At 65.6% G+C, this 47,854-nt stretch carries 47 protein-coding genes and 1 pseudogene (1 of these 48 running past the window's edge); 10 read left to right on the forward strand and 38 right to left on the reverse strand.

Annotated features, from left to right (window positions below; all coding sequences use genetic code 11):
• Together Q8Q80_RS06955 and Q8Q80_RS06960 are read left to right on the forward strand one after the other, a co-directional pair.
• Positions 1-1,279, forward strand: the 3' portion of a protein-coding gene (locus Q8Q80_RS06955; RefSeq protein ID WP_305632224.1) for a malonyl-CoA synthase. 257 nt of this gene lie to the left of the window's left edge; the window shows 1,279 of its 1,536 coding nt (coding positions 258-1,536); the start codon falls outside the window, past its left edge; it ends in the stop codon at positions 1,277-1,279.
• Positions 1,276-1,485 carry a cysteine-rich CWC family protein gene (locus Q8Q80_RS06960; RefSeq protein ID WP_305632225.1) on the forward strand — a complete coding sequence of 70 codons (210 nt, stop codon included), beginning with the start codon at positions 1,276-1,278 and terminating at the stop codon, positions 1,483-1,485. The genes Q8Q80_RS06955 and Q8Q80_RS06960 overlap by 4 nt, the downstream gene beginning before the upstream one ends.
• Positions 1,486-1,494: 9 nt before the next feature.
• On the opposite strand, the gene lptA is transcribed toward Q8Q80_RS06960, so the two are convergent.
• From lptA to Q8Q80_RS06980, 4 genes are read right to left on the reverse strand one after another with little or no spacing between them, the layout of a single operon-like run.
• Entirely contained in the window at positions 1,495-2,115 is a 621-nt protein-coding gene (gene lptA, locus Q8Q80_RS06965; RefSeq protein WP_305632226.1) for a lipopolysaccharide transport periplasmic protein LptA, read from the reverse strand.
• Positions 2,112-2,687, reverse strand: a complete 576-nt coding sequence (gene lptC / locus Q8Q80_RS06970) for an LPS export ABC transporter periplasmic protein LptC (RefSeq protein WP_305632227.1) — start codon at positions 2,685-2,687, stop codon at positions 2,112-2,114. Before lptC ends, lptA begins: the two co-directional genes overlap by 4 nt.
• Positions 2,684-3,214 (reverse strand): HAD family hydrolase, encoded by a 531-nt coding sequence (locus tag Q8Q80_RS06975; RefSeq protein ID WP_305632228.1) that lies wholly within the window; start codon positions 3,212-3,214, stop codon positions 2,684-2,686. Before Q8Q80_RS06975 ends, lptC begins: the two co-directional genes overlap by 4 nt.
• A 2-nt stretch (positions 3,215-3,216) precedes the next feature.
• Positions 3,217-4,206 (reverse strand): SIS domain-containing protein, encoded by a 990-nt coding sequence (locus tag Q8Q80_RS06980; RefSeq protein ID WP_305632229.1) that lies wholly within the window; start codon positions 4,204-4,206, stop codon positions 3,217-3,219.
• A 152-nt stretch (positions 4,207-4,358) separates the two neighbouring features.
• On the opposite strand from Q8Q80_RS06980, the gene Q8Q80_RS06985 reads away from it, so the two are divergent.
• Positions 4,359-6,329, forward strand: coding sequence for a monovalent cation:proton antiporter family protein (locus Q8Q80_RS06985; protein WP_305632230.1), 1,971 nt, complete (start codon positions 4,359-4,361; stop codon positions 6,327-6,329).
• A gap of 24 nt (positions 6,330-6,353) precedes the next feature.
• Here Q8Q80_RS06985 and Q8Q80_RS06990 read toward each other — a convergent pair whose 3' ends face one another.
• Positions 6,354-7,046, reverse strand: a complete 693-nt coding sequence (locus Q8Q80_RS06990) for a prepilin-type N-terminal cleavage/methylation domain-containing protein (protein WP_257079425.1) — start codon at positions 7,044-7,046, stop codon at positions 6,354-6,356.
• A 281-nt stretch (positions 7,047-7,327) separates the two neighbouring features.
• Here Q8Q80_RS06990 and Q8Q80_RS06995 point away from each other — a divergent pair, with 281 nt between their 5' ends.
• On the forward strand, positions 7,328-9,034 hold the full coding sequence (locus tag Q8Q80_RS06995; protein WP_305632231.1) for a sensor histidine kinase: 1,707 nt from the start codon (positions 7,328-7,330) through the stop codon (positions 9,032-9,034).
• 703 nt (positions 9,035-9,737) lie between these two features.
• Here Q8Q80_RS06995 and Q8Q80_RS19795 read toward each other — a convergent pair.
• Together Q8Q80_RS19795 and Q8Q80_RS07010 are read right to left on the reverse strand one after the other, a co-directional pair.
• Complete coding sequence (locus tag Q8Q80_RS19795) at positions 9,738-10,718, reverse strand: DUF1499 domain-containing protein (protein WP_371132713.1); 981 nt, start codon at positions 10,716-10,718, stop codon at positions 9,738-9,740.
• A gap of 41 nt (positions 10,719-10,759) precedes the next feature.
• Positions 10,760-11,179, reverse strand: a complete 420-nt coding sequence (locus Q8Q80_RS07010; protein ID WP_305632232.1) for a DsrE family protein — start codon at positions 11,177-11,179, stop codon at positions 10,760-10,762.
• Positions 11,180-11,590: 411 nt separating this feature from the next.
• Between Q8Q80_RS07010 and Q8Q80_RS07015 the strand changes: the two genes are divergently transcribed.
• Positions 11,591-12,043 carry a hypothetical protein gene (locus Q8Q80_RS07015; protein ID WP_305632233.1) on the forward strand — a complete coding sequence of 151 codons (453 nt, stop codon included), beginning with the start codon at positions 11,591-11,593 and terminating at the stop codon, positions 12,041-12,043.
• A 67-nt stretch (positions 12,044-12,110) separates the two neighbouring features.
• On the opposite strand, the gene Q8Q80_RS07020 is transcribed toward Q8Q80_RS07015, so the two are convergent.
• Positions 12,111-12,275, reverse strand: coding sequence for a hypothetical protein (locus Q8Q80_RS07020; protein WP_305632234.1), 165 nt, complete (start codon positions 12,273-12,275; stop codon positions 12,111-12,113).
• A 314-nt stretch (positions 12,276-12,589) separates the two neighbouring features.
• Between Q8Q80_RS07020 and Q8Q80_RS07025 the strand changes: the two genes are divergently transcribed.
• Complete coding sequence (locus Q8Q80_RS07025) at positions 12,590-14,314, forward strand: sigma-54-dependent Fis family transcriptional regulator (protein ID WP_305632235.1); 1,725 nt, start codon at positions 12,590-12,592, stop codon at positions 14,312-14,314.
• Between the two features lie 464 nt (positions 14,315-14,778).
• Here Q8Q80_RS07025 and Q8Q80_RS07030 read toward each other — a convergent pair whose 3' ends face one another.
• From Q8Q80_RS07030 to Q8Q80_RS07100, 15 genes and pseudogenes are all read right to left on the reverse strand, one after another.
• Positions 14,779-15,861 carry an aromatic ring-hydroxylating dioxygenase subunit alpha gene (locus Q8Q80_RS07030; protein WP_305632236.1) on the reverse strand — a complete coding sequence of 361 codons (1,083 nt, stop codon included), beginning with the start codon at positions 15,859-15,861 and terminating at the stop codon, positions 14,779-14,781.
• A gap of 73 nt (positions 15,862-15,934) precedes the next feature.
• The gene (locus Q8Q80_RS07035) at positions 15,935-16,855 is read right to left on the reverse strand and encodes a 2Fe-2S iron-sulfur cluster-binding protein (protein ID WP_371132719.1); all 921 of its coding nucleotides are present in this window, start codon (positions 16,853-16,855) and stop codon (positions 15,935-15,937) included.
• Positions 16,856-17,379: 524 nt separating this feature from the next.
• The gene (locus Q8Q80_RS07040; protein WP_305632238.1) at positions 17,380-18,681 is read right to left on the reverse strand and encodes a DUF1329 domain-containing protein; all 1,302 of its coding nucleotides are present in this window, start codon (positions 18,679-18,681) and stop codon (positions 17,380-17,382) included.
• A 53-nt stretch (positions 18,682-18,734) separates the two neighbouring features.
• Positions 18,735-20,732 (reverse strand): DUF1302 family protein, encoded by a 1,998-nt coding sequence (locus Q8Q80_RS07045; protein ID WP_305632239.1) that lies wholly within the window; start codon positions 20,730-20,732, stop codon positions 18,735-18,737.
• A 93-nt stretch (positions 20,733-20,825) separates the two neighbouring features.
• Positions 20,826-23,246, reverse strand: a complete 2,421-nt coding sequence (locus Q8Q80_RS07050) for an RND family transporter (RefSeq protein WP_305632240.1) — start codon at positions 23,244-23,246, stop codon at positions 20,826-20,828.
• On the reverse strand, positions 23,243-24,223 hold the full coding sequence (locus Q8Q80_RS07055) for a YCF48-related protein (RefSeq protein ID WP_305632241.1): 981 nt from the start codon (positions 24,221-24,223) through the stop codon (positions 23,243-23,245). The genes Q8Q80_RS07050 and Q8Q80_RS07055 overlap by 4 nt, the downstream gene beginning before the upstream one ends.
• A gap of 68 nt (positions 24,224-24,291) precedes the next feature.
• Positions 24,292-24,486 (reverse strand): annotated as a pseudogene (locus Q8Q80_RS07060) (4-oxalocrotonate tautomerase); the annotation flags it as partial.
• Positions 24,487-24,513: 27 nt separating this feature from the next.
• Complete coding sequence (gene dmpH, locus Q8Q80_RS07065) at positions 24,514-25,302, reverse strand: 2-oxo-3-hexenedioate decarboxylase (protein ID WP_305632242.1); 789 nt, start codon at positions 25,300-25,302, stop codon at positions 24,514-24,516.
• Positions 25,303-25,305: 3 nt separating this feature from the next.
• Positions 25,306-26,346 carry a 4-hydroxy-2-oxovalerate aldolase gene (dmpG, locus tag Q8Q80_RS07070; protein ID WP_305632243.1) on the reverse strand — a complete coding sequence of 347 codons (1,041 nt, stop codon included), beginning with the start codon at positions 26,344-26,346 and terminating at the stop codon, positions 25,306-25,308.
• Positions 26,347-26,363: 17 nt separating this feature from the next.
• Complete coding sequence (locus Q8Q80_RS07075; protein ID WP_305632244.1) at positions 26,364-27,281, reverse strand: acetaldehyde dehydrogenase (acetylating); 918 nt, start codon at positions 27,279-27,281, stop codon at positions 26,364-26,366.
• On the reverse strand, positions 27,278-27,892 hold the full coding sequence (locus Q8Q80_RS07080) for a carboxymuconolactone decarboxylase family protein (protein ID WP_305632245.1): 615 nt from the start codon (positions 27,890-27,892) through the stop codon (positions 27,278-27,280). The genes Q8Q80_RS07075 and Q8Q80_RS07080 overlap by 4 nt, the downstream gene beginning before the upstream one ends.
• A gap of 11 nt (positions 27,893-27,903) precedes the next feature.
• Positions 27,904-28,689, reverse strand: coding sequence for a 2-oxopent-4-enoate hydratase (gene dmpE / locus Q8Q80_RS07085; RefSeq protein WP_305632246.1), 786 nt, complete (start codon positions 28,687-28,689; stop codon positions 27,904-27,906).
• A 13-nt stretch (positions 28,690-28,702) separates the two neighbouring features.
• Positions 28,703-29,536, reverse strand: a complete 834-nt coding sequence (locus Q8Q80_RS07090) for an alpha/beta fold hydrolase (RefSeq protein ID WP_305632247.1) — start codon at positions 29,534-29,536, stop codon at positions 28,703-28,705.
• 11 nt (positions 29,537-29,547) lie between these two features.
• On the reverse strand, positions 29,548-31,008 hold the full coding sequence (locus Q8Q80_RS07095; protein ID WP_305632248.1) for a 2-hydroxymuconic semialdehyde dehydrogenase: 1,461 nt from the start codon (positions 31,006-31,008) through the stop codon (positions 29,548-29,550).
• A gap of 31 nt (positions 31,009-31,039) precedes the next feature.
• Positions 31,040-31,477 carry a heme-binding protein gene (locus Q8Q80_RS07100; RefSeq protein ID WP_305632249.1) on the reverse strand — a complete coding sequence of 146 codons (438 nt, stop codon included), beginning with the start codon at positions 31,475-31,477 and terminating at the stop codon, positions 31,040-31,042.
• 191 nt (positions 31,478-31,668) lie between these two features.
• Here Q8Q80_RS07100 and Q8Q80_RS07105 point away from each other — a divergent pair, with 191 nt between their 5' ends.
• Positions 31,669-32,409, forward strand: coding sequence for a GntR family transcriptional regulator (locus Q8Q80_RS07105; RefSeq protein WP_305632250.1), 741 nt, complete (start codon positions 31,669-31,671; stop codon positions 32,407-32,409).
• A gap of 98 nt (positions 32,410-32,507) precedes the next feature.
• Here the strand turns inward: Q8Q80_RS07105 and Q8Q80_RS07110 are convergent, their stop codons facing one another.
• The 10 genes from Q8Q80_RS07110 to Q8Q80_RS07155 all read right to left on the reverse strand — a co-directional run bounded on the left by Q8Q80_RS07110 (position 32,508) and on the right by Q8Q80_RS07155 (position 41,002).
• Complete coding sequence (locus Q8Q80_RS07110; RefSeq protein ID WP_305632251.1) at positions 32,508-33,245, reverse strand: PaeR7I family type II restriction endonuclease; 738 nt, start codon at positions 33,243-33,245, stop codon at positions 32,508-32,510.
• Between the two features lie 6 nt (positions 33,246-33,251).
• Complete coding sequence (locus tag Q8Q80_RS07115; protein WP_305632252.1) at positions 33,252-34,958, reverse strand: Eco57I restriction-modification methylase domain-containing protein; 1,707 nt, start codon at positions 34,956-34,958, stop codon at positions 33,252-33,254.
• 127 nt (positions 34,959-35,085) lie between these two features.
• Positions 35,086-35,421: a 2Fe-2S iron-sulfur cluster binding domain-containing protein gene (locus Q8Q80_RS07120; RefSeq protein WP_305632253.1), complete on the reverse strand. Its 336-nt coding sequence runs from the start codon at positions 35,419-35,421 to the stop codon at positions 35,086-35,088.
• 2 nt (positions 35,422-35,423) lie between these two features.
• The gene (locus Q8Q80_RS07125; RefSeq protein ID WP_305632254.1) at positions 35,424-36,482 is read right to left on the reverse strand and encodes an NADH:ubiquinone reductase (Na(+)-transporting) subunit F; all 1,059 of its coding nucleotides are present in this window, start codon (positions 36,480-36,482) and stop codon (positions 35,424-35,426) included.
• The gene (locus Q8Q80_RS07130) at positions 36,482-36,841 is read right to left on the reverse strand and encodes a phenol hydroxylase subunit P4 (protein ID WP_257093012.1); all 360 of its coding nucleotides are present in this window, start codon (positions 36,839-36,841) and stop codon (positions 36,482-36,484) included. Before Q8Q80_RS07130 ends, Q8Q80_RS07125 begins: the two co-directional genes overlap by 1 nt.
• A 13-nt stretch (positions 36,842-36,854) precedes the next feature.
• Positions 36,855-38,408, reverse strand: coding sequence for an aromatic/alkene/methane monooxygenase hydroxylase/oxygenase subunit alpha (locus tag Q8Q80_RS07135; protein ID WP_305632255.1), 1,554 nt, complete (start codon positions 38,406-38,408; stop codon positions 36,855-36,857).
• 79 nt (positions 38,409-38,487) lie between these two features.
• Positions 38,488-38,757 carry an MmoB/DmpM family protein gene (locus Q8Q80_RS07140; RefSeq protein WP_305632256.1) on the reverse strand — a complete coding sequence of 90 codons (270 nt, stop codon included), beginning with the start codon at positions 38,755-38,757 and terminating at the stop codon, positions 38,488-38,490.
• Positions 38,758-38,766: 9 nt separating this feature from the next.
• A complete protein-coding gene (locus tag Q8Q80_RS07145; RefSeq protein ID WP_305632257.1) occupies positions 38,767-39,759 on the reverse strand; it encodes an aromatic/alkene monooxygenase hydroxylase subunit beta in 993 nt (330 codons plus the stop codon).
• A gap of 42 nt (positions 39,760-39,801) precedes the next feature.
• Positions 39,802-40,065, reverse strand: a complete 264-nt coding sequence (locus Q8Q80_RS07150; protein WP_305632258.1) for a phenol hydroxylase subunit — start codon at positions 40,063-40,065, stop codon at positions 39,802-39,804.
• A gap of 10 nt (positions 40,066-40,075) precedes the next feature.
• Positions 40,076-41,002 (reverse strand): catechol 2,3-dioxygenase, encoded by a 927-nt coding sequence (locus tag Q8Q80_RS07155; RefSeq protein ID WP_305632259.1) that lies wholly within the window; start codon positions 41,000-41,002, stop codon positions 40,076-40,078.
• Between the two features lie 382 nt (positions 41,003-41,384).
• On the opposite strand from Q8Q80_RS07155, the gene Q8Q80_RS07160 reads away from it, so the two are divergent.
• Positions 41,385-43,079 (forward strand): sigma-54-dependent Fis family transcriptional regulator, encoded by a 1,695-nt coding sequence (locus Q8Q80_RS07160; protein WP_305632260.1) that lies wholly within the window; start codon positions 41,385-41,387, stop codon positions 43,077-43,079.
• A 120-nt stretch (positions 43,080-43,199) separates the two neighbouring features.
• Here the strand turns inward: Q8Q80_RS07160 and Q8Q80_RS07165 are convergent, their stop codons facing one another.
• The 5 genes from Q8Q80_RS07165 to Q8Q80_RS07185 all read right to left on the reverse strand — a co-directional run bounded on the left by Q8Q80_RS07165 (position 43,200) and on the right by Q8Q80_RS07185 (position 46,539).
• On the reverse strand, positions 43,200-43,736 hold the full coding sequence (locus Q8Q80_RS07165; protein ID WP_305632261.1) for a GNAT family N-acetyltransferase: 537 nt from the start codon (positions 43,734-43,736) through the stop codon (positions 43,200-43,202).
• 433 nt (positions 43,737-44,169) lie between these two features.
• A complete protein-coding gene (locus Q8Q80_RS07170) occupies positions 44,170-44,979 on the reverse strand; it encodes an alpha/beta fold hydrolase (RefSeq protein ID WP_305632262.1) in 810 nt (269 codons plus the stop codon).
• Positions 44,980-45,153: 174 nt separating this feature from the next.
• Complete coding sequence (locus Q8Q80_RS07175; protein WP_305632263.1) at positions 45,154-45,639, reverse strand: DUF3592 domain-containing protein; 486 nt, start codon at positions 45,637-45,639, stop codon at positions 45,154-45,156.
• 231 nt (positions 45,640-45,870) lie between these two features.
• The gene (locus Q8Q80_RS07180) at positions 45,871-46,176 is read right to left on the reverse strand and encodes a BrnA antitoxin family protein (RefSeq protein ID WP_305632264.1); all 306 of its coding nucleotides are present in this window, start codon (positions 46,174-46,176) and stop codon (positions 45,871-45,873) included.
• Positions 46,177-46,287: 111 nt separating this feature from the next.
• A complete protein-coding gene (locus Q8Q80_RS07185; RefSeq protein WP_305632265.1) occupies positions 46,288-46,539 on the reverse strand; it encodes a type II toxin-antitoxin system prevent-host-death family antitoxin in 252 nt (83 codons plus the stop codon).
• 233 nt (positions 46,540-46,772) lie between these two features.
• Here Q8Q80_RS07185 and Q8Q80_RS07190 point away from each other — a divergent pair, with 233 nt between their 5' ends.
• Positions 46,773-47,060, forward strand: coding sequence for a type II toxin-antitoxin system ParD family antitoxin (locus Q8Q80_RS07190; RefSeq protein WP_305632266.1), 288 nt, complete (start codon positions 46,773-46,775; stop codon positions 47,058-47,060).
• A gap of 8 nt (positions 47,061-47,068) precedes the next feature.
• The gene (locus Q8Q80_RS07195) at positions 47,069-47,368 is read left to right on the forward strand and encodes a type II toxin-antitoxin system RelE/ParE family toxin (protein WP_305632272.1); all 300 of its coding nucleotides are present in this window, start codon (positions 47,069-47,071) and stop codon (positions 47,366-47,368) included.
• The last annotated feature ends 486 nt before the right edge of the window (positions 47,369-47,854 follow it).

A 47,854-nucleotide genomic window follows, 5' to 3' on the forward strand; every position in this document is an offset into this window, starting at 1 on the left:
TCCGCTGAACACCGCCTACCAGGCGGGCGAGGTCGAGTACTTCATCGGCAACGCCGAACCGGCCGTGGTCGTGTGCACCGACAAGAACGTCAGATGGGTGAGCGATCTCGCCGCGCGTCTGGGTACGCCGTATGTATTCACGCTGGAAGACGACCGCAGCGGCAGCCTGCTCGAGGCGGCCGCGCCGCACAGCGACCGCCACACCCCGGCGCTGCGCGCCGCCGACGATCTGGCTGCGATCCTGTACACCAGCGGCACGACCGGCCGCAGCAAGGGCGCCATGCTGACGCACGGCAACCTGCTGTCGAATGCGCAGGTGCTGAAGGAGGTGTGGGGCTGGCAGCCGGGCGACGTGCTGCTGCACGCGCTGCCGATCTTCCATGTGCATGGACTGTTCGTCGCCTCGCATGGCGCGCTGCTCAATGGCAGCCGCATGATCTGGTTCAGCCGGTTCGATCCGCGTGCGGTGGCGGCGCGCCTGTCCGGAGCCACGGTATTCATGGGCGTGCCGACGCTGTACGTGCGTCTGCTGGCCGAACCCGGCTTCACGAAGCAGACCTGCCGCAGCATGCGGCTGTTCATCAGCGGTTCGGCGCCGCTGCTCATCGACACCTTCCGCGACTTCCGGCAGCGCACCGGCCACACGATACTGGAGCGCTACGGCATGAGCGAAACCGCGATGCTCACGTCCAACCCTTACCGGCCGGAAGACCAGCGCCGCGGCGGCACGGTCGGGCCGGCGCTGCCGGGTGTGAGCCTGCGGGTGCGCGACGACCGCGGGCAATCGCTGCCGGCGGGCGACATCGGCGGCATCGAGGTGCGCGGACCGAACGTGTTCAAGGGTTACTGGCGCATGCCGGAAAAGACCGCATCAGAATTCACCGCCGACGGCTGGTTCATGACCGGCGACGTCGGCCATCTGAGTGTGGACGGCTACGTGACCATCGTCGGCCGCAGCAAGGACCTGATCATCAGCGGCGGCTACAACGTGTATCCGGCCGAGATCGAAAGCGTCATCAACGACATGCCGGGCGTGGCGGAATCGGCGGTGGTCGGCGTGCCGCACGCCGACTTCGGCGAGGCGGTGGTCGCCATCGTCGTCGCGAAACCGGGTACGGCGCTCGACGCCTCCGCGATGACGGCACGGCTGAAGGCGCAGATCGCCAACTTCAAGGTACCGAAACGGCTGTTCGTCGTAGCCGAACTGCCGCGCAACACGATGGGCAAGGTGCAGAAGAACCTTTTGCGCGACGCGCACCGTGCGCTGTTCGCGACATGACTGAAGCCGCCGTGGGCGAACCCGACCGCTGCCCGCGCTGCGCGGGCCATTTCACCTGTGGCGCGGCCGGGCCGGCGCCCTGCGACTGCTTCACGCTGAAGATCGACCCCGAGGTGCTGGCCGCGCTGCGCGAACGCTACGTGGGTTGCCTGTGCCTTGCCTGCCTGCACGAACTCGCCGTTCCGCCGGTCTCGGGGCCGGCTTGACGCGCAGCGTCAGGGCTTGGGTGCAGGCTCCGGGGCCGTGGCGGGTGTGGCGGCCGGAGCGGTCGCCGGCGCGCTACCCGCCGGCGCGCTCTTGGGCTGGATGATGGCGCGCACGCGCTTCGACTGGTCGCCACCCGACGGCACCGCCTTCGCGTCGCTCGAATTGGTGACCGTATAGTTTTCGCTGATCGAGTTGTATTCGATGTACTGGCCGCGCACCTCGTCACCGCCGCTTTTCACGTGGGCGCGCACGTAGAAGCGGGTGATTTCGGTCCTGGCGTCGTGCTCGATGCGCTCCGCCTCCCCTTCCATCCACAGGTCCTGACCGTCGCGCTTCTGCCGGAAGCGCGCCAGACCGTTTTCGCCGCCGGTGGCCACGCCCTTCTGGTAGCCGGTGGCATCCTGCGTCACCACGACCTTGTTGGCCTTGATGGTCAGCGTGCCTTGCGTGAACACCACATTGCCTTCGAAGTTGTGGGTTTTCGTACGGTCGTCCACCGTCACCTTGTCGGCTTCGAGATTGACCGGCTTGTCGCGGTCGGCGCGTTCAGCCTGGGCGGTGGTCGGCAGGCCGGCTGCCAGCAGCAGGGCCAGGGTGGTCAATGCGGCAGTGATCTGACGCGAAATCATGGGCGGCGGGCTCTTTCTATGGTGGCTTTGACGCGCGATTCGAGTACGTATTGTTCCTTGATGCGGTCAGCGACCATGCCAACGCCGGTCGCCACCGACTTGCCCTGCGTCATGCGCACCGGCTGATCGGTGCGCGCGATTTCCTCTTCCGGATACACATACAGCAGCGTGGTCGCCAGCGTCATTTCGGCGCGGCCCGGACTGGCTTCGCGCAGCACCCGCACATTGTCGCGCAGGATGGCTTCCTTGCCATCCTTGGTCAGCAGTGCGCGTTCGGAGCTGATGTGGGTCGGTGCCAGCTTGCCTTCATAGCGCAGCGTCGGGTGGTCGAGTTCGGCCGAGTCGTCGTCCGGGAAGTGGCGCATCTGCCGGGCGGTCAGGGTGTGCTGTATCGCGCCGGTTTCGTCGTAGCGGTACAGCGTGAAGTTGTCGATGATCACGTCCGGGTCGTGACGCAGGCTGCCGCTCGACGGCTTGTCGTCGATGCGCGTCGTGCGCTCGAGCCAGATCGTCATGCCGGCGAGTCCGATCAGGATGAGCAGCGGCAGCGCCTGCTGGATGCGCCGGTTCAACGCAGGCAGTCCTGCAGCAGCGCGTCGAGCGCGCCGCGTGCGTCGAGCAGGTATTCGCACACCTCGCGCACCGCGCCGCGGCCGCCGTCGGCCTCGGCGATCCAGCGCGCATGCTGGAGCACGAAGAAGTGGGCATTGGCCGGCGCCGCTGAAAAACCGCAGGCGCGCATCACCGGCAGGTCGACGATGTCGTCGCCCATGTAGCCGCAATGCTCCAGCGGAATGTCACGTTCGGCCGCCAGTTCGCGCATCGCGTCGCGCTTGTTCTCGACGCCGAGCAGCGCGGTGGTGATGCCGAGATTGGCTGCGCGGTGACGCACCGCCGCCGACGAGCGGCCGGAAATGATGACGATTTCGACGCCGGCGCCGGCCAGCATCTTCAGTCCGTGTCCGTCCAGCGTGTTGAAGCCCTTCATCAGGTCGCCGTCCGGGCCGAACCAGATCGTGCCGTCGGTCATCACGCCGTCGACGTCGAATCCCATCAGGCGGACCTTGCCCGCCACCTCGCGTACTGCGTTGCCGTCCATGTTCAGATCACCTTGGCCAGCATCAGGTCGTGCATGCTCAGCGCGCCGGCCAGTGCGCCGTGTTCATCGGTCACCAGCAACTGGTTGACCCGGTTGCGTTCCATCACCTCGGCCGCTTCGGCGGCCAGCTTCGCCTCGCTGATCGAGCGCGGCTGACGGCTCATCACGTCGGCCACCGGTACGGTGCGCACGTCGCCCAGGCGGTCGATCGCGCGCCGCAGGTCGCCGTCGGTGAACACCCCGGCCACGCCGCCGGCTTCGTCCAGCACCACGGTCATGCCCATGCCGCCGCGTGTCACCTGCAGCAGCGCTTCGGTCACCGTGCTGTCAACACCCACCGTCGGCACGTCGGCGCGCGCGCGCATCACGTCGCGCACATGGGTCAGCAGGCGCCGGCCGAGCGCGCCGCCCGGGTGGCTGCGTGCGAAGTCGTCTTCGCGGAAGCCGCGGGCGTCGAGCAGCGCAACCGCCAGTGCGTCACCGAGCGCCAGCGCGCAGGTGGTGCTGGCAGTCGGGGCAAGATTCAGCGGGCAGGCTTCCGTCGCAACGCCGGCGTCCAGATGCACGTCGGCCAGCCGGGCCAGCGTCGAATCCGGCTTGCCGGTCATCGCGATCGTGCGGCCACCCTGCCGGCGCACCAGCGGTACCACCGCCAGCAGCTCGGCTGTTTCGCCGGAATTGGACAGCGCGATCAGCACATCGTCACGATGGATCATGCCCAGATCGCCGTGCAGCGCCTCGGCGGCATGGACGAAGTAGGCCGGCGTGCCGGTGCTGGCCATCGTCGCGGCGATCTTGCGCGCGATGTGGCCGGATTTGCCCAGACCGCTGACGATGACGCGGCCGGTGCTGTCGAGCACCAGCCGGACCGCGGCGGCGAAGTCTTCGCCCAGGCGATCGGACAGCGCGTCGATCGCGCGCGCTTCGATGTCGAGTACGCGACGGGCTGCGGCGACGATGTCTTCGGTGACCGGCGGGGAACTGTGTGTCATGGGTCTGGCGGGGGAAGGCACGGTTGATCCGGCAGTTGCCCGCAGCGCGAGCATTCGGGTGGATCGGTTATGATCGACGCGGATTATAACAACCTGCCCACGGCAGGCGGCCGGCCATCCGCTCATGGCCCTGCCGCCCCTTCTTGCCCACCATGTCCGCACTCGAGCTGGTCCTGCTGTTGCTCGCCGCTTCGGTGCTGGTGGTCGGCCTTTTCCGCAGCATCGGACTGCCGCCCATACTCGGTTACCTGCTGGTCGGTGCACTGGCCGGCCCGCACGCGCTGGCGTTCATTCCCGATACCGACGAGGCGCGCCAGTTCGCCGAATACGGCATCGTATTCCTGATGTTTTCCATCGGCCTCGAATTCTCGCTGCCCAAGCTGTTTTCGATGAAGCGCGTGGTGTTCGGCCTGGGCGGCATGCAGGTGGCGCTGTCGGTGGCGGGCGTCATCACGTTCGCCTGGCTGTTCGGGCTGAGCCTCAAGGGCGCGATCGCTGTCGGCGCGGCCATTGCCATGTCGTCCACCGCGGTGCTGATCAAGCTGCTGGTCGAGCGGATGGAGCTCGATTCGGCGCACGGCCGGCAGGTGATCGGCGTGCTGCTGTTCCAGGATCTGGCCGTCGTGCCCTTCCTGGTGGTGATTCCGGTGCTTTCGCTCGGCGCCGAGGAAAGTATGGAAGCGCTGGCGCTGGCCGGCGTGAAGGCGGCCGTGGCGCTCACCCTCATCCTGTATCTGGGCCCGCGCCTGATGCAGCGCTGGTTCTTCGTCGTGGCGCAGCGCAAGTCGCCCGAGCTGTTCATGCTCAACGTGCTGCTGGTGACGCTGGGCATGGCGTTCGCGACCGAGCACGCCGGGCTGTCGCTGGCGCTCGGTGCCTTCCTGGCCGGCATGCTGATCTCGGAAACGCAGTACCGGTATCAGGTGGAAGAAGACATCAAGCCGTTCCGCGACGTGCTGCTCGGCCTGTTCTTCGTCACCATCGGCATGAAGCTCAATCTGGCGCTGGTGTTGTCCGAGCTGTTCTTCGTGCTGGTGACGGTGCTGTTCATCCTGATCGGCAAGTTCGTGGTCGCCGCGGCGGCGTCGCGATTCTTCGGCTCGTCGCCCGGCACGGCGCTGCGCGTCGGTCTGTGGCTGTGCGCCGGCGGCGAATTCGGCTTCGTGCTGATGGCGCTGGCCGATTCGGCCAACCTGCTGCCCGACCGCATCCTGCAGATCGTGCTCGCCTCGCTGCTGCTGAGCTTGCTGACCGCACCCATCCTCGCCCACTACGCCGACCGCATCGTGCTGCGGCTGGTGCCGTCGGAATGGCTGATGCGCTCGATGCAGCTCACGTCGATCGCCGCCCAGTCGCTGGCCACCGACGGTCACGCCATCGTCTGCGGCTACGGCCGCAACGGGCAGTACCTCGGGCGTTTCCTGGAAAACGAGGGCATTTCGTTCATCGCGCTCGACCTCGATCCGGAGCGGGTGCGCGAGGCGGCAGCGGCCGGAGAAACGGTGGTGTTCGGCGACGCCGGCAAGCGTGAAACGCTGATCGCGGCCGGGCTGACGCGGGCATCCATCGTCGTCATCACGTTTGTCGACACCGAGGCGGCGCTGCGCGTGATTCACCTGGTCAATGAGCTGCATGCCGAAGTGCCGGTGGTCGTGCGCACCTTCGACGAGCGCGACTACGACAAGCTGTCGTCCGCGGGCGCCACCGAAGTGGTGCCGGAATCGCTCGAATCGTCACTGATGCTGGCCACCCACGCGCTGGTGCTGCTGGGCATTCCGCTGCACCGCGTGCTCAAGCGCATCCGCCAGTTCCGCGGCGACCGCTACCACCTGTTGCGCGGGCTGTACCGTGGTGCCGAACATCTGGCGGAAGAGGCGGCGACCGATCAGCAGCACACACGTTTGCATTCGGTGCCGCTGGCGCCCGGCGCATGGGCCATCGGACACCGCATCGACGAATTCCACTTCAACGACATCCGCGTCGAGGTGAGTGCGATCCGCCGGCGCGGCATCCGGGCGCTGGAGCCGAGTTCCGACCTGGCGTTTGAAAGCGGCGATGTGGTGGTGCTGCTGGGCGCGCCGGCCGAACTGGCTCAGGCCGAATCGCGCCTGCTCAAGGGCTGAGCGGCCATTCCTGCGAATCCGACGTCAGAACGCCACGCACACCGTGTAGCGATCAGCCGCGGTTTCGGCCGCGGCGTCGATGTTGGAGGCGGTCGATGTGGCCGACGGCGTGCCATTGACGTCGATCATTGCGCGCACGTTGCCGGTGTTGGTGACGCCGTCGTCCATGGTCGAATCGACCTGACGCGCGAGGCGGGCGGTGATGCCGGACGAACAGATGAAGAAGGCGCCGGTCATCGGCCGCGAATCCGGACCGCTGCCGGTGGCCGGCGTGATCGGCGAGGTGCTGGTGATGCCGATGGTGCCGTTGTCGGCGTTGCGCGGCAGGTAGGCCGGGTCGCTTTCGACGGTCGGGCCGGTCAGCAGGTTGGCCAGTCGCAGGTGCTGCCACACCAGACGCGACTCGTCGGTCGCGGTGGTCGAGTTCCAGTTGCCGCCGATGCGGCCGTTGCCCTGGGTTTCCGGCGTGCCCGGCGTGGTCGCCAGCGTGCCCGCGACGTGCTGCACCACGGCCGGATCATCGCCCGGCATGAAGCGGAAGCGGTCCTGGTAGGCGTACACGGCGGTCGACATCGTGCGGAAGTCATTCACCAGACTTTTCGCCTTGGCGCTGTTGATCAGTTCCTGCCCCTTGAGCACGCCGCCCAGCAGCAGACCGATAATGACGAGCACGATGGCGATTTCGACCAGCGTGAACCCTTGTTGATTGGCTTTCATGTGAATCCTCCGTATGCGTCCCGACGATGCAGATTCCGTGCCCGAACGGACGATACCGGGAGTGTTTCCTTGATTCCGCTGATTTGGAAACGTTTTTTTTCATTGGCGAAGGTGAACGACCGTTCACAACCCGGCTGTTCCGGTGTGAAAGGCACGCAACATGACCGGATCCGGACAGTCCTGTCACGATCCGGTCACCTTTCGCGGGGGTGCGCCACGACCGATGAAAGCAGGGCGACACCGTGATGCGACGTCCTGCCGTTCCGCGCCGCATGCGCGTTATGTGGCTGACGCGCGCGCAGCCCTGGCTGCTGCTGGGCGTTCTGGTGAGCCTGCATCTGCTGCTGTGGCTGGACGACGACCTGCTGTTCGGTCGCGCGCTGCTGCTGCCCCACCTCGGCCTCCTGCTGCTGTGGCAACCGCTGCTGCGTGCGCAGTCCCGCATCGAATGGCCGGTGCTGGTGGGGCTGTGCGCGCTGGTCGGCGTGTTCCTGTGGTTCTTCGGGCCACTGGCGCTCAGCCTGTGGCTGCTGCTGCTGGCCGGTCTGGTCGGCGGCAAGGTGTTCTTTTCGCGCTCGCGCGGGCCGCGCATCTACTACCTCGGCGCACTGGCCTACCTGATCACGGCGCTGCTGACGATCGCACTGCCGCGGGCGCTGCCGCCCGGCCTGCCGGTGCCGTCCGGCATCGATGTGCTCGGGCTGTGGCTGGCGCCGCTTGCCTTGACCGTCATGCTGCTGGTGCCCGGTCGCGAGCGGGTCGACCGCGACCGCGAAGTGCTCGACTTCGTGTCCGGCACCTTCGTGCTGTTGCTGCTCGCGGTGCTCGTGCTGGGCACGCTGGCGGCGATGCAGCTGGCCGGTGTCGATTACCTGCGCGCGCTGCTCGCCACGCTGGGCGTGCTGGCCACCGCATTGATGGTGATGGGCTGGGCGTGGAATCCGCGCGCCGGTTTCGGCGGCGTCAGCGTCGCCTTCACCCGCTACGTGCTGTCGCTGGCGCTGCCCTATGAGCGCTGGCTGGAAAGTCTGGCGTCGCTGTCGCAGGAAGAAAGCCGGCCGGAGGAATTTGTCGCCCGCGCCGCGAACCGCCTGCTCGCCCTGCCGCTGATCAGCGGCGGAGAGTGGACGACTCGCGGTGGCGAGTGGCGCACCCGCAGCGGTGCGAACGCCGCGCCACCGCGTCGCTTCGGCGAGGTGGCCGCGCACCGGCAGGATTTCGAACACCCGTTGCTCGACCTGACGCTCTATACCGCACGCCCGCTGTCCGGCGGTCTGCTGTGGCATTTCAACCTGCTGGTGCAGTTGCTCGGCCAGTTCTACCAGGCCCAGCTGCGCACCGAAGAACTGCGCCGCCTGTCCTATCTGTCGGCGATCCACGACACCGGCGCGCGTCTGACGCACGACGTGAAGAACCTGCTGCAGTCGCTCAACACCCTCTGTTTCGCCGCCCGCGAAGCCACGGACCCGGACAGCGCCGCCCGCGCCAACGCGCTGCTGGCGAGGCAGCTGCCGGTCATCAGCGCCCGGCTCGAAGCCACGCTGGACAAGCTGCGCCGCCCGCAGCCGGTCGACGGCGAATGGACGCCGGCCCCCGAATGGCTGCAGGCCACCGCGGCCCATTTCGCCGGGCAGGGCGTGACGGTCGAAGGCATGACCGAACCCGACCAGCGCTTGCCCGGCGCGCTGTACACGACCGTTGCGGAAAACCTGGTTGGCAACGCGCTGCAGAAGCGGCTTGCCGAACCGGGCATCGCCATCGTGCTGCGCCTCGGCGGTGACCGGCTGTCGGTCGAAGACAGCGGCAGCGCCATCGCCGCCGATCTGGCCGGAAACCTCCTGCAGGCACCGGTCGCCTCCGCCAGCGGTCTGGGTGTCGGGCTGTACCAGTCGGCACTGCTCGCCCGCGCCAGCGGCTTCCGCCTGCAGCTCGACCACAACCGCGAAGGCTGCGTCCGCTTCGTGCTGGCACCCGAGCCCACGCACTGACCCGCCATGCAGCGCCGGCCGTGGAGGTCTTCTGTGAGAACCGCGACGGCTTCAGAACTGGCGATGTTTTTCGTAGGAGCGGACCCTGTCCGCGATAGGCGCGTTGATCAAGCGGAGTCGCCATTTCGGAGACCGGGATCGCCTGCGGGGCAGGCTCCTACGAAAACCGCGACGGTTTCAGAACTGGCGATGTTTTTCGCAGGAGCGGACCCTGTCCGCGATAGGCACGTTGATCAAGCGACGTCGCCATTTCGGAGACCGAATCGCCTGCGGGGCAGGCTCCTACGAAAACCGTGAAGGCTAAAAGACTGGCGGTGTTTTTCGTAGGAGCGGACCCCGTCCGCGATAGGCGCGTTGATCAAGCGACGTCGCCGTCTCGGAGACGGGAATCGCCTGCGGGGGCGGAGCGGGGGTTTCGGCGAGCACGGCTCGCCGCCCGTGGAGCCGGTCGGCCATGCAGGGCCGACCGTGGAACGGCTCCTACGAAAACCGCGACGGTTTCAGAACTGGCGATGTTTTTCGTAGGAGCGGACCCCGTCCGCGATCCGCACGTTGATCAAGCGACGTCGCCGTCTCGGAGACGGGAATCGCCTGCAGGGCAGGCTCCTACGAAAACCCGCGACGGCTTCATGACTGGCGACGTCGCTTGTAGGAGCGGACCCTGTCCGCGATCCGGCGGTGAATACGGCGCATCGACGCTGGGCTACTTCGCTTCGGCAAAGCCCTTCGCCAGCGCATCCACGCGCGAGCGGTTCACGCCGAAATCGGAATAGCCGGTCCGCGCACCGGAGCGGTAGTGGATGACCGACGCACCGGCGTCGATTGCGAACTCTGCAGCATCGACGAAGCGGAAGATGCGCGAGCGGAATTCGGCGGCGATGAAGCCGGGCTCTTCGCGGGTGATGGTGGCGCGCGGCTGGGCGAGGATGACCTGCTTCAGACGCGCCTGCGCGGCGGCGGCGTCGCCGCTGAATGGAATCGGCGCCATCTTCGCCGCGCTGTCCGACCGGGTCGATACGCAGTTGGGCGAGTCGGGGCAGGGCGTCAGCACGCGCGGGGCGGCATCGGCGGCGAGGGCGGTGGCGGCGCAGGCCGCCAGTGCCAGTGCGGCGTCGCGGGTTTTCATGGTGTGCTCCTTGAGCCACGCCAGTACGTCGGCGGCATTGCGATCGGGCGGAAACACCGGGTAGAACACCTTGAGGATGCGTGCGTCGTCGGTGATCAGCGTGAGCCGCCGGTACAGCTCCAGACCGGCCGCGGTGAAGGTAGGCAGGCGCAACGCGGCCTTGAGCTGCAGGCCGTCGTCGCTCAGCAGCGGAAACGGCAGGTGCAGGCGCGCCGCGGCTTCCTGCTGGTAATGGCTGGTCTGGCTGCTCAGCCCGAACACGCCGGCGCCCAGCGCCGCCAGTTCGACATGGTGATCGCGGAACGCGCACGACTGCGGTGTGCAGCCGCGTGCGCCGGGTATCGCGTCCCAGCCGTCGGGCAGCGGCGCATCCGGCCGGCCGGTCATCGGATACACGTAGATCACCTGCAGGCCGCGCAGCGCCGCGAGATCGGTCGTGCCGCCGTCGGTGCGCGGCAGCGCCAGCGCGGGCAGAGGCATCCCTTCGAGATGGGCGGCCGCCCTGTCGTCGAGCGGCACCGGCAGGTCGTCGGGCAGGGTGGTCAGCGATGTCGCCATATATATATGCGGTGCGTGCCTCGCTTGCTTGCCCGGAGCACCTACCAGGTGAGCGTGCGCGTGTTGTCGCGGAACAGCGCTTCGCCGACCCGCTGTGGGTCGTCAAGCTGCATGCCCTGCATCAGACTGGCTTCGGTCACGCCGTAGTGGCGCATGCACACTCGGCACACGAGTACCACGGCGCCCTTGCCCATCAGTTCGCGCAGCAGTTTCTGCTGATTGACGAAGTTGCGCAGGTTGGTGCTGCTGCCCATGCGCACGGCCTGATCGTTCAGCAGCAAGGTCAGCGCGTGGCCGCGCGCCATCTGGTCCCGCGCGAAGATGAGTCCGGTTTCCGAGCGCTGCGAATTGTCAGTGGTCAGGTTGAGGAACAGCGACGGGGGTTCGGCGGCAAACACCGGCATGCCCGCTGCGGCGACGATCAGTGCAATCGGCAGCAGCAGGCGTGAGGCAAAAGACATCAGGTTTCCTTCCACGATAGATCAAGGGTGACATGCATGAATTGCCGCTTGCACGGCGCATTGCACCCATAAGTATCGCGCATTGCACCGCCTTGGTCGGGACAGCCTTGCGAAGGGGACGTTCCTCGTCGGGCCTCATTACTGCGCGACAGACACTTCCCGCGTCGTGACAGGCCCTGGAATGGAGGGGCGACGCAGCACGCTGTCCCGGCGTGACCGATGCTGCACTGCTCCGGCCAGCCTGCATACTCCCCGCGTGTGCAGCGAGGTCCGCCAGCGAACGGCGCGCACGCCATCCAGGCCCGGCTGACGCCGACGCACCGGATCATCGAACCATCGAGCGACGCCGTCGGATCGGCCAGCGAGCCTGACGTCGGGTCGACTTTCTTGCCCGCCGGAAGGGAATGAACCATGGATACTCAGGACGACGTGCTGATCAACAACCGCGTGATGCTCGTGCATTTCGACAGCTACAGCACCGCGCTCGTGTTTGCGAAGTGGAATGACACATTGCTTCTGCCGGCAGCGCTTCCCGCTTCCGCCGAACTGACGTCAGCGCCCGATGAGCTCGCCGCTGCGCATGATGGCGACGCGGTGAAGGCGGCGGTCATCGAGCGGCTGGGGCTCAATCCGGCCGAGGTGGTGCGCGCCGGCGATTTCAATCACTGGGTGTCCACCGAAACCGGCCCGGTCAGGGTGCATCTGCTGCGCTTCACCACCTTCGAGGCGCCGAAGGCCGCCCTCGAACCGCACGGCGGCGTGTTCCGGCCGATCAGCGCACTGCGCGGCGGCGCGCCGGTGGAACTGCTGTTGGCGCGAGAGGTGTTCAATCTGATCGTCGGTGCGGGTGGGGGCAAGGGATAGGGGCGCGCTGCCCGGTGTGCAGTTCGCTGGCGGGGATCCATCGCAGGTCGGTCGCCAGACGACGGCCTTAGACTGCCGCTGCGAGTCGGTCGAGCTTGTCTTCGCTGTCCGCCCGGAATCTCATGTGATCCATGCCCGGCGCATCGGTCTTGCGCAGCACCACGCTGTGGTGGTCGTGTTCGTCCCAGGCCTTGAAATACACGCGGCCTTGCGCGTCGCGCCCGATCTCCATCAGGCACAGTACCTGTCGATAGTGTGTTGCCGCCGTTTCCAGATACGTCACCGTCAGGGCGCATGACCCGGGCGCAGCACGCCGGTCTCGGCATTGCTCCATTATTCCCCATGTTGTCGTGGCCCGGCTCGTGGCCGGGCGGGGACGATCGGCAATCGGCATACCTGAGGACGGTCGAGTTTCAAATGGCTTCGTATTCGAAGATTTGATAAAAATCTCGACATTTTTGGTCGGTGATCTCATGATTTGCGGAATCGTACCGGTCTTGCCCTTGCTGCATTTCCGGCAATCATCACATCGTCGCCGAGTCCGGAATGTCACGCTCCTCGCCACGCGGCCCGCTGACCGCCATCACCGACACCATCGACGATCGTGGACTGGCGAAGAACGTCCATTTCGTGCCGGACAGCGGCCATATTCTGCTGTTCGATCAGCGCATGCTCCTGATGCATGGTTTTTCGGTCGCCGCGCTGCGCCACGAACTGGTCGAACGCCTGGGGCTGGACCGGACGCGCGAACTGTTCACCCGCATGGGCTATCAGCAGGGCGTCGAGGATGCCCGCTGCCTGCGCGAGGCGGAAGGCAGCGATCTGACGCGCACGCTGGCGCTCGGTCCGCGGCTGCGCGAGATCGAAGGTTTCGTGCGCAATCAGGCGGTCGAGCGCATGCAGTTCAACACTGACAGCGGCGAGTTCTGGGGCGACTACTACTGGCAGGCCTCATGGGAGGCTGAAGCCCACCTCAAGCACTTCGGCATCAGCGGCTCGCCCGCCTGCTGGATGATGACCGGCTACGCCAACGGCTTCACCACAACAATGATGGGCCGCCCCATCCTGTGGCGCGAACTGGAATGCGTGGCGATGGGTCACGCACGCTGCCGCGTGATCGGCCGGCCGCTGGAGGAGTGCGAGGACAGCGCCGACGACCTGAGCTTTCTGCGCATCGAGGACTTCGTGTCGGCGCCGCGCGGTCGCCAGACAGCGGGCGAGTCCGCTGCCGCCGCGAGCCTGCCCGACCTCGTCGGCGCCTCTGCCGGCTTCAACTCGGTCGCCCACCTGATACGGCGCGTCGCCCCGACCGACGCCACCGTGCTGCTGCTGGGCGAAAGCGGCGTCGGCAAGGAGCGCTTCTCGAAAACCCTGCACGCCATCGGTCCGCGCGCGAAAGGACCTTTCGTCGGCGTCAATTGCGCCGCCATCCCGGCCGAACTGGTCGAAGCCGAACTGTTCGGCGTCGAACGCGGCGCCTTCACCGGCGCGCACGCATCGCGGCCGGGCAAATTCGAGCGCGCGCACGGCGGCACCCTCTTCCTCGACGAAATCAGCAGTCTGCCGATGCCGGCCCAGGGCAAGCTGCTGCGTGTGCTGCAGGAAGGCGAGGTCGAGCGCGTCGGTGACACCCGCGTGCGGCCGGTGGATGTACGCATCGTCGCCGCCGCCAACCGCGACTTGCGCAATGAGGTCGCCGCCGGCCGCTTCCGCGAGGATCTGTTCTTCCGCCTCAACGTGTTCCCGATCGAGATACCGCCGCTGCGCGAGCGACGCGAAGACATTCCGCTGATGGTGAATGTGTTCGTCGAGCGCTACGCGAAACGCTTCGGCAAGCGCATCGCCGGCCTCACTCAGCGCGCCGCCGAGGCGCTCTGGGCCTACGACTGGCCGGGCAATGTGCGCGAACTGGAGAACATCGTCGAGCGTGCGGTGATACTGGCCGACGACGGCGGCAATCTGGATGTGCAACACCTCTTTTCCGGCGGCGAACGGCTGACCCAGCCCATGTTCAATCTGTCGGCCGGCGGCCGGCTCATGCGCGAAGCGGGCGCCGCGACGCAGGACGCCGATCATCGGCAGGACGATCTGGACGCGCACATCGCTTCGCTGGTCAACGCCGGCCTGCGCTTCGACGAACTGGAACAGCGCCTGCTCGACCATGCGATGACGCGCACGGGCGGCAACCTGTCGGCGGCGGCCCGGCTGCTCGGGCTACGGCGCGGCCAGTTCGAATACCGGGCAAAGAAGCGAGTGCCCGGAGCGGCGTGATCCGCCGCGACCCGGCGGGCAGGGGCAGCTCCGAAAGACTCGATGTACGGAGGCGCCGTGAATGCGAGGTGCCGGGTTTGCATGGGCGGGCGGGGTGGAAAGGGTGGGTGTTGGGCATCGCTGCGCGCACCCCAACCTACGGGGAAATAAGTGACCGACCTACCGTAGGTTGGGGTGAGCGCAGCGATGCCCAACGCCACGCCGTCAACCCGCGCGGCCACGAGCCCGGCACCCCGGGTTGGAACGGAACCGGTTTTCGCAGGAGCGGGCCCTGCCCGCGATACGGTCTGGAGACCACCGGCATCTGATCAACCGCCACATCGCGACCACTGGCCGCTCGCCCTCACCCGGCGCTTCGCGCCACCCTCTCCCGCTGATGCGGGAGAGGGAAGAATCCTCCGCGGCCACGCCCCTCGCCCACATCGGTGGGAGAGGGCCGGGTTCGCACACCTGAGGGCGCCTGCTCAACCTACGGCGCGCAGCGCGCCGAGGCGCTCGGCGTCGATCAGCTTCTTCAGCAGCTTGCGCACGCGCACCGCGGCAATGTCGTTGCTCATCAACACGGGGTTCAGGGAGAAGAAGTCGGTCGTGCCCATCTCGTCCTGCGTGGCCTGGATGACCGGTCCGTCTTCGTTCTCGAAGGCGGCATGCATGGCGCGGATCTTCATCGCGTTGTACTCGGCATTGTCGACGTCGTGGTTGCGCCGGGTCGCGAAGTAGTAGTGCGTCTTCGTCGCCGATTCCGGCGTGCAGGTGTGCAGGTCGTATTGGCCGGTGCAGTGATCGAGGTCCAGCGACCCCTCGCCCTGCAGGGCGCCGACCGACAGCTGGATGTTGGCCGGCGGCGTCCAGGTGATGTCGAAGAAGTGCCGCGCCGAGGCTGCCGGGTCCGGCAGGAAGCTGGCGAAGATGAGCATGGCAGGCGTCTGCGACCATTCCCAGCGCGCGTTCACGCTGGCAATGCCCTCACTCACCGCCGGCACCAGCGGCGACAGCTGGCCGCGCGTGCTGATGATTTCGCTGTGTACATGGTCGATGTGGCTCAGGTCCATCACGTTGTCGATGATGAGTTCGTAATTCACGTCCATGCGCATATAGGTGTGCGCCAGCGCGTTCGGGTGCCCGTCGTCCAGCGGACCGAAGTCCGGCAGTCTCGCCGGGTCGGCCAGTGCGGCCTCGCCCATCCATATCCAGATGAAGCCGTGCTTCTCCTGCAGCGGGAAGCTGCGCACCTTCGCCGCCTTCGGGATCAGGCCGTTGCCGTGCGGGTTGTGCGTGCAGGCGCCGCTGCAGTCGAAGCGCAGCGCGTGATAGGCGCACACCACCTCGTCATCTATGCGCTTTCCGAGATGCAACGGCGCGAAGCGATGCGGGCAGCGGTCGTGCAGCGCCACCGGCGTGCCGTCCGCCTTGCGGTAGATGAGCACCGAGGTGTCGAGTATCCGGCGGTGAAACATGCCTTCGGCCGGCACCTCGCTCGACAGCGCGGCGACGTACCAGCAGTCCGTCAAGAACTCGACCTTCTTTTCCAGTGCATTTACTTCCATTGCGTTGTCTCCTCCGTCTTGTCGTGGTGCGCCCGGCGGACACCGGGCGTCTGGATGCGCCGTCCGCCGCCGATCAGAGATCGAGCACCAGCCCGGCGGATTTCGAGCGCGAACAGCAGGGCGTGAAGCAGTCGTTCGCCGCCTTCTCCGCATCGCTGAAATACAGGTCGCGGTGATCCGGCTCGCCGGCCAGCACGCGGGTGACACAGGTGCCGCAGATGCCCTGTTCGCAGGACAGCGGCACCTCGATGCCGTGTGCCGCCAGCGCGGCCGCCACCGTCTGGCCGGCGGCGACCGGAACGATGCGGCCGCTGCGCGCGAGCTTGATCTCGAAGGCTTCGTCGCCGTTGCGCGCAACATCGGCAGTGAAGGATTCGGCGTGGATATTGGCGTCGGCCCAGCCGGCCGCGCGGGCGCTGCCGATTACGTGGTTCATGAAGCCCTTCGGCCCGCACACGTAGAGATGGGTGTCGGCCGCGGGTGCGGCCAGCACGGCGGCGGCATCCAGCCGCTGCCCTGCGTCGCCGTCGTCGAAATGCAGGCGCACTCGATCGGCCCAGGCCGCGTCGCGCAGCCGGTCGAGGAAGGCGGTGCGCGCCAGCGTGCGGCTGCAGTAGTGCAGCGTGAAGTCGTGGCCGCCGTGCGCCAGCTGCTGCGCCATCGCCAGCAGGGGCGTGATGCCGATGCCGCCGGCGAACAGCAGCGAATGGCGCGCCGCCACCAGCGCGAAAAGGTTGCGCGGTGCGCCGATGCGGATCGACATGCCGTCGCTGAGGTCGGCATGTGCGCTGGCTGAACCACCCCGGCTCGCCGCATCCAGCAGGATGCCGATCTCGTAGCGCGCGCGCTGCGTCGCGTCGCCGAGCAGCGAGTACTGGCGCACCAGCCCGTTGGGCAGTTCGACGTCGATGTGCGCACCCGCGCTGAAGGCCGGCAAAGGCTCGCCGCCCATCGATACCAGTTCAAGCGCGATGACGTCTTCAGCGGCCTGCACGCGTCGTGCGACGCGGACCTGAAACAGGGCGTCCCTCACCGCTCGCCCTCCCGACGCGCGTCGCGTGTCCCACCGGGCACGCATGCGCCATTTCGGTTGTTCTGCATCTTTCCTCCCATTCCTGTGATGCGCAGTCAGCGCTTGTGCAACATGGAGGAGTGCAACGAGCGTGCCAGGGAAGGGTGGATTTCAGGCAATTGTTTTTAAAGCGAAATTTTGCCGACAGACGCGCCATGGCAAGGACGCGGCCATCGTTTTCTCATTTGAGTGAATCGAGGTCGTCAAATGAGGAAACTGAGGGATCGCCCCGCGCTGTTGGGCATCGCTGCGCTCACCCCAACCTACGAGGGAATCAGTGACCGACCTGCCGTAGGTTGGGGTGAGCGCAGCGATGCCCAACAGCTACGTGGCCGGCACGGTACCGGTGAAAAAAAAACCCGTCCCGGGCAAAGCCTGGACGGGGTGTGAACCCGGAGGGCCGGGAACGAGGAGCGTTGTACGGGCCCCGGGGCCCGTACCGGGTGTCAGTTGCCGCTGCGCATGTTCTGCACCTGGAACAGGTTGGCCGGGCTCAGCCTGGGATCGACCTTGCCCTTGAACTGGCCGGTCGTGCAGTGCTTGGCCTGCACGTCCACCATCGAGAACGAATCGTCGAGTGCGACGCCGGTGCCCTTGTTGACCGGAAGGTGGAAGTCCGGGTGCGCCTTGCCGATGGTCCAGGTCTTCCACAGCTCGCCCTTGCGGTCGTACACCAGGGTGCGCGAGGCGCCGTAGACCTGGGCGTCGAAATGCATGACGCGCTTGCCGACCGGGTGATTGCTGTTGACCGGAACCGACTCGACGATGTGCACCTTGCGCAGTTGCCAGGTGATGTCGGGGAAGCACTCGCCCTGGCCGGTGAAGCTCACGTACTTGTAGCCGTCCTCTTCCTTGAATTCGTCCGACAGCTTCATGTCGTTGTGCTTGTAATAGGGCATCAGCAGATTCTTCGTGCCAACGAACTTCCACTGCATGTCCGATACCCGGCTCTCATAGCCTTCGAAGTCCTCGATCATCAGGTCCGAGCCGAGGAAGGCATCGGTCACCTGTCCGGCCGCGAGACGGCGTACGCGGCGCTGAAAGCCGAGGTATAGGTAGGCGTCGTCGAACTTGGTGTCGTCTTCGTACTTCTGGATCAGCAGCTGCGTGTTCTTCAGATCCTGTGGCTCCAGCACCTGGGCGTAGATGGCGCGGTAGAGGTTGGCGGAATTCGGCGTCACTTCGGGCGTCGGTGCGTGATCGGTGCGGTGCTTGAAGTTCAGGAAGAAGAAGTTGAACTTCAGCGTGCGCTCAAGCTGACCGGTCGTCATGTTGCGGTACTTCCAGTAGAACGGATGGATGGCGGCGTTGTCGCCCCAGTTCGCACCGTACTTGAAGTTCCACGCCACCTTTTCGCCGGCGCGCGGGTCCGAAGTGCTGGGCTCCTCCGGGAACGGACGGCCACCGGCGAAGCCCTCGATCTGGCCCACATTCTCGCCCAGCTTCGTCTTTCCCAGATTGCGCTTCGTCGCCTCGACATAGCCCTTGGGGTTCGGGAAGCTCAGTGTTTCGCCAACCTTGATCTGGTACCAGCCGTTCTTGATCACCATGTACATGCCGGCGTCCAGTGCGTCCTTGAACTGGTCGACGTTGTCCTTGTTGATCGTCATGCCGGCACTGAGGCCGGCGAAGGTCGGAAAGCCCTTCTTGTACGGCTCGAAGGCGGTTTCGACATCGGCTTCGCCAGCGGCGAAGCCCTGTGAACACAGTCCGGCTGCGAGCAATCCGGCGGCAATCAATTTGTTCATTGCGTGCGTCTCCTGTGAAGCCGGGGCGCACGCCCCGGCACTGCGGTGGATGGTCAGAACTTGTAGCGGAGGGTTGCGTAGATCTCGTCTTCGGCCCAGGCGGCGCCGATCGGGCCGGCGCGGAAGCGGCCGAGTGGTTCGAGGCCGGCCAGGCCACGCGAGAAGGCCTGGGTCGGATCGCCGCCGTAGTTGCCCGAGGTGAAGGGCGGCCATGGGTTGCAGGCACGGCAGTCGTCGTACTTGTAGCGGTCGTTGTCGCTGCCCAGCTTCACGTTGGCGCCGATGGCAAACTTCAGGTTGTCGCTGAGCAGCCACTCGACCTGCGGCGCGGCGACAGTCGCCTGTGCACGGAAGTCATGCGCGAAGATGATTTGCGGACTCAGCCGGTCGTTCTTCAGGAATGCCTTGACGAGCAGCGTGCCGATCACGTTGTCCTCCCAGTCCGGGATGCCGATGCGGCCGCCCATCGGACCCCGACGGTCGTCATGGTTGAAGATGTGCTGGAAGAAGAGCTGGCCGGAGATGAGGGTCGTGCGACGTGGGTTGATGAAGGGTATGAAGGTGGGCCGGTCGATGCCGATCACTGCCCGGAGCACGTTGTTCTCCGAATACAGTTCGGCCTTGGAGGTGTTGGCGAATTCCTCGCCGTCAGTCAGTGCAGCCTCGACGCGCACCGCGGCGTCTGCGGCTTCCCATTCGAAGTCCATCGATCCGCCGATCAGGTTGACCCGCGGAAAGTGCATGTCGAACGAGATCAGGTAGGGCCAGGATTCACGGAACTCGCCGGTGAAGCCGTTCGTGCCTCGCCTTGCGCCACGCAGGCTGGGCAGTTGCGAGCGATAGGTCAGCGCGTTCAGCGAGAACGACAGTCCGCCCTTCGTGACGCCCTCGTACTTGATGCCAAGCTGCGTGTTCTTCAATTTCCAGCTCGGCAGGTGAACTTCGTTCAGGCCGATCTGACCCGGACCGAAGTCGGTCGCCAGAAACGCATCGGGGACGCCCGGAATGTTGGCGAAGTTGGCCACCGTGCCGCCGTTGTCCCACAGGTTCTTCATGCCGCGGAAGAAGCAGCCGGCGTCGAGGATGACGTTGGCCGTACCGCACTGGCCCAGGTTATTGGCGCGGAACTGGTCGAAGTTCCACACCACCTGCAGATTGCGCTCCTGCATCGACTCGCTGCCGCCCATGCGGTACTCGGCCTGGACCATCCACATCGGAATGCGGATGTCTTCCAGCTCGTCGTAGATGTTGTTGCGCGAGTAATCCACCGGGTTGATCACGTCGAGCACCCGGAACAGGTCGGTACGACCCCACACCACCTGCTGCTTGCCGATCTTCAGGAAGATGGAACGCTGATCGTCCAGCGTGAAGGTCTTCTTGACATACGCTTCGCGGATGAAGTCCAGCCGGGAATTGAACTCGGGCGACTCCAGTTCCGAGCGCTTCTTGTCGCCATACCCGCCGAAGTCGGTACACCCCCGACTGTCATAATCACACGGACGGACGGGCACACCGAAGGCCGCGCCGCCCTCGACGTCGTGCCAGCGGTCACCCAGCACGCGCAGGCCATTGTTCGGATTGACGTTGGTGTCGAAGCCGAAGAACGGCGTATCGATCAGCCCGTTGTCGCCGACCACGCCCTGTCCATGGGGCGTCGCGCGCGTGCCGCCGAAGGCACCCGACGGATCGGTGGTGTCGAGATTGATTGCACCACCCGCCTCCTTTCCGTACTGGTCATCGTTGATGCGATAGACGCCATCCCACGTGCCGCGCAGCACGCCGTGGAATTCCCAGCCGTTGCCCAACTCGCGGTCGAGCTCGACTTGAACCGTATTGCGGAATTTCGATAACCCGACGGTGCGGTTGGTGTTGTCCTTTCCACGAAAGCGGGTGTCGTTCTCGTAATAGACATCAACCTTCCACTTCGGGGTGCTGCTGCCCAGGTCGGGCAGGTTGTTCTGGGCGAGCGCATTCAGCGTGACGAATGCGCACAGCGCACCTCCCAGCCCGGCGCGGGCCATGAGATGGTGTCTCGTCTTGTATGTATCCACCATGTCCTCCTCCTGTTTGTACTGCTATCGCACTGCCGACTCTCTCTGATGTGCCAGGCCGGTTGCCGGTCCAGCGGATTCGAAGCGGTCCGGTCAGGCCGCGGCGCGGGCCATGTCACACGATGCGTCGTCCTCTTCCAGCACGCCGTCGTCGTCGTAGTGGGTGGCCACCACGAAATGCGGGCGGAACACCACGCACCAGGCGGGCACGATGAGCATCGCGGCCAGCGCATTGACGACCAGCATGAAAGACAGCAGGACAGCGGCATCCGACTGGAAGCGCAGGTCGGACATGAAGATCCACATGACGACGCCGGCGATCAGCGTCGCGGCGGTGAAGGACACCGCATAGCCGGTGGTGGCGACCGCGTTGACGACCGCACGGTGGATGCTGCGGGTGACCGCCATTTCCTCGCGGATGCGGTCCATGAAGTACACCGCGTAGTCGATGCCGACACCGACGCCGACCGCGATCACCGGTACCGTGTTCACGCTGATGCCGATGCCGGCCCAGCCCATGTAGGCATAGGTCATGACGGTGGCGAACAGCATGGGCAGCACCATGAGCCAGCCGGCGTGCAGCGACTGGTAGTAGGCCATCACCAGCAAGAAGGCCAGCAGCATCACCGCCGGAATGATGATCATGTGGTCGGTGTGCAGCGCCTGGTTGGCCGCCGCGGTGACACCGATGATGCCGCCGCCCGGTTCTATCTTCAGGCCGGGCACTTCGGCTTCGATGCGTGCCTTGCCCTCTTCGGCGAGCGCGACCACCCGGTTGATCGTTTCTGCCTGGTGGTCCTTGTAGAAGAACACCATGTTGGCTTCGTTCTCGTCCGGGCTGATGTACTCCTTCAGCGCGCCCGGGATCGGGCTGGACGCCATGTAGGCGAACATCAGGCCGCCCACCTCGTCGGCGTTGTCCGGTATCTGTGCCCAGCGCGGGTCGTCGTTGTGGGTGAGCTGGTTCACCACCCGCACCACCCCCGGCAGCGCACGCGCGCCGCCCAGTGTCGGGTCGGACAGCATGTGCGCCTGGAAGCGCTCGATCGCGTGCATCACCTCGGGCCGCTTGATGCCGCCCTTCTCTTCGGTGCGGGCGACGATGTGCAGCTCTTCCGAGCCCGGGAACAGCGTGTTGATTGCTGCCGTCGATACGTTGTAATCGTGGTCGCGGTTCAGCAGCGGGCTGCCGGGTTCGGATTCGCCGAGCTGCACCCTGGCCACGTACCAGCTGCCGACGATGACGCAGGCCAGCGACGCGAACAGGATGGCGCGCGCGCCGCCGTCGGTGCCGCCGGTGCGCGCCATCGCGTTGCCGAGGAAGTTGCGCACGCCCTGGTTGGCGTTCTCCATCGTCTTCGGCTGCGGCAGCACGGTCAGCGCCAGCGGCACCATGAAGTGCACCGTGAAGATGACCGAGAAGCCCCAGAAGCCCGCAGCCAGACCGAGCTTGTAGTTGAAGGGCGCAGCACCGAGCATCAGCACCGCGATGCCCACCGCGTCGACGATGATGGCCAGCGAACCGGGGCGGAACAGCGCATCGAGCGCGTTGCGCGCCGCCTGCCGGCCGTTCTTCACGATGGCCAGTTCCTCGTAGTAGCGCACCACCAGCTGCACGCCGTGCGACGTGGCGCGGGCGGCGATCAGGAAGGGGATGGGCAGCGACAACGGTTCGAGGTTGATGCCGGCCAGCGCCATGAAGCCCAGGCCCCAGATCGACGACAGCGCGATGCCCAGCAGCGGCAGCGCGATGCCATAGAGGCGGCGGAAGTACACGATGAGCAGTGTGGCCAGCAGCGCCAGCGTCCACGCCAGGATCTGCACGATCTGGTCGAGGTAGGTATAGACCCAGCCGGTCAGCACCGGATTGCCGGTCACGTGCACCTTGTGGCCGTCGCGCGCCAGCGTGCCGCGCACGGTCTGCAGCGCGGCGAAGGTTTCGACGTAGTCGAGCTCGCTCTCGTTGAGCTGCGCCTTGATCAGCGCCGCCTTGAAGTCCGGCGACACCATCAGGCCGTACAGATTGGGGTTGGCGATCACGTCGCGCTGCATCTGCGCGAGTTCATCGGCCGAATAGGTCTTCGCCGGGTCGTAGTAGGGCTGCGACACGAAGCTGCCCTCGGGCGACAGGAACACCTTGCGCGCGGTGCGGTGGGTCAGCGAGGACACCAGGTTGTGGTTCACGCTGGGCAGGTTGTCCACGCCCTGGGTCGCTTCATGCACCAGCTTCAGCGTGTCGTTGTTGAAGATCGTGCCCTGCTCGACTTCGATCGCCATCACGATCATGTTGGCGCCGCCGAAGTTCTCCTTGATGCGGTTGTAGGTCTGGATGTAGCTGTGTTCCTGCGGCAGCAGGTCGGAAAAATCCGAATAGATGCGCAGCTTGGGCAGCGCGGCGGCGAAGGCCAGCGTGACCAGGAAGATCAGGCTGAGCACGATCTTCGGGTTGGCGAAGATCCACTCTTCGGCCTTGTGCAGCGCGTGGGTGATGGACTTGCGGATCGGGGCGATCATTTCGCTGCTCCGTGTCTGGATGAACCACCGTCGCCGACGGCACGCAGAAGGCCGCCCGGCCCGCCGATCAGAAGGGTGTTGTGCGCAAGGACGGACGCGCCCGCCGAGAGCGGTACCGGGCGCGCGTCGGCGTAGGCGACGCTGACCCACTCGTCGCCCTGCAGCCGCACCACGGCGCCGCCGGCGCCCACCGCGTGTGGCGCGCCGGCGTGCATGAACACGCGGTACAGCGGCGCACCGGAGCGATTCACCTGCGGCGTCCAGGAGACGCCGCCATCGATGGTCTTCAACACCTGCCCGGCCAGGCCGGTCACCCAGCCTTCGCTGGCCGACACGAACAGCGCCGCATACGGGTAGAACTCTTCCGGCAGCGCACCACGCTTTGCCCAGCTCTGACCGCCGTCGGTGGTGACGATGACTGTGCCGAACTCGCCGGTGGCAAAGCCGTTCAGCTCATCGACCATCTGTACCGTGGTGATCTGCAGGTCTTCCTGCAGGTCGGTCCTGACCCAGCTCTTGCCCTGGTCGTCGCTGCGCACGATGAGCGCACCGGTACCGGCGACCCACCAGCGGCCCTGGCGGTCGCAGTGCACGGCCAGCGCGGTGTGCGGTGCCTCCAGCGGCTGCGCGGTCCAGCCGGACAGCTGCGCGTCGGCCGTCCACAACTTCCGGTAGAAATCGATGGCGATGAAGCGACCGTCCGGGCACACGTCCATGCCGGTGATCGACGACGGGCCGTCGATGGGCTGTCGATTCCAGCTGCGGCCGCCGTCGGCCGACACCAGCACCGCACCGCTGCGGGTGCCGGCAGCGACCTTCTCGCCGTGCGCGGCCAGCGCCTGGATGGCGTCGTAACGCTGTACCGGCTTCTGCGCCTCGGCGCGCGCGGCCGAAAGGTCGGGTGCCTGGGTGCAGCCTGTGGCGAACGAGGCGAGCGCGGCGCAGACGGCCAGCGCCCTGAATCCGTGATGGTTCATGTATTTCTCCTCCTTGCCCGGCTCTGCGGCCGGGTCGTCGATGGGGTAAGTCGCTTGAGGCTGCGGGGCTAGCGCCCGAGGTCCTTGGCGCTGACGCCGCCTATGCCCCAGTGGGACTTCGGCACCTCGATAATCATCACGCGCACCGCTTCACGCGGTGCGCCGACCGCCTCGACCAGCGCCTGCGTCACCTTCTCGATGACGGCGCGCTTCTGGTCCTCGGTCCGGCCCTCGATCAGGTTGATCTGTGCGAATGGCATGTGTCGTTTCTCCTGGAAGGCGAAGGGCGGTCAGACGAAGCGGACGCTGGTCGAACCGAGCGACTGGATGCGCAGACTCACGCTGTCGCCGGCTGCGACCGCGACCGCCTCGGTGATGCCGCCGGACAGGATGAGCGTGCCCGCGGGGATCTCTTCGCCGCGCCGGCCCAGCATGTTGGCCAGCATGGCGATCGCCGCCGCCGGGTGGCCGAGCACCGCGGCGCCGGCGCCGATGGCCACCGGCTGGCCGTTCTTCTCCAGCACCACGCCCAGCGTGCGCAGGTCGAGCCCCTCGACCGGGGTAGCGGTGCCGCCGGTGACGAAGCGGGTGGACGAACAGTTGTCGGCGACCACGCTCTTCAGGTCGAACTTGAAATCGCGGTAGCGCGAATCGATGATTTCGATCGCCGGCACGACGAAGTCGGTGGCGGCGAGCACGGCGCCGATGTGGCAGCCCGGCCCGCGCAGCGCGGCCTTGGTGACGAAGGCGATTTCCGGCTCGACCTTGGGATGGATGAGCTTTTTCGTATCGATGTCGCCGCCGTCGGCCACGGCGAAGCTGTCGACCAGGAAGCCGAACACCGGGTCTTCGACATTCATCTGCTTCATCTTGGCGCGCGAGGTCAGCCCGGCCTTCAGCCCGACGATGCGCGCGCCGCGCGCCAGCTTGCGGGCGCGGATCGCGTCCTGCACGGCGTAGGCGTCTTCCCAGTCCATGTCCGGGTAGTCGTCGGTCACCTTGGTGGTGTCGCGCGCTTCCAGCTCGCAGTTTTCGAGGCGCTCGGCGAGCAGCGCGATGGTGGTCCGGTCGAGGTTCATCGCTCAGCCCTCCACCGCTGCGGTCGCCCGCTCGCGCGCCATGGTGATCGCGGTGTCCTCGATCATGTCCTCCTGCCCGCCCACCATGCCGCGGCGGCCCAGTTCCACCAGGATGTCGCGCGACGCGATGCCGTACTTGGCACCGGCCCGCTTGGCGAACAGCAGGAAGGAGGAATAGACGCCGGCATAGCCCAGCGTCAGCGAGTCGCGGTCGATGCGCACCAGGTGCTCCATCATGGGCAGCACCAGGTCTTCGGCCACGTCCATGATCCGGTACAGGTCGACGCCGGTTTCGATGCCCATGCGGTTGGCCACCGCGACGAACACCTCCAGCGGCGTGTTGCCGGCGCCGGCGCCCAGGCCGTTGGTCGAGCCGTCGATGCGGCTGGCGCCCGCCTCGATCGCGGCCAGCGAATTGGCCACGCCCATCGACATGTTGTGGTGGCCGTGGAAGCCGATCTCGGTTTCGGGTTTCAGTGCCTGGCGCACCGCGGTGACGCGCGCCGTCACGTCGTCCGGCAGCATGTGGCCGGCGGAGTCGGTCACATACACGCAGTTGGCGCCGTAGCTTTCCATCAGCCTGGCCTGCGCGACCAGCTGCTCCGGCTCGATCATGTGGGCCATCATCAGGAAGCCCACGGTGTCCATGTCCAGCTTGCGCGCCAGACCGATGTGCTGTTCCGACACGTCAGCTTCGGTGCAGTGGGTGGCCACGCGTATCGTATGCACGCCCAGTTCGTGCGCCATGCGCAGGTGCTCGACGGTGCCGATGCCGGGCAGCAGCAGCGCCGACACCTTGGTGTGCTTCATCGCCGGAATCACCGCGCCGAGATATTCCTCGTCGCTGTGCAGCGGGAAGCCGTAGTTCACCGAGGCACCGCCCAGGCCGTCGCCGTGGGTGACCTCGATCAGCGGCATGCCCGCCTCGTCGAGGCCGCGCGCGACCGCCAGCATCTGGTCCAGCGTGATCTGGTGGCGCTTCGGATGCATGCCGTCGCGCAGCGTGTTGTCGTGCAGCGTGACTTTCTTTCCCTTGAGATTCATGTCGGAGTCCTTTTCGCTCAAGCGGGGACGGGCTCGAGCGACAGCGAGCCGTTCAGGATTTCTTCGGCGAACATTTCGGCCGTGCGCGCGGCGGCGGCGGTCATGATGTCGAGGTTGCCGGCGTACTTCGGCAGGAAGTCGCCGAGGCCGGCGACTTCCATGAAGATGGACACGCGGTGGGTGTCCAGGTCGATCACCGGGCCATTGACCAGCCGGTAGCCCGGCACGTAGGCCTGCACCTGGCGGATCATGTCGTGCACCGATTCCTCGATCTCGGCGGCGCGCGGCGCCGACTCGGTGAGGCAGTGGATGGTGTCGCGCATGATCAGCGGCGGCTCGGCCGGGTTGATCACGATGATGGCCTTGCCCCTGGCGGCACCGCCGACGCGCTCGATGGCGCTGGCCGTGGTGCGGGTGAATTCGTCGATGTTCTTGCGCGTGCCGGGGCCGACCGAACGCGACGACACGGTGGCGACGATCTCGCCGTAGCTCACCGGCTGCACGCGCGACACCGCGGCCACCATCGGGATGGTGGCCTGGCCACCGCAGGTGACCATGTTCACGTTCATTTCGCGCTTGCCGACGTGTTCCTTCAGGTTCACCGGCGGCACGCAGAAGGGGCCGATGGCCGCCGGCGTGAGGTCGATCATCATGACGCCCAGTGCATTGAGCTTGCGCGAATTCTCGGCGTGCACGTAGGCGCTGGTGGCGTCGAAGGCGATCTGTATGCCGTCGGCTTTCACATGCGGCAGCAGGCCGTCGACGCCGTCGCTGGTGGTCTTCAGCCCCAAGTCGCGGGCGCGCGCCAGACCTTCCGACGCGGGGTCGATGCCGACCATCCAGACCGGTTCCAGCACCGGGCTGCGCTTGAGCTTGTACAGCAGGTCGGTGCCGATATTGCCCGGCCCGATCAATGCACACTTGATCTTGTTCATGCAGGGATGTCCTCGTCTCCGGCGGCGTGCTTGCCGGCGGTCCAGCCGGTGTTCCCGAGCACGCTGCCGGCGGTTTGAAGGGGCTCGGACTCAAGCGTCGTTGCCAGTGAATCGTTCCAGCGGTTGAAGAAGCCGAACAGTGCGATCACGCCGAGCAGTTCGACGATCTGGCCTTCGTTCCAGTGCGCACGCAGGTTCGCGAACAGTTCGTCGCTCACGTCGTTCGGCTGGCTGGCGGCGGCCAGCGCGAAGTCGAGTGCCACCCGTTCGGCATCGGAGAACAGCGGACTCGACCGGTAGTCGGCGATGGCCGCCATCTTTTCCGCGGCGACACCGTGGCGCAGCGCGCTGGTCGCGGTATGCGCGCGGCAGTACAGGCAGCCGGCCGCCATGCTGGCGACGTGACCGATCAGCCGCTTGAAGCCCAGATCGACCTCGCCCGCCGGGTCATACACACCGCGGCTCAGCGCGATCAGGCCCTTGGCCAGTGCCGGCCGGTAGGCCATCGTGCGCAGGCTGTTCGGCACGAAACCCAGCGTGCGCTCGAAGAAGGCGAAGTCGGCCGCCATGTCCGGCGTGGACTCGATGGGAAGGGGTGCAATGCGCGCCATCGGGTGGTCTCCTAGACGAAGCGCACCGAGCAGCCGCCGAGGCCGCCGATGGCGATGCGCAGGCTGTCGCCCGCCTTGACCGGAATGAGGGCGGCGAGCGAACCGGACAGGATCACTTCGCCCGCCTTGAGCGGAATGCCGAGACGGCCCAGCGTGTTGGCGAGCCAGACGACGGCGTTGACCGGGTGGCCGAGCGCGGCGGCTCCGGCACCGGTGCCGACGATGTCGCCGTTCAGCTCCAGCACCATGCCGCACAGGCCGAGGTCGAGATTGCGTGGCGACACCGCGCGGTCGCCGAGCACGAACACGCCGCATGAGGCGTTGTCGGCCACCGTGTCCTGGATGCGGATCTTCCACTCGTGAATGCGCGAATCGACGATTTCGAAGCAGGGCATCACGCACTCGGTGGCGCGCAGCACGTCGGCGCCGGTCACGCCCGGACCCATGATGTCGTGCTTCAGGATGAAGGCGATCTCACCTTCTGCGCGCGGCTGGATCAGCGAGTTGGCGGCGATCGACTCGCCCTCGTTGTAGATCATGCCGTCGAGCAGGTAGCCGAAGTCCGGCTGGTGCACGTTCAGCATGTTCTGCACGACTTTCGAGGTGACGCCGATCTTCTTGCCGACGATGCGCTCGCCGGCGTCGAGCCGGCGCGCAATCATGCGCTGCTGGATGTGGTAGGCATCCTCGATCGTGATGTCCGGTTCGCGGCTGGTCAGCGGGGCTACGGTTTCGCGGGTGGTGAGCGCGGCGTACAGCTCGTCGCCGTACTGCTGGATCTTGTCGGCTTGCATCATGTCCGGGGCCTGTTCAATTGGATTCGTTTAGGAAGTCGCCCACCAGGCGAGCGAAACGCGCCGAATGCTCGATCTGCGTCCAGTGGCCGCACTTGCCGTACACGTGCAGCTGCGCGTTCGGTATCCACTGCGCCAGCGTGAGCGACGTGTCGAGCGGGATGACCTTGTCTTCGCGGCCGTGGATCACCAGCGTTTCGTGTGGCAGCGACTTGATGTCTTCGACGCTGCTGGCCATCGCATTCACCCAGCGCTGACGCGGCGCCGGGAACATGGCGGCGAAGGATTCCTGGAAGCCGGGGCGGATCGACGCCTCGTAGCGCAGCTTCGCGAGGTCGTCATTGGCCAGCGATCGATCCCAGGCGAACAGGTCGAGCAGGCCGCGCATGGCTTCGATCGACGGCGTGTAACCCCACACCGCATCGAGCGCCGGCGTGATGTCGAAGCGCACGCCGACGCTGCCCATCAGCACCAGACGGCGGATGCGATGCGGGTGGCGGATCGCCATCTGCAACGCCAGACCGCCGCCGAAGCTGTTGCCGACCAGATCGGCGCGCTCGATACCCAGCGCGTCCAGCATGCCGACGGCCTGGGCGACCCAGGTGTCCATGTCGTACCGGAGGTCCGGACGGCGCTCGGTGTAGCCGAAACCGGCCATGTCCGGCGCGATCACGCGAGCGTGTTCGGCAAGCGACGGCATGACCAGCCGCCAGTTTGCCCAGGCGCTGACACCGGGGCCGGAGCCATGCAGCATGAGCACCGGAAAGCCGCTGCCGAGGTCGTGGTAGTTGGTCTTGATGCCGGCGGCGACGATGCTTCGGGCGATTTCCGGATTGAGTGGCGCGTTCATGTCGGCGGTCCTCACAGCTTCACGCACACGTTCTTCAGCTCGGTGTAGAACTCGAGCGAATGCACCCCGCCTTCGCGGCCGATGCCCGACTGCTTGGCGCCGCCGAAGGGCGTGCGCAGGTCGCGCAGGAACCACGAGTTCACCCACACCAGACCGGTTTCGAGTGCAGCGGCGACGCGATGACCGCGCGTCATGTCGGTGGTCCACACCGAGGCGGCCAATCCGTACTGAGTGTCGTTGGCCATGCGGATTGCGTCATCTTCGTTATCGAAGGGCGCGATGTGGCAGCACGGTCCGAATATTTCCTCGCGCACCACGGCGGCCGTCTCCGGCAGGCCGGTCCAGATCGTCGGCTGCACCCAGGCGCCATGCACCAGTTCCTCCGGCATGGCGGGTTCGCCCCCACCGGTGACGACGTTGGCACCTTCTTCCACCGCATCGCGGTAGTAGGACAGCACCTTCTGCTTGTGCCCGGCCGAAATGAGCGGCCCCATGCCGGTGGCGTCATCTTCCGGACGGCCCAGCACCAGCGCTTCGGCGCCGTGCTTGAGCGCGGCGACGAAGCGCTCGAAGATCGGCCGCTCGACATACACGCGCTCGGTGCCCAGACAGACCTGACCACAGTTTGCGAAAGCCGAGCGCAGCGTGCCGGCGATGGCGGCGTCGAAGTCGCAGTCAGCGAACACGATGGCCGGATTCTTGCCACCCATTTCCAGCGACACCGGGCGCGCGCCGCTGGCGGCCGCCTTCATGATGGCTTCGCCGGTACGTGTCTCGCCGGTGAAGGTGATGGCGTTTACCCCCGGATGCGTGGTCAGGAATTCGCCGGCCGAATCCGGCCCGAAACCGTGCACCACGTTGTAGACGCCGGCCGGCATGCCCACCGCGTTCATCACTTCGCCGAGCAGCGCCGCGGTCTGCGGCGTCTCTTCCGACGGCTTCACTACCACCGTGTTGCCGCAGGCCAGTGCCGGTCCAACCTTCCAGGTCATCAGCAGCAGCGGCAGGTTCCACGGACACACGACGCCGACCACGCCCACCGGGCGGCGCAGCGCATAGTTGATCGCGCCACGGCCGTCCGGTGTGGCCATCTCGAAGAATTCGCCCGGAGCGTTCTTGACCACATCGGCGAAGATCTTGAAGTTGGCAGCGCCGCGCGGGATGTCGAGGTGACTGGCCAGACTGACCGGTTTGCCGGTATCAGCCACTTCGGCGGCTACGAAATCATCGAAGCGGCGAGTGATTTCATCGGCCACCGCGTACAGCAGTCCGGTGCGTTCCGTCATCGCCATACGCCCCCAGGATCCTTCCAGCGCGGCCCGCGCGGATGCGACCGCGGCATTCACCTCGTCGCGCCCCGCCTCGGACACCGAGGCGATGACACGGTTGTCCAGCGGCGAACGCTTGTCGAAACGGCGGCCTTCGCGCCCCGTCACGAACTCGCCGTTGATGAAGTGACTGATCTGTTTCATCGAACTCTTTCTTGTTGGGTTTGCCGGCGCTTCAGCGAGCGGTGTCGAGACCGAGCGCTGCGAGCCCGGCATGCGCGCAGTCCTCGTCCTGCGCTTCCGAACCGCCGGAGATGCCGACGCCGCCGATGCGTTCACCGGCCACCACCAGCGGCAGCCCGCCGCCGAACATGACCATGCGCGGACGCAGCGGCAGCCCCTGGCGGACTGCTTCGGAATGGGTTGAAAGGGCGGCTGCCCAGTCGCCGGTCGGAAGACCGAAACTGGCGGCGGTGTAGGCCTTGTCGATCGCGATGTCGACCGAATGCAACGGCGCGCCCGGCATGCGCAGGAAGGACACCAGCTGACCGGCGCGGTCGACCACCGCCGCATTGACGCAGGCGCCGATGGTCGCTGCGTGCGCCACCGCCGCATGCACCGCTGCGGATGCCGCCTGCCAGCCCACCGTCGATTGCCGTGCCGCTACGTCCATGTCGTCTCCTCCGCGGGGCCACCTGTATGGCGGCCTCTCTTCCGTCGATATTCAATGGAGTTAACGATATAAATTAAGAATCTCGACGTCAACATGTTTTATCGAGATTTTAGACTTTTCACGGATAAAGTTCGGAACTAGAATGAGCGCATGCTCCGGTACTCCGTGCGGGGGGCTTATTGAAAGTCGATATGGAACAATTGATTACCGGTGATTTCTCGGTCAATGGCGAAGCCTGTGAGCCGAAGACACTGGTGGATGGCGCCTATCGCCAGCTGCGCAGGGACATCATCGAAGGGCGTCATCCGCCTGGCACCAAGCTGCGCGTCGAACACCTGAAGGACGAGTACGAGGTTGGCGCCGGCACGCTGCGCGAGGCGCTGGCACTGCTGGTGAGCGATTCGCTGGTGGTGGCACAGGGACAGCGCGGCTTCCGCGTGGCGCCGATTTCGCTGGCCGACATCGAGGACATCACGCGTACGCGCGTCATGCTCGAATGCGAGGCGCTGCGGCAGAGCATCGCCAACGGCGACGAGAGCTGGGAAGGCAATCTGGTCAGCGCTTTCCATCTGCTGACGCGGGCGGAAGAGAAGCTGGCCAGCGACGTCGATCGCAGCGTGAACGAGTGGGAAGAGCGCAACCGCATGTTCCACGAAACGCTGATCGGCGCCTGCACCTCGCGCTGGATACGTCACTTCCTGGCCATCCTCTACCGCCAGTCCGAACGCTACCGCCGCATATCGGTGCTGAACCGGCCGGTGCCGCAGGATGTGCACGAGGAACACGAACGGATTTTCAAAGCCACGATCGCACGCGACGCCGACGAGGCGACGCGCGTGCTGTCGGGTCACATCTGGCGCACCTTCCAGACGGTGGCCAACGTGCCGCAGTTCGCGCAGGAGCCGGTGAGGAAGGCGGCCAACGGCGGTTGAGGAGGAACTTCGCCGGCCAGGAATCGTGGCGAATGGATTCCGGTTCTCGTATCCACCTTCCGCTTCGGCGCCCTTCTCCCCCGACCCTTCGCGCCCGATTAAACGCGCGAGGCCTCCTCGGCAATGTGTGCTGCAAGGCGCCGCACGAACGTCCCCAAACTGGTCAATTCCGCCATTTCTCCGAAGACGCCGGACGTTGCGGCGCTTCTGGACGACGTCATGACGCAGGCCGACGAGTAGACTTTCTCCTTGACCAGTCGCTGGCAAAGAATGTCGTATCGCGTCAGGTAAGATGCGCCGCGAAATTCCGGGAACACGGGAAAGTGAGGGCTCGCGTCCTTGACCGGATTTCTCGACTTGTCGCAATCCTCTACAAGCATGAGCCAGCCGATGAACGGCGGAGGCTGCTCACCGAACGCACCCTCACGATAGGCAATCCACAAGTCATGGCCGGTACCGATCGCCTCTTCGGCCCGATTATTGAAATTGTTGCCGAATGACGGCCCGATCTGGCTTTTCAGTTCGATAGCGGCGATCAGCCGACCACCGTTCATTACCAGCACGTCCCAGATCTTGGTCGGACGAAAATAGCCAGGAAGTGTGAGGACAGCGCGCTTGAGGTGCACTTCCGCCGATGGCAGCCCGTTCTTCGCAACGAGTGCCTGAATCAGCGGAACGAAGCCATCCATGTTCTTGCCCGAAAGAACGCCGCCACGTTCGCCGCGATCTGCCCTTCCGGATTGACGTTGACGCTCGGCAGCGCCACCACGGCTTGTCCAGAACTCCTTTACCGCCCCGCGCGCACGGCGCTCGTAGTCGCACAATTCAAGAGCCATTCGGTCTCAGCGCCGCTGCGCACCCTCATTTCTTGTCAAAGCCATATCGGCTTCGGTCAGACCGTAGAGCTCGGCAACGGCCCCATTGCACGCCGGAACATCCAGAGCGCGAGCGGCAGCGCCGAGTCGCGATCGCATATCCGATGGAACATCCTTCCAGAACGGCAGCCTGATCCGCCGCAAATACTGCGCCTGAAACCGGAGAAAACCGCCCCGCATACGTGTGGAATACGAGGCGATGAAGAATCGCGTCAGGTCGGACAGCAAGACTGCCTGCAACGCCCTCAGATCCCACTCACTCGCGGTCACGAAGTAAAGATTGTGGTGCGGATAGAGCCGTCCATCCTCGAACACGACCTGGGCGTGACCTTTGATGTCGGGAATCAGCAGCTTGGGCTCGACCGCCAGAGACGGGGTAATCCTGTCTATGGTGCGGAACCAGCGGGACGGGTCCTTCTTCGCGACGTGGCGATTCGCAATGATGTCGCGCCGCTCTTCCAGGAAAGCACGCAACTTCGGATATGCGGCAAGATCGACCAGCCTGCCGTCATCCCGGAAGGGATTGATCACTCCGAATCCGCGCCAACGCACTTCTCCGCTGTCGATATCGCGCGTCATGGCAAGAGGCAGTTTGCGATCATCCTCGACGCCAAGTTCGTCCATGAGCCCGATGAAGGCCCTGTCCGCGCCCGTCGCAACGCCGATCCCCACTTTGCAGCCCGCCTGTTCCAGGGTGGGAAAGGCCCCTTCAAGACGGCGGATCAGGGAAAGAGAATCCTCTTCCGCGAGCACCCATGGCTCGCCATCCGCGGGAAGACTTCCGACCAGACGGACATCGGAAGTCCCCTCCGAGCCACTACCCATCAATCCGGATGTGAGTTCCGCAAGTCTTTCGACATCCGTAACGACTGCGACGCGCGTCGCTCCTGGCATCACACGTGCAATCAGGGTGATCGCCGGATATGCGATCACTTCGGAATGAAAGGCGGATGCCTCGCTGAGATCGACATAGGCCTTGAGCCGGAAACGCGTCGTGATGAAACGTCGCAAGGGCGCTCCGTACTTGTTCTTCATCCAGCGATCGGCACAGATGAAGCACTGCTCCCCGCCATCGGCGAGCAGTTCAAGCGCCCTCTGCATGAAAGGCACGTATAGATCGGCGCGATCGTAGAGCGTCGAATAGCGCGCGCGGTACTCATTGAGCAACGCCTCCGGAATCAACTCCTGTCGTACATAGGGCGGATTGCCCACAACGACGTCGAAAGCGCCCCGCATCGGCGCCAACAGGAAGTCATCGCAGATGAGCCAGCGTCGGGCCAGATGGCGCGAGCCCTCTTCCGAGTGACCCCAGGCCATAAGGGTCTGTACGACCTTGGCGAAAGTGGATTCATAAGTGTCGCGATGCAGCTCGACCGCGCGAATGCAGTCGTCCAGCGCAAAGCCATGGCCCGCCCTGTTCGCTGCACTTAACAATCGCTCGATTGCCGGTAGCAGGAAATCACCGGCACCAAAAGACGGTTCGAGAAAACGGAGGCGGGTGAGATCCCGCTCGGCGGAGTAACCCGCCAGATCGAGCATGAAGTCGACGACCTCGCGACGCGTATAGATCGCGCCACGCTCCTCGGTGCTCGAATCGTCCGCCAGTTGCCGGATCGCCGCTTCGACCGGGCAATCTCCGAACAGACCGGCTTGAAATGCCAAAGGGGGCGCCATGGAAAGACCAAAGTTTCGCAAGCGCGAATACTAAGGCCGAAAGCTCTTCAGGTCATTCCAGCGCAGGCCGACCTGCCTCGATCCGCAGCACAGAACCGGATCGGGGCAGGCAGAAGGACCTCCGCGGTCAATCCCTCTGCGCGGCCTCCCGCTTCAGCGCCTCGACGCTGCGCGCCATCCTGCCCACCACCTTCAGCCGCAGGTCGCTGGTCGGGTAGATGCGGCAGGCAAGCACGCAGTTGCAGCGCTCATCTTCCTCGCTGATCTGGCTGCGGCTCATGATACCGGCGCAGTAGGTGCCGGACAGCACTTCCACCTTGCAGACGCCGCAGCCGCCCCGGCGGCAGCCGACCGGGATGCCGCGGCCGCCCAGCGCCTCCATGCCGCGCAGCGCGTTCTGCGTTTCCGCGCACAGGTATTCGCGGCCGATGCCGTCGAGCACGATCCGGTAGGTGCGCGTCATGGTCAGATCTTCCGGAACAGCGGGCTGCGAACCTGCTGCGCGTCGGCGGCCGAGAAGAACTTCTCGGTATGGATGTCGCGCTCGAACAGCCGGCCCTGCATCAGCGCATTGATGCAGGCATCGATCATGACCGGCGGCCCGCACAGATAGGCCTGGTGGCCGCGGAAGTCCTCGCGGAAGCGGGCCAGCGCGGCCTCGTGCGCGTAGCCGCGGAAACCGGCCCAGTCGCTGCCCGCCGCCTCGTCGGACAGCGCCGGCACATAGCTGAAGGTCGGGTGCGCCGCCGCCAGTGCGATGAAGTCGTCGTGGTAGTACAGCTCCGCCCGGTTGCGCGCGCCATAGACCAGCGTGATCGGCTGCGCGTAGCCCTTGGCCAGCAGGTCGAGAATCATTGAGCGCGGACTCGACAGCCCCGAGCCGCCGGCCATGAAGATGAGCGGTTTCGCCGCCGATGCGCGCACGAAGAAGCGGCCGTAGGGGCCGGACAGCTTCACCCGGTCACCCGCCTGCAGCGACTCGTGTATCCAGGTGGTGCCGCGGCCGCCGGGCACGATGCGGATGTTCAGCTCGACTTCGTCGCCGTTCGAAGGTGCGTTGGCCAGTGAGAACGCGCGCGACATGCCGGGCTCGGCGCCGATGTCGAGGTTGATGTACTGCCCGGCCTGGAAATCGAGCGGCCGGTCGAGCGTGATGAACAGGCCCTTGATCGTCGGCGTGAGCTGTTCGATGCGGCTGACCGTGCCGTGGAAGTCCTCGACCGGAATGTTGCGCGCGTCCGGCTCCTCGTCGATGTCCGCCTCGATGGTCACGTCGCTCTGCAGCCGTGCGCAGCAGGCCAGCGTCTTGCCCTCGTCGCGCTCGAAATCCATCAGCGCGAAGTCGGACGCCTCGCCGTGGTCCACCTCGCCGTCCGTCACCTGCACCTTGCAGGTGGCGCACAGCCCGTGACAGCAGGCGTGCGGCAGCCAGATGCCCGCGCGCAGGCAGGCATCCAGCACGGTCTGGTCGTCCTCGACCTCCAGCGTCTGGCCCAGGGGTTCTATGGTCAGCGCGTAGCCCATCAGCTGCACGAGCCCTGGATGCCGGTCAGGCCGGGCGTGCGGAAGCGGATGGCGTCCTTGTGACCGATGCCGTTCTCCGCCAGCGAGCGGTTGAAGTGCGGCGTCCATGGCTCGCCGGACTTCATCCACTCCACCTTCGACCAGTCGATCTTCGCCCAGTCCGGGTGGTAGCCGTAGGCGCCGGGCAGCACCTTCTCGACGATGTCGCCGAAGCGCAGGGTCGGCGGGAAGGGGAAGGCCAGCGGCGCGCAGAACATCAGGTGATCGTCCCAGCCGATGAAGACGAGCTGGTTGCCATGGAAATTGTCGACCACGTCGCGCGGCACGCCGACGTAGTCCTTCACTGCTGCGACTTGCATGTCGTCGTCCCCCTCAGTCGTTGCGCTTGGCCATGCCGCGCCATGCTTCAAAGTTGCGATGGTCTTCCGAACCTTCGAACTCGCCGTTGTCGCGACCGATGTTGAGCCGGTAGTACTCCAGCACCGCGGCCAGCGGATCGAAGCCGGGGGCGCTCGGGTCAGTCCCCTCGGGGAAGCAGTTGCCCTGGTAGATCTGGTTCACCGGCAGCCAGGCCTGCACATACTTCTCCGGCTCGTTGTCGAAGATGTGCTGGCAGTGGTCGGAGCAGAAGTGGTACTTGTTGCCCTTGTAGGTCCGCTCGCGATAGCAGATCTTCGTCGGGTCGCCGGGCTCGGTGAACAGCATCGGGATCTGGCAGGTCTGGCACAGCATGGGCAGCGTCTGGTTGTAGAAGCGGTTGCCCTTCTCCTGTTGTTCGCGCCAGAACTCGAAGCGCGGCCGGTAGTACGTGTCGAAGGTGTCCGGGTATTTCTGTGACAGCCACTGCATTTCGTCTTCGGTCGGCATCCAGGTGTGGAAGTCGGTGGCGCCGCCGTAGTTGTAGAAGGTGGCCCATACCTGATGCGACAGGTGGTCCTTCTCCAGGCGGATCTGCTCCGCGCAGGCCGGCATCTTGATGCCGTAGCGCGCGAGGTCCTTGAACAGTGCGCCGCCGTTTTCCTCGAAATAGATTTCCCAGGCTTCCTTCCAGCTCATGACGCGCTTGGGCAGCATGTAGTCCATCATCATCGCGACGATGGACAGCAGGCGCACGCCGCGCCAGCACCACTTGTCTATCCAGCGCTGCACGATGGGCAGGTTGGCCGGATCCTGTTCGAGGATGAACTTGATGCACTCCAGACCCAGCGTCATGTGACGCGCCTCATCGGACTGCGCCGAGAAGCCGAAGGTCATGGTGCCCATGTCGCCGTTGTAGGCCGCGCCCGACACGAAGGGCACGAACAGCAGATTGGTGAGCACGTATTCGAACGAAAAGCCGACCGCCACCATGAATTCGAACGGGCCGGCGGTGATCGCGTCGTCGAAGAAGCTCTTCGGCACCGACAGGTACCAGACCCGGTCGTACATGTGCGTGAAATCGTGGAAGCCGTTGTAGTACTTGTTGTAGTTCGACAGCGAGTGGATCTGCGTCTGCGCGTGGCGCATCTCGTCTATCGCCTGCATCTGGCACGCCACGCGCGCACCGGCGCCCGGGAAGGCGCGACCGGCGTGGGCGAAACCGCGGTGGGCCATGTGTTCGAGCGGCGTCACCGCGGTCAGGAAGATCTTGATCGCGTTCAGGTAGCGCGCGTCGGTCACGCCGAGATGGCCGTTGCTCTGGCTGTAGGCGTCGATGATGGCGTACAGCTTGCGTTCCTTCTCCGCCTGGTATTTCCAGTAGGCGTCCATCGTCAGCCGGAACGGGTCTTCCCACTTGTCCCAGTCGTGGATCCTGATGCCCTCATAGTCGGCGTACGGATACACCTTCTCCTTCGGCTGATAGGTGGTGTCCCAGGCCAGATCACGGGTCATCAGCGTGTAGCGTTCCTTCAGGCCCAGCTTCTTCTTCGGTACCTGCATGTCCATCTGTGCGTCTCCTCAATGACGGAGCGGGTGCGGCCGATCGGGCAGCCGTCTGTGTCCCGCGTACTCCCTCTGTGATCGATCAGTTGTCCCAGTACAGCGTGAACTCGTCGTCGCTCTCGTCGATGTGGCCGGACAGCGATATCAGGTGCGTGTGCAGTTCCTGCAGGTCGAAGTCGCGGCCGATCAGTTCGGAAATCGATTCGCGCTTCACCGTCAGGTGGCCTTCGGCATCGATCTTGATCATGGCCGGCGACTCGACCGGCACGGCGTGCGGGTTGTCGGCGAGGATGGATTCGATGATCGGTCGCGTGTCGTCGTTGGTCTGCAGCGCAATGAATACCCTGGACATGGCGCGACCTCAGACCGGCACGCCGCACTTGGCGACGCGGGCAGCGAACTGCGTTGCAAGATCGTCGAGCGTGGAGCCGGCGCGCTCACCCAGCGCGCGCTGTGCCAGCGGCTTCAGCGCCTCCAGCGCGCGGCTCTGCCAGGCAGTGATCCAGTCACGGACCATGACGGCGTTGTGCGGCGACTCGGCGCAGGCGGTCTTGATCTGCGCATCGACCCACCTCGTGGTTTCGGCGTACCACTCGGTCATGAACTGGGTCAGCATCGCGACCGCGGTGCCTCCGCGCAGCGACAGTTCGTCCTCCACCACGGTCTTGTAGAAAAGCGGGTACACCAGACCGTCGAGCACCAGGTTCTGCGCGACGAACAGCTCGAACCAGTCCTGCACCACGAAACTGTCCTCGACATAGCGGCGCAGCCCCTGCCAGTCGGCGGCGTATAGCCAGCGCTCCTTCGCAGCCGCCAGCGACCCGGTGTCGCCGAGCAGCAGGCCGATGCGGGTGAGGTACTGCGCGATGGCCAGGTTGTCCATCGCGTGGAACATGCAGGGCTGGGTGATCGCCGTGCCGTAGCCATAGGCGCAGATGGCCGAATTGTTCAGGTTCGCGCCCCAGGCGGCGTGGCGCAGCGGCAGCAGCAGGTCGAGTGCCTGCTGGCGCACATCGTCGGCGAGCAGGGCGCCGAGATTGCGCGTCTCGACGAAATCGAAGTTCGACTCGGCGGTGTCCTGCTGGCGCGCGCGCGCCAATGTCCAGGCGCCGTAGTAGTACTGGCGCGGGTCCTTGAATGCGTACCAGTCCTTCATCTGCAACCGGGTGCGCGAAGTGTCGAAGATTTCGCGCTCGGGGTCCCAGGTCGGGCGGTAGTGGAAGTTGGCGGTCGGCTGCAGGTCGAACGTGCCTTCCTGGTAGCGCGATGCCGGCTTGTCACCGAAGCGGCGCGCGATGTGACCGTAGGTCTGTCGCTGCGGCTTGATTGATACGGTACGCAGATCGATCTGCATGCCAGTCTCCTCTGATGTGTTTTCGTGACCTCGTGCCCGCGCTCAGCGCGGGCCGCGGTTCAGGACTTCGTTTAGCCGTGCCGACAGCGGCGAGTGCAGACCGGCGTCGCCGCCGAGCGGACCGCCGTCGCCGTCGAGCAGCACCACGCGCTGCGTCGCGCAGAACTCCTCGAAGGCGGCGCGCGTGAGCATCATTTCGGCGAACAGCGCCGGCTCGCCGAGTGCGAAATCGAACTCGACGAAGCCGTCGTCGCGCTCGCCGGTGATGCGCACGAACTTGCGGAAGGGGTCGAATGCCGACGCCATGGCACCCGCCTCAGGTGTACACATTGAGGAAGGCGTCGTTGAGCTTGCGGTCGTGATAGAAGATCGCGCGCCCGAGGTCCTCGACGGTCCACGTGATGACCGGCTTGTCGGGGTAGTAGATATAGCCGCCCGAAAACACCTCGTTGCGGTTGCCCGACGGGTCGAAGAAGTAGATGGTCGCGCCGCGCGTGATGCCATGCCGCGTCGGCCCGATGTCCAGCGACACGTCGTGCTTCGAAATCAGGTCGGCCGCGCGCAGTACGTCGTTCCAGGTGTCGAGGATGAAGGAGCAGTGGTGGAACTTGCCCTTCTCCGGATTGCGGATGAAGGCGATGTCGTGCGGTTTGGTCGAGCACGTCAGGAACACGCCCACCATCACATCGCCAGCCATCACCTGTTCGGCAATCGTGAAGCCGAGCACTTCGGTAAGCAGCTTCACCACGCCGTCGACGTCGTCGCCGTACAGCAGGCAGTGGTCGAAGCGGGTCGGCTGCATGCCCACCAGACCATCCGGCCACGGGTCCGGATTCACGTCCGGGAGCCCGTTGCCCGCCTTGTCCTTGGCGGCGAACAGTTCGATCGCATGCCCGGTCGGCACCGTGAAGCGGAAGCGCCGCCCGGTGTGCAGATGTTCGCCGGCGGGGATCCATTGCAGGTCGGTCGCCAGACGGCTGCCTTCGACGGCCGCTGCGAGTCGGTCGAGCGTGCCTTCGCTGTCCACCCGGAAGCCCATGTAATCCATGCCCGGCGCATCCGCCTCGCGCAGCACCACGCTGTGGTGGTCGTGTTCGTCCCACGCCTTGAAATACACCCGACCTTGCGCGTCGCGCCCGGTCTCCAGCAGGCCCAGTACCTGTCCATAGTGTTTCATCGCCGCATCCAGATCCGTCACCCTCAGGGCGACATGACCCGGGCGCAGCACGCCGGTCATGGTCATCGTGTCCTCCTCCTTTTATGTGGTGCGTGCTGCGGCGCATCAGCCCATCCGGATGAAGGAAACGCCGGAGCGCCCTTGCCGGAGTGCGGAATGCAGCCGTCAGCCGCACCCTCTCCCATCCAAGAAGCGTGCCATACTCGATAATCGATAGAAATCTCGATATTTGGCGGTTTTAAGTGGTGCGATGTACAGTCGTCGCGTCCACCGGTTGATGATTTCGTGAAGCGCCCGAAGAGGTGTTCACCATCTGATGAAGGAGTCGACCGGAAGAAGACCGGCCACGCCATGCAGCTGGAATCGCGCACGCGCTCCACTGCAGCCGACGGAGGCCGAGCCGCTGTGCAGCGCAACATGAAGCACCGGTCTGGAGGAGGCACGGGCAATGAGTACGTTCAAGTACCCGCACAACAGCGATCTGCGTCGGCTGGTCAGGTTCTCGGCCGACGACGGACTGATCTGGCTGGCGGAAAACCGCATGCTGCTGATGCACTGCGCCGCCATGTCGGCGCTGCGCACGCAGCTCATCAAGTCGGTCGGGCCGGAATCGGCGCGCCGCATCCTGACCCGCATGGGTTACGAATCCGGCATGCGCGACGCCGAACTGGCGCGCACGATACGGCCGGGCCAGAACCCGATTGAATCCTTCTTCGTCGGTCCGCAACTGCACATGCTCGAAGGCAGCGTGCAGGTGACGCCGATGCATATCCATATCGATTTGCGCAGCGGCGAATTCGATGGCGAGTTCCTGTGGGAACACTCGTGGGAAGCCGAATTCCACCTGCGCGAGTTCGGCCAGTCGGCCGACCCGGTGTGCTGGATGCAGATCGGTTACGCCTCCGGCTACACCTCGGCGTTCATGGGCCGCATGGTGCTGTTCAAGGAAGTCGAATGTGCCTGTTGCGGCGCCAACAGCTGCCGCATCATCGGCAAGCCGGTCGAGGAATGGGAGGACGGCGAACAGTACGCGCGCTATTTCGAGCCGGACAGCCGCATCGCCCACCTGCCTTCCGCCGTCTGGGCCGGTGTCTCGCAGACCGACAGTGCGCAGGTGACGCCAACGCCGACCGACCTGATCGGCAGTTCAGCCAGTTTCCGTCGCGCCTACGAGCTGGTGCTGCGCGCGGCCGGCACCACGGTGACCGTTTTGCTGCTGGGCGAGACCGGCGTCGGCAAGGAGCGCTTCGCCCGCGCGCTGCACCAGATGAGCCCGCGCAAGGACGCGCCCTTCGTCGCCGTGAACTGCGCGGCGATCCCCCACGACCTGATCGAATCGGAACTGTTCGGCGTCGAGAAGGGTGCCTTCACCGGGGCCCACGCCTCGCGTGCCGGCAAGTTCGAGCGCGCCGAGGGCGGTACGCTGTTCCTCGACGAGATCGGAGAGATGCCGCTGGCCGCCCAGGCCAAACTGCTGCGCGCGCTGCAGGAAGGCGAGATCGAACGCCTGGGCGACGAACGTACGCGCAAGGTGAATGTGCGGGTGGTCGCCGCCACCAACGTCGATCTGGCGCAGGCGGTGAAGGAGGGGCGCTTCCGGCCCGACCTCTATTACCGCGTGCACGTCTATCCCATCCACATTCCGCCGCTGCGCGATCGTCTGGCCGATCTGCGCAAACTGGTCGATTCGCTGGTCGCCAGGTTCAACCGCCAGCACGGCAAGCACGTGCAGGGCGTGTCGGACAAGGGATTCCAGGCCCTGCACGCCCACCACTGGCCGGGCAATGTGCGCGAACTGGAAAACGTGATCGAGCGCGGCGTCGTGCTGGCGCCGCAGCAGGGCTGGATCGATGCGCATCACCTCTTCCTGTCTCTGGAGGCCGTGCTCGCACGCGAATCAGGCATCTCGGCATGCGGGAAACTCGAACAAGGGGGTGGCGATGAAACCCGCTTGCGTCTGTGTGAACAGATATTGAGCGCAGGCATTCCGCTGGAGGAACTCGAACAGCTGCTGATGAAAACCTGTGTCGACCAGGAAGGGGGCAACATCGCCCGCGCGGCGCGGCGGCTCGGCATGTCGCGGCCCAAGTTGAGCTACAGGCTGCAGCGCAGCGATGGCGAAGCCGACGTAGCCGATGCCTGAAGCGATACCCGCCGTCATCTGGAGAGGGGCTGCGCTCGGCAAGCCCCTCTCGCGGTGTGGGCGCCGGAGCGGGTTGTGGCGCCGCACCTCGCCGCCGACCGTGCAGCGCACGGCCGTCACTCACCACAGCGCCGGGTCGCGCAGCGCCTTCACGCACGTCAGCCGGAGTGTCCGACCCGTCGCACCATGCTCGCGCAGTCCCCGCGCCTGCCAGCCGAAGGGGTGTTCCAGTGCGAAGGGCGGCACAAAGTGCGCGGCCGCTGCGATGCCGAAACCGAAGCGGCCGTAATACGCAGGATCGCCATAGACGAACACCCGATCGGCCGGCTGCTCCAGGAGCAACTCGATGCCGTGCCCGACCAGCGCCGAGCCGATGCCGGCGTTCCGGCATTCAGGCACAACCGCCAGCGGCGCCAGGATGTAACCCAGCCAGTCCGGCGCGTCTTCCGCCTTCACCGGGCTGAAGGCGATGTGGCCGACCACACGGCCATCCAGTTCGGCCACCTGCGAAATCGTCGGCGGATCACCCTGTTCGTCGAGCAGGTCGACGGCCAGCTTCGCCACCCGCCGGTTCTCGCTGTCGGGAAAGGCGCGCAGATGGATGTCGCGGACATGTTCGCGATCGGACGTCGTCGCCGGGCGGATGCGGGTGCTCATGTCCACCGCCGGCTGGAAACGCGTTCGAAATCGTCATGACCCTGCGCGGACTGTCTCGCGTCTGCGCCCGTCCCCCGAAATTGCCCCCGCGTTCGTTCGGCGCGAACCTGCTGCGGCAGTCTGCCATGTGGTTCTGCCCCCCGGCCGTCCGGCTCTGTGGCCCGCTGCTTCCTCGCGGTCATTTCTTTCCTCGTCCTGAAGCCATGGCGATACGCGGCGACACGCGGCGTGCCGCCCACGACAATACGTTCATCGCGCAGACCGAAACCGAAACAGATGACGCCGCGAAGACGTAACTGGCGTCCTCGACGGGCTTCAATCAATCGTGTTGCGTCCCCTGTTGCCTTCCTTAAATGGGGTTGTGTGCATGACAGGTGCGCCGTGTCCCGTCTCCGCCGGCGACACCTGAAAGCCGCTCCACCGGGCGTGTCCGTCAGCCCGCGTCGCCGGTCGCGGCGATGAAGCGCACGATTTCGGCGTTGATGATGTCGGGATGCGTGACCGGCGCCATGTGGCCGAGCCCGGCGAATTCGACCCCCTTCACCTTCGGCAGGCGGGGAATCAGTGCTCGTGCCACGGCGTGCGCCGACGCCGGCGACGCTGCGCCCTGCATATACAGCACCGGCAGGTGCAGCGCGGCGAACGCGTCCGGCGGGGTCGGCTCGGTGGTGAGCGCGTGCGCCCAGCGCCGCACGTTGCGCACCGCCTCCGCGATGGCCTGCCGGCGCGGCCCGGGCATGGCGGCAAAGCTGGCGGCGCCCATCCAGTAGTCGATGAAATGGCGGGCGGCCTCGTGCGGGTCGCCGGCTTCCAGCGCAGCGACCGACGCGGCCACTGCGGCGTGGATGCCTTCGGTGCCGTTGGGCCGCGGCTGCAGCGCATCGACTGCGGCAAACAGCGTCGGCTCGTAGATCGCCAGCGCGCGCACGCGGGTCGGCCAGGTCAGGGCGGCGACCAGCGCGACGGCCGCGCCGTAGGAATGTCCGACCAGCACGAAGGGCTCGCCCGCCTGCGCGAACACCGGCGCGAGGAAATCGACCTCGTCGCGCAGCGTGATCTCGCGGTCCGAAGGCCAGTCAGGGCTGCGGCCGGCGCCGTACAGGTCGGGCGCGAGGACGTGGTGATCGGCCGACAAGGCGTCGCTCAGGCCCCGCCACTGCGCCGAACTGCTGCCGTTCGCGTGCAGGCAGATCACGCCGGGGCCGGCGCCGGTCGATCGGAAATGCGGTGTGGGAAGGGTCAATGCGCGCGCCTCGCGTCGGTCGGCAACAGGAACAGGGTTCGGCGCCCCATTCTTCACCGGGCGGGGCGCAGTCGTCTACCCGTCGATCTCGAACACGCAGGCGGGCGCGTCGAGTACCACGCCGCGGCACAACGGATCGTCCTGCAGCGGGGTGGGTCGCGCCGGGGCGCGGTGCTAGGCCTGTTGCGTGGCAACGAACAGGCGCTTGACGATGGCCCGACGCGGCGCGTTCGCGTCATAAAGAACATCCACGCGGTCGCCGCGGGCCAGCGACAGCACGTCACGGGTCTTGTGTATCGGCATCCATGTTCGAACCCGCGTGCCGGGGGCTTCGAATTCGAACACCAACTGCCCGCGATCCTTCGCAATCATCAGGTCGGTAACCGTGCCGCTCACCGCGACCCCGCGCGCGAACAGATCGGCCACACGCTTGATGCGCCAGAGGAGCACGGCGATGAGCGCGACGGACACCCCGACCGGAAGCACCAGCGGCAAGGCCGCGTCGCCACCGTACAGGTAAGGGAAGCCGAAATGGATGGCCCAGGTGATCGGCATCGCCACCCATGACGCCAGCGCGGGCCAGTCGTTCCACATGATTCTGATCGGGCTGAAGTTCATGGTGTAGTGAGTGGGAGTTCGAGCTCGGGCGACGTTCGCCACGCGCGGTTGGCGAACATCAGGTGGCAAGAGCGGCGAGGTCTGCCCGGCAGTATGGTTGGCTGCGCAGCGTACGATCGAGCGCGGAACGCCCTGTGATCCGCTCGGGCGTCGACATCCTGCCCGAAGCAGCGGCAGAAATCAGCGAGGCCGCCCTGTAGCCGTTCGAAACAGGCGGGGAAACCTCGGTGTCGGTCCTCTGCCTGCCCGGCGGCGACCATCCCGGGCCCGTGCCTATTTCCCGGTTTGTCCTCCGCCTTCCTTCGGCGCGAGCCTGCTGAGACTTTCTGCCATGCGGGTCTGCCATCCCGGCCCTGTGGCGCGCCAGCGCTGAATGACATCCTCGGTCAGACGAATCGAGATCAGCCTTTTCGGATTCGCGGATCTGGGTCGCCCGCCTCGATTCACCTTTCCACGCGCAAGCATTTCGTCGCTGAGTTCAGGCAGTTCATCGTATTCGGCCGGCTGAATGACATGCCCGTCGACACGCTTCAGATCAGATCCCAAGGATGGGCCCGATGCGCGCTTGCTCGCGGTCATTTGCTTTCCTCATGCTGAATACATGGCGATCCGCGCCACGCGGCGTAAAGCCCACCACTGAGGGAATGTTGCTACGCCCCCTGTTGTTGGTTCATGTTGCTCACGACCCGTCTAACTTTCATCGGCAAGCAGGTTGTCCAGATTTTCCGGGGTCAGGCCGGCCGCCGCCGCGGTGTCTGCGCTGCGTTGCAGCGTGTGCTGAAGACGGTCGGCGTAGAACGCGCGCATGGCGTCAAAGTCTTCGGGCGACACCATCACGCCGACCACGCGGTCGCGCCGCATCACCCGTACGGGCGCCTTCTGGGCACGGTCGATGAATTCGCCGAAATGCCTCTTGGCCTGATTCGCGGTGAATGTTTCCATGGCGAGACTCCCGGTCCCGAATCGTCAATCAACGATCATAACGGACGAATTGTTCGACTCGAAAAGGATCCCAACCTCTTTGTCCGGCGCGTTATGTGGATAACGCAGCGCAAGGATTGTCGCGCACGCCTCGTGAAAGCAGGCTTCAAGGCTACCATCGGGCAAATGTTGCGGCGTCCCCGATCACCCCAGTATGATTAAGTGTGAATCCAAGCCCATCAGGAATACTGGCCATGCACCCCACACCTCATCCGATTGAACGCCTGACCATCGCAATGCCTGCCGACATGGCCGCGCTGGTCAAAGGCGCTGTAGCCAGCGGCGACTATGCGTCGGTGAGTGAAGTGGTGCGCGAGGCCCTGCGCGACTGGAAATCGGCACGCGCTGTCCAGCAACAAGAGCTTGCCAGCCTCAAGGCGGATGTGGAACGCGGCCTGGCTGATCTTGCAGCCGGTCGCCTGACCGAGTTCGACAAGGCAGCCATCATCACGCGGGGGAGGACGCTATTAGCAAAACCCTGACCCTCCGCCTGACTGAGACGGCCGCAAATGACTTGGCCGAGCTCTGGGCCTACCTCGCCATGGAAGCCACGGAAGATGTGGCCACACACTTCCTGGAGGCCATTGAAACCAGGCTGCACAAGCTGTGCTATGCCCCGTCCATTGGCAGCAGACGCGACATGTTCGCGCCTGACATGCGGGCCCTGCCTCATGGAGCCTATGTCATCTATTACACGGCCACCCCGACGCATCTGGTAATCGTGCGTGTACTGCATGGTGCCCGTGATCCCCAAGCCTTGGCCGAGCGTGGCGGTTTCGAGGCCGAGTAAAAAGCCCAGTGGGAGCAATCCCCGGTGCCCATGTCCAGCAGGTCTCGGTCGCCGCTGATCAGAAGCGGGAGACGGCAAGTCGCAAGCGAGCTTGACACCGCAGGCAGCCTTGGCTGCGCGGAAAGGATTGTCCAGTGCGTAATGCGGAAAATGCAGCCGTGAAGCTTGCTGCGAACGCCTCGTGAAAGAATGCGCCGGGGAGCCCGGCGGGGAAATGTTGCTGCGTCCCCTATTGTTTGCGAGGATGCCGCAATGACCGTACACCACAAGCAATTACAGGCACTACCTGCTCAATTACAGATGGATCGCCTTGCCCCTCAAACGAGAAAAGCCTGTACTCAACCCGCAGGGCTTCCGCACTCGAACATCATAGAGGCGTAAGTCCGAGGATGCTCATACGCAGATCCGGGTTCCAGGCGGCGCGCTTGCGCTTCATGGCCAGACTGCACTTCTTGCCCGGCGTGGTATCGGCGCGGATCAGGTTGA

This window comes from Methyloversatilis sp. (genome assembly GCF_030698125.1).
In the GTDB taxonomy this organism is placed as follows: Bacteria; Pseudomonadota; Gammaproteobacteria; order Burkholderiales; family Rhodocyclaceae; genus Methyloversatilis.

Excerpts from the sequence above, each read along its gene's own strand:
- Q8Q80_RS06960 (WP_305632225.1), top strand. The coding sequence starts at position 1,276 with ATGACTGAAGCCGCCGTGGGCGAACCCGACCGCTGCCCGCGCTGCGCG.
- lptA (WP_305632226.1), bottom strand. The coding sequence starts at position 2,115 with ATGATTTCGCGTCAGATCACTGCCGCATTGACCACCCTGGCCCTGCTG.
- Q8Q80_RS06975 (WP_305632228.1), bottom strand. The coding sequence starts at position 3,214 with ATGGACGGCAACGCAGTACGCGAGGTGGCGGGCAAGGTCCGCCTGATG.
- Q8Q80_RS06980 (WP_305632229.1), bottom strand. The coding sequence starts at position 4,206 with ATGACACACAGTTCCCCGCCGGTCACCGAAGACATCGTCGCCGCAGCC.
- Q8Q80_RS06985 (WP_305632230.1), top strand. The coding sequence starts at position 4,359 with ATGTCCGCACTCGAGCTGGTCCTGCTGTTGCTCGCCGCTTCGGTGCTG.
- Q8Q80_RS06990 (WP_257079425.1), bottom strand. The coding sequence starts at position 7,046 with ATGAAAGCCAATCAACAAGGGTTCACGCTGGTCGAAATCGCCATCGTG.
- Q8Q80_RS06995 (WP_305632231.1), top strand. The coding sequence starts at position 7,328 with ATGTGGCTGACGCGCGCGCAGCCCTGGCTGCTGCTGGGCGTTCTGGTG.
- Q8Q80_RS19795 (WP_371132713.1), bottom strand. The coding sequence starts at position 10,718 with ATGGCGACATCGCTGACCACCCTGCCCGACGACCTGCCGGTGCCGCTC.
- Q8Q80_RS07010 (WP_305632232.1), bottom strand. The coding sequence starts at position 11,179 with ATGTCTTTTGCCTCACGCCTGCTGCTGCCGATTGCACTGATCGTCGCC.
- Q8Q80_RS07015 (WP_305632233.1), top strand. The coding sequence starts at position 11,591 with ATGGATACTCAGGACGACGTGCTGATCAACAACCGCGTGATGCTCGTG.
- Q8Q80_RS07020 (WP_305632234.1), bottom strand. The coding sequence starts at position 12,275 with ATGGAGATCGGGCGCGACGCGCAAGGCCGCGTGTATTTCAAGGCCTGG.
- Q8Q80_RS07025 (WP_305632235.1), top strand. The coding sequence starts at position 12,590 with ATGTCACGCTCCTCGCCACGCGGCCCGCTGACCGCCATCACCGACACC.
- Q8Q80_RS07030 (WP_305632236.1), bottom strand. The coding sequence starts at position 15,861 with ATGGAAGTAAATGCACTGGAAAAGAAGGTCGAGTTCTTGACGGACTGC.
- Q8Q80_RS07040 (WP_305632238.1), bottom strand. The coding sequence starts at position 18,681 with ATGAACAAATTGATTGCCGCCGGATTGCTCGCAGCCGGACTGTGTTCA.
- Q8Q80_RS07050 (WP_305632240.1), bottom strand. The coding sequence starts at position 23,246 with ATGATCGCCCCGATCCGCAAGTCCATCACCCACGCGCTGCACAAGGCC.
- Q8Q80_RS07055 (WP_305632241.1), bottom strand. The coding sequence starts at position 24,223 with ATGAACCATCACGGATTCAGGGCGCTGGCCGTCTGCGCCGCGCTCGCC.
- dmpH (WP_305632242.1), bottom strand. The coding sequence starts at position 25,302 with ATGAACCTCGACCGGACCACCATCGCGCTGCTCGCCGAGCGCCTCGAA.
- dmpG (WP_305632243.1), bottom strand. The coding sequence starts at position 26,346 with ATGAATCTCAAGGGAAAGAAAGTCACGCTGCACGACAACACGCTGCGC.
- Q8Q80_RS07075 (WP_305632244.1), bottom strand. The coding sequence starts at position 27,281 with ATGAACAAGATCAAGTGTGCATTGATCGGGCCGGGCAATATCGGCACC.
- Q8Q80_RS07080 (WP_305632245.1), bottom strand. The coding sequence starts at position 27,892 with ATGGCGCGCATTGCACCCCTTCCCATCGAGTCCACGCCGGACATGGCG.
- dmpE (WP_305632246.1), bottom strand. The coding sequence starts at position 28,689 with ATGATGCAAGCCGACAAGATCCAGCAGTACGGCGACGAGCTGTACGCC.
- Q8Q80_RS07090 (WP_305632247.1), bottom strand. The coding sequence starts at position 29,536 with ATGAACGCGCCACTCAATCCGGAAATCGCCCGAAGCATCGTCGCCGCC.
- Q8Q80_RS07095 (WP_305632248.1), bottom strand. The coding sequence starts at position 31,008 with ATGAAACAGATCAGTCACTTCATCAACGGCGAGTTCGTGACGGGGCGC.
- Q8Q80_RS07100 (WP_305632249.1), bottom strand. The coding sequence starts at position 31,477 with ATGGACGTAGCGGCACGGCAATCGACGGTGGGCTGGCAGGCGGCATCC.
- Q8Q80_RS07105 (WP_305632250.1), top strand. The coding sequence starts at position 31,669 with ATGGAACAATTGATTACCGGTGATTTCTCGGTCAATGGCGAAGCCTGT.
- Q8Q80_RS07110 (WP_305632251.1), bottom strand. The coding sequence starts at position 33,245 with ATGGCTCTTGAATTGTGCGACTACGAGCGCCGTGCGCGCGGGGCGGTA.
- Q8Q80_RS07115 (WP_305632252.1), bottom strand. The coding sequence starts at position 34,958 with ATGGCGCCCCCTTTGGCATTTCAAGCCGGTCTGTTCGGAGATTGCCCG.
- Q8Q80_RS07120 (WP_305632253.1), bottom strand. The coding sequence starts at position 35,421 with ATGACGCGCACCTACCGGATCGTGCTCGACGGCATCGGCCGCGAATAC.
- Q8Q80_RS07125 (WP_305632254.1), bottom strand. The coding sequence starts at position 36,482 with ATGGGCTACGCGCTGACCATAGAACCCCTGGGCCAGACGCTGGAGGTC.
- Q8Q80_RS07130 (WP_257093012.1), bottom strand. The coding sequence starts at position 36,841 with ATGCAAGTCGCAGCAGTGAAGGACTACGTCGGCGTGCCGCGCGACGTG.
- Q8Q80_RS07135 (WP_305632255.1), bottom strand. The coding sequence starts at position 38,408 with ATGGACATGCAGGTACCGAAGAAGAAGCTGGGCCTGAAGGAACGCTAC.
- Q8Q80_RS07140 (WP_305632256.1), bottom strand. The coding sequence starts at position 38,757 with ATGTCCAGGGTATTCATTGCGCTGCAGACCAACGACGACACGCGACCG.
- Q8Q80_RS07145 (WP_305632257.1), bottom strand. The coding sequence starts at position 39,759 with ATGCAGATCGATCTGCGTACCGTATCAATCAAGCCGCAGCGACAGACC.
- Q8Q80_RS07150 (WP_305632258.1), bottom strand. The coding sequence starts at position 40,065 with ATGGCGTCGGCATTCGACCCCTTCCGCAAGTTCGTGCGCATCACCGGC.
- Q8Q80_RS07155 (WP_305632259.1), bottom strand. The coding sequence starts at position 41,002 with ATGACCATGACCGGCGTGCTGCGCCCGGGTCATGTCGCCCTGAGGGTG.
- Q8Q80_RS07160 (WP_305632260.1), top strand. The coding sequence starts at position 41,385 with ATGAGTACGTTCAAGTACCCGCACAACAGCGATCTGCGTCGGCTGGTC.
- Q8Q80_RS07165 (WP_305632261.1), bottom strand. The coding sequence starts at position 43,736 with ATGAGCACCCGCATCCGCCCGGCGACGACGTCCGATCGCGAACATGTC.
- Q8Q80_RS07180 (WP_305632264.1), bottom strand. The coding sequence starts at position 46,176 with ATGACCGCGAGCAAGCGCGCATCGGGCCCATCCTTGGGATCTGATCTG.
- Q8Q80_RS07185 (WP_305632265.1), bottom strand. The coding sequence starts at position 46,539 with ATGGAAACATTCACCGCGAATCAGGCCAAGAGGCATTTCGGCGAATTC.
- Q8Q80_RS07190 (WP_305632266.1), top strand. The coding sequence starts at position 46,773 with ATGCACCCCACACCTCATCCGATTGAACGCCTGACCATCGCAATGCCT.